Below are 55,333 nucleotides of genomic sequence, written 5' to 3'. Positions count from 1 at the left end.
ACTGCGGCTTACCAGATAAAGGTCGTTTCGCCAGGCGAACAGCTCTTCGGCATCCGACGCCCGGGCAGGACGGAGAGTTACCGCCACGGCGCTCAGGCATCCACCCGATCGGGCCCAAGAAGGGTTCCGGCCGGCGAGTCCGCTAGCAGCCGTCGGCCCAACAATAGATCCGCTTGGTAAGGCATCAGGCCAGTGCCTGGCCGGCGAAAGGCCAGGTCGGTGGGGGCAAGGACCGTTCCGGCCGGCAAGTCGCGGGCCGCGACGATGGACCGGCGGGCCAACTTGCGCATTTCGATCTCGGCCGGCGTTGGCACCAACTCGGATATTCCCATTTGGGCTTCCAAGCGGCGCACTTCGCGGACCAGGGCTGTCAATTCAACAGGATCGGCCGAAAAGCGATGGTCGGGGCCGGGCAGGTTGCGGTCCAGTGTGAAATGCTTTTCAATCACGCAGGCGCCCAGGGCGACCGCGCCCAGAGCGGCGGTGATTCCTTCGCTATGGTCAGAAAAGCCTACCCATTCTCCGGTGCGTTCGCGCAAGGCCGCCATCTTGCGCAGGTTCACCGAGGTATCGGGCGCCGGATATTCGGAAACGCAATGCAGCAATACGAAGCGCTGGGAGGTGGCGCTACGGATCGTCGATACGGCGCGGTCGATGTCGTCGGTGTCCGCCATGCCGGTGGAAATGATGAGCGGCTTACCCCTCGCCGCGAGGTCGGCCAGGAATGGAAGGTAGGTGAAATCGTCGGACCCCAGCTTGTAGGCGGCGACTTCCAGCCGATCCAGCAGTTCTACCGCCAGGCCGTCGCCGGGAGTGGAAAAAGGCACCAGGCCGCGGGCCCGGGCATGGGCGAACAGGCGGGCATGTTCGGCATGGGGCAATTCCAGCCGCCGGAACATCGCCAGCATGGATTCCCGTACCGCCTGACCCTGGGAGATGTATTCATAAACCTCGTCCGGGCTGTTGACGAACTCCTCAGCCTTGAAGGTCTGGAACTTGATGGCATCCACCCCGGCATCGGCGGCGGCGTCGATCATCCGCAAGGCCAAGTCCATGTCACCGTTGTGGTTGACCCCCACCTCGGCGATCACGAAACAGGGCTGTCCCGGTCCGACGGCCTTACTTTCCAGGGACAGTGCGGCGGTCATTCCTCGCATCCTTCCAATAGCAATCTCGCCAAGCGGTCCACGCCGCATCCGTCGATAAGGGCCCGTCCCTGCGATCCCATCGTCCGGCACTGTTCCGGATCGGCAAGCAACTCTCCTACTGTGGCGATGGCACGAGCCATCGTTGCCTTGCCGTTGCCCGCAAACCGGGCCACGCCGACCTTTTCCAAGAAGGCCGCTCCGATCTGGTTGTCGGCGGTGGAAACGATCACCATCGGGACCCCCAGGGCGCAAAGTTCCAGGCTCGTGGAGCCGCCGGCGCAAAGACCTAGATCGGCCGTGGCCATCAGAGGCACGATGTCAGTGGGGCCGCTGACGCGGAAGCGATCCCGGACGGCGGCCGCGGCATCCCGGACGGTGGCCAGGCCTGCCGGACCAGCCGTCACGATCACATCGGCGACGAAGGGGACAGGGAGATCGCGCAGGGCTTTCATCGCGGCCAGGGCCAGATTGTCTTCATCGTCGCCCCCGAAAGTAACCAACAGGCGCGGGATGACCCCCACGGGTCGTGCCCGCTTCGTCAGGGCACGCAAGGCCCGGCGCAGAGCGAGGTAGCGGAGGCCGCGCAAAACGGTGGTTCCGGCCGGATACGAACAAGTTTCGGCCCCCGGATTCTGGTTGACGACCCAGTCGGCCACCGTTGCCGTTAGCCCCAAGTCGTCGTATTGCATCAAGGGCAGTCCGCTTGTCTTCAGGGTGGCAATGTAACCGGGATCAAAGGCATAGCCGTCTGCCACCATGGCCCGGGCCTTCAGGTGTCGGGCGGAGGCCAGGGCGATCTCCCCGTCCTTGCGACTGCCGCGCGGCGCGCCGACAGGAATGATCGCCGCCCCTTCGCCGCGCCACTCGTTCACGGCCGGGAGGTCCGGGGATACGGTTGCCAAACCCACCGCCTCGCCTCGGTCGCGAAGAGCCTGGGCCAGGGCCAGGCAACGCATGAGATGGCCGCTGCCGATGCCCGGACCACCGTCGGCGCGGAAAAGGATCACGGTTCGATCGCCGCGATCAGGCCGGCCTCGACGCAACGGTCGGCGGCTTCACGAATCGTATCGAACGAAAATCCGCTGCGACGGGCAATCTCCAGCAGGTCCGTCGCTTCATCAGTCAAGCTCCAAACCCAAGGAATGGCGCGGACGCTCTCGGCGCGCAAGGCGGTGGCGCCCAGGGTCGGATAGAGGCCGCGGCGCCCGAACTGGGGCTCGCAATGGGGCATCAGGTTGCGGAAGCGCTCGTTGCCGTCCAGGGCCCGGCACAGGGCTTCCAGGACATCCACCGTTTCCACCAGGGCGTCGGCGGATACTCCTTCCAACCCATCCAGAGAGGTATGGTACTCGGGAAAGCAGGTTTCCTCGCGTGTGAGTGATCCCACCGGCAGATTGAAGGCGGGGGAACAGTACTGGCGCTCGTCACTGCCCGCCGGTGCGAAATCTTCCACCTTCAGCGGTGCCTGCAGCACTATCTCGGCGGTCCGGTCGGCCAGGGAATCGCCCCGGCGCGACCGCTTGTAGCGGAAAGGCCGGTTCCTCCCGAAATTGGACAGCACGTAGCCGGCGACCAGATTGCGCTTCAGGTGGTCTCCGTAGTGGGCCAAGTAGGCGATACTGCCGATGGTTTCCGGAATGAAGACAAAGCGGTAGGTAAGCCGGCGGCGAGGCCATGCGGCCAAGCGCCGGTAAAGAAGCTGAGCGGCAATCATGCCGCAGAGTTCGTCCACCGCCATGGCGGGATGGCAGGTATAGGTGGAAAACAGGGCTTCCGCCTCGGTTTCTCCCGGAAGGACGGCTTGGGACAGGGTCAGGAAGCCGTCGAACAGACGGGTATCCACCACCACCCGATAGTTACCCGGAGGCAGGGCCTCTCTTTCCCTCTGAGTCAGACAGAACCCCCAGCGTGGCGCGTAATAGCTGGTAATGTAGGGAATAGCATCCGGTCGGTCGGGCAAGCTGTGGAGGTGTTCGTCAAGATCTTCTCGCGCCAACGTGCCGCGGAAGGGGATCGAATAATTCACCAGCCGTAACGGATGGTCGGCCACGTCCAGAATCCGGCGACCGTCGGGGGCTATCACATAAGCCTCGCGGACCTCCCATTCCTGGGGGACGGTCCAATCGAAGACCTGCGTGCCGGAAGCGATTTCCCGGCGGTCCAGAGGCATGATCTCGGCCAAGATATCATGGGTGCGGCGCACCCCGGCCCCGGTGATGCTGCGGTGGAGCGGAAACAGGCGTTCCAGCAGGGTCTGGGCGTCGATGCGGTCGTTCATGCCTTCGCTGCCAGCTTCGCCGCCAGTTCCGCCACCACGGCTGTCTCGCTCAGCATACGGATGGTCTCTGAGTGGCTGAAGGATACGGCGAAGTCCTGTTCCAGGCGCTCGATCAGGGCCATATGACCCAAGGAATCCCACTTTTCCACAAGCTCGGTGTCCAGCCTCGTCGGCAGGGCCGCGGGGTCCAGTTCGAACAGTTGGACCAACAAGTCGCGGACGCGGGAAGCGAGGTCGTCGCGGTGGTGCATGGGTTATTCCTTTGCTTCGACCATCGTCTTGAGGGCGATGCGGTCGATCTTGCCGTTGACGTTGCGGGGCAGATCACCTTCGACCACGAAAATACGGGAGGGAACCATGTAACCGGGCAGGCTGCGGGCCAAGTCATGGGACAGGTCCTTCTCGGCCAAGCCCCTGCGACCTGTGACGAAGGCAATCAGGCGTTTGTCGTAGCCTTCGTCGCCGATGGCGATCACAGCAGCATCCCGAACCCTTTCGTCACGCTCGATGGCGTGCTCGACTTCCTTCAGTTCGACCCGGTGGCCGCGCACCTTGATCTGGCTGTCGGCCCGTCCGACATAGACATGCAGCCCGTCCGGGCGCTCCCGTAGCAGGTCTCCGGTCCGGTAGACCCGGCTTGGCAGGACGGGATCACGGGGATCGGGGACGAAGACGGCGTCGGTCTGGAAGGGGTTGGCCCAGTAGCCGGGCGAAAGCTGCGAACCGGCGACCACGTTTTCCCCGACCTCGCCCAGATTCGCCGGGTGGTCGCCGTCCAGCAGCGTGACCCGGGTTCCTGGCAAAGGATGTCCGACCGGAACGGGCTGTTCCGGGTCAAGATCGGCAGGAATGGCGTACCAGTGGGAGACGATGGCCGTCTCCGTGGTGCCGTACATATTGAAGACCCGGCTTCGCGGATGGGCATCGTACCAAGCCCGCACTAGGCGGGGCGGCAGGGCCTCGCCGGTCAGCAGCAGATGGGAGACGCTCTCCAATTCCAGATGGGCAAGTTGGCCGGAATCGCGAATGCTAGCGATCACGCTGGGTACGGTGAACAGCACGTTGATCCGCTGGTCGCGCAGGAACAGCCCGGGATCGATACGATACTTGCGCTTGTTGAAGGGGACGATAGCCCCCCCCCGTGCCCAGCCGTGGAACAAGTCGAAAATCGACGGATCGAAGGTCAGGTCCGAGAAATGGGCGAAACGCGCCCCTTCGGGAATGGCGAAGAATTCGTCGCAAAGGGACAGGAACTGGGTGGTGTTCCGATGCAGGACCATCACGCCCTTCGGGGTTCCTGTCGAGCCGGAGGTGAAGACGATATAGGCCAAGTCTTCCGGGGTGGAAGCGACGCGGCCGGGGCAATCCGGCGAGGCGGCGGCCAATTCGGCCTCTCCCGGCAGACCCTGGCCCTGTGCCTTGTCGCCCAAGGCGACCAGGGGCACCGGCAGGCCGTCGTCCCGCAAGCGGCGGGCGGCGGCCAAGTGGGTGCCGTCCACCACCAGGGCGACAGGCCTGAGGGTTTCGATCAGGAACTTCAACCGGTCGTGGGGAAAGGCTCCGGACAGGGGAACCCAGCAGGCCCCGGCCTTCAGGGCGCCAAGGACGGCGGCATAGGCGTCGGCATTCTTTTCGGTGAGGATGCAGACCCGCCGGTTGGGGCCTGCCTCCAGGCCGCGCAGCAGGTGTGCCAGGCGGTTGGCCCGGGCCTCCAGGTCCCCATAGGACGTGGCGGTGCCATGGTCGTCCACGGCGATGGCTTTCGGCCGGGATCGGGCGGTGCGTTCGAAGAAGTCCTGCTGGTAGAAGAGCATTATGGCTATCTCCGGCTCGGATCAGGCAATGGGAGGCTGGCTGGGCGCATAGGCTGGCGGCTCGTCCAGGAAGTAATGGATGTCCTCCTTCAGGGCGGCGACGCCTTCCCGGTACGCATCCGACATGCGCAGGGCGCGGGCCACGCCGCCACCGAGAGGGGCTTCCCGCAAGATGCCGCGTTCGCGCAGGCGCTGTTCGAAGCGCCCCAGGGCGTAATCGCGGGAACAATGCAGAAAGCGGAGCGTCGTGACCACCGGCGGGTCGAAGGGCCGGCCATCGTCGGTCACCGGCGCAGAAAACAGCTTGTTGTAGACATAAGGAACGCCGAAACGGTGCTCGATATAGCGGGCCAGGGTCATGAACATCAATCCGCAGCCCAGGAACAGCATCTCGGCGTCCAGTTGGAACAACCGATCCCAGGCGGAATCGGCCCCGAAGGCGGTGGCCGTACCGCCATCGCAGATGAATTCAGCCTGGGGACCCAGGGCGGCGACGCTGAAGATCGGGTTGAGCGACCGGCAGATGCCGGGAAATCCCAGGAAGCTGGCCGGGACCACGCCCAGAAGCTTGCTGGGCGGCGTATGCCTGAGATCGAAGACTCCGGTCTTCCCGTAGTCCCAGTTGGCGGCCGGCATGGCCAAAGTGCCATCGGGCGCAATCCGGTCCAGCAGGGCTTGGATTACCACCGGGGGCTGCTCTCTCAGCGGCACTCCTTCCAGGCGGCCGATCTCGAACAGGGAGGAATGCAGTACCAGGGTGCCGGCACCCCGGCGGATGCCGATGGCATCCAGGGCGTCATCCAGATCGGCAAGGCTGTAGGTGTCCTGGCTCACGGTTCGTCGTGCCCGTCCAAATACCAGGTCAGCATGGTGCCGTCTGGCTCCTCTACCACGCTTTCCGGCTTGGCCCAACTGGGGTTCCAGCGCTGCCGATCCTGGATCTTGAAGCCGGAGCGCAGTAGGACGGCGTTATCCGATTCGCGGCGATCAACGACCGCCCCTTGGTAGAGCACGATCTTGCCGATATCGCTGAGCACCGCGTAACGAGGTTTGCCGCGCCCAGAGAATTCGCCGCAGGATGAAATCCGGAGCGCCAAATCCAGCCCTTTGGCCAACGAGGTACGATGGTGGCTCATGCCCATCATGGGGATGGCATGGAACAGGTAGTGGGCCTCGATGCCGTGCTTGCGCAGCAGGGAATAATGTTCCACCAGGGTGTCGAAGTCGTCGTTGACTCCCTTCAGCAGGGGGTGCTGGTTGTAGATGCGAAACCCAATATCCTGCAAACGCTTTATGGCGTCTGTCGACTCGGTCCAGAACTCGACAGGATGGTTGACGTTTACCCCCAGTTCGAACCGGAAGTCCGGGAAGGTGGTGAACATCTCCAGCATCGCCTCGTCGATGCGGTCCGGGTCCTGGAAAGGAACACGGCTGCCAATGCGCACGGTGCGGATATTGGGGGCGTGGCGGGCAAGTTCGGTGAGAGTGTGCCGGAGGAGCGGCAGGGACATCAGGGGATCGCCGCCGGTGATCAGGACCTCGTCCAGGTCGTCCCGCTGGCCGGCGGAACCGATGTAGCGTGCCGCGTGGGTGATGTCGTCCCGGCCCATGGTCTGGATGGGATACTGGCCGCGCAGGCACCACCGGCAATGGGCGGCGCAGACCGTGGTCGGCTCGATCAGGATGGTATGGCGGTAGAGTCGTTCGACTCCCTTCACCGGCCGGCCCTCGAATTCGAGATGCACCACGCACTCGTAATGTCGCCGCCGTTCGTTGGCGTGGATGGCGTCCTCAAGGGGGCTCCGCAGATATTGCCGTTCCAGCGCGCGCCATTCGCGGCTGTCCCGTCCCAGGCGCTGTTCGACGATCCCCATCTTGGCCTTCAAGAAGGGGGAAACCTGCTCGCGAAAGGCTCCATCCCTGGCGCCGGCCATGTCCCGTCAGTCCTTCAGGAAGGTGGTGAGTGTTTGGGAGTCGAGCCACTCCGGATTGCTGTCGCTGGCATAGCGGAAGCCGTCGGTCACCGGACGGCCGCCGGACGGCGAGGCGCGCTCCTCCCACCAGACGAAAGGCGGCTGGATGACGTAGCGATCATCAAGTTCGACGGTGGTGCGGGCGTCGTCCTCGGTGATCATCACCTCGTGCAGCTTCTCGCCCGGACGGATGCCGACTAGCTTGTGCGGCAGGCCGGGCGCCATGGTCCGCGCCAGATCGACGATGCGCATGCTGGGAATCCTGGGCACGAAGATCTCGCCGCCCTGCATGGTCGCCAGACTGGACAGCACGAAGTTGACACCTTGCTGCAGGGTGATCCAGAAGCGGGTCATGCGGTCGTCGGTGATCGGCAAGTGGTCGGCTCCCTGGGCGATCAGGTCGGCGAACAGCGGCACCACCGAACCCCGCGATCCCACCACGTTGCCGTAGCGCACCACGGCAAAGCGGGTTCCGTCGGCCCCCGCCAGGTTGTTGGCAGCGACGAAGATCTTGTCGGAAGCCAGCTTGCTGGCGCCGTAGAGGTTCGATGGATTGGCGGCCTTGTCGGTGGACAGGGCGACCACCCGCTTGACGTCGTTGCGCAGTGCCGCGTTGACGACGTTCTCGGCCCCCCAGACGTTGGTATGGATGCATTCGAAGGGATTGTACTCGGCGGTTGGCACCTGCTTCAAGGCGGCGGCGTGGATCACGTAGTCGACGCCCCGCATGGCCATTTCCAGTCGCCGTTCGTCGCGCACGTCGCCGATGAAGTAGCGCATGGCCGGATAACGCTCGGTGGGCAGGTCGCGGGCCATCTCGAATTGCTTCATCTCGTCGCGCGAGAAGACGATGACGCGGCGGGGCTTGAAGCGCTCGAGGATGGTGCGCACGAATTGTTTGCCGAAAGAGCCGGTACCGCCGGTCACCAGGATCGTGCGGTCGTTCAGATCGATGGTGCTACCGTCGAAGTCGCGGATAATGGGGGAATTGGCCATGGGGGTGACAGTCCTCGCGGGTCGGAAAGGGGTCAGGGAGCGATTTCGCGGATGACCTCGAAAGCCTCCGCTGCGGAAAGGCCGGCCTGGACACCGCGCAGGCGGGCCAGGGCCGCCACGGCCTCGCGGGAGCGGGCGTGGGGGAAGGGACGCATTTCGGCGGCATAGCGGTCGATGGCCGCCAGCTTGCGGTCCAGCGTCTCTTCGATGCCTAGGTAGCGGGTGGGGCGGAAAGCCGGGCCAGTGGCCGGAGTCGACCACTCGGTCGACGATAGGGTCTCAAAGGCATAGAGCCGCCGCACTGGGCTACCGGGCAGCGGCCGGCAGGCGGTCGCTGCGGCCTGATGAACCAAACGGTGGTCCAGGTTCAGATCAGAACCGTGGTGGGTGTAGACGGTCTCGGGCGCCAGGACCTCGACATGCCGTTCCACTTCCTGCACCAGGTCGAGCAGGTCGAGACGGTCCAGGCGGTTGTCGGGCAGGCCCGCCAGGATCGGCGGCCGCGCGCCCAGGATCGCCGCCGCTTCCCGCGCCGTTGCCCGAAGATGGGCCAGGGCGACCCCGGCGTCGGCCTTGCCGGGACGGGAGGTTACGCCTTCGGCCAGGATGAGGATATGGACATCGTCGCCGGCATCGGCATGGCGGGCGATGGTGCCGCCGACGCCTAGGATCTCGTCGTCGGGATGTGCGGCTACGATCAGAACCGTCGCCATGGGGCCCTCTTATTCCTGGGAATGTCCGGCACGCCGGTCGGCGGCCAACGATTTCTTGAGCCCTTCCAAGGGATCGAAACCGGCGTTGATCCGCGCCAGTTCCGGTTCCCGCAGGACCACGGCCAGGGCGGCCTTCCAGGCGAAGGCGGCCGGGCCTGCGGGCAGGCGGGCGTAGATTTCCTTCAGGAAGGCATAGTCCTCGGGATGATCCAAAGTCCAGCGCCGAAAATGATGGTCGCCGTCGGGGCAGGGCAGATTGGCCTTGCGGGCTTCCGGGTGGTTGCGGATGAAGGGGCCCACATGTTCACGTTCGGACGGCTTGACCGCCTCGCGGGCGGCGCCTTCCAGCCAGGCGCGGGGGAAGGCCTCGCAGTCCAGGCCGTGCGGCCAGGTGGCCGGCATGTTGTTGCAGGCATAGGCGGCATCCGTCGCCGCCCGCAGGGCCAGGACCTGGCCGCAGACCTCGGGATCGATGAGCGGACAGTCGCTGGTCACCCGCAAAATCACGTCGGCGCCCGCCATTTCCGCCGCCTTGCGATAGCGGTCCAGTACGTCGGTTTCCGAACCCCGGCAGACCGGGACGCCGCAGCGTTCCGCTTCCGCCGCCACCGGATCGTCGGCGGCGTTGTCGGGGACGGCGCAGACCACCCGGTCGACGCCGGGAACGGCGCGGCAGCGTTCCAGCACCCGGGCCAGCACGGTGACGCCGCCCAGGTCCAGCAGCACCTTGCCGGGCAGGCGGGTCGATCCCAGGCGGGCCTGGACGATGGCGGCCGTGGTCATGCCAGGACCTCGGCCAGGGCGGCGGTCACCCGCTGGACGTCGGCTTCCGTGATGGCGGCCGACAGGGGCAGGGACAGGCAGCGTTCGTAGTAGCGGGCGGAACCGGGCAGGGGCGTCTCGCCGTAGCGGTCCCGGTAATAGGCCTGCCAGGCCACCGGAATGTAGTGGACCTGGGTGCCGATGCCGCGATCCCGCAGCGCCCGCATCACGGCTCCCCGGTCCTTGCCGATGGCGGCGAAGTCGATCAGGGAGATGTACAGATGCCAGCCCGGCCGGCAGCCGGGCACCCGCGCCAGCGACGCCAACCGGGGCGCCAAAGGAGCCAGGCGGGCGTCGTAGGCGGCGACGGCGGCGGCGCGGGCGGCGACGAAGCGGTCCAGCTTGCCCAGCTGCGACAGGCCCAGGGCGCACTGCAGGTCGCTGGCCCGGTAGTTGAAGCCGGGTTCCGCCATCTCGTAGAACCAGGGATTGACTTCCCCGTCCGGCCCGAAGGCCAGGTCGCGGCGGATGAAGTCCCTGGGCTCGCGCACCATGCCGTGGCTGCGCAGCAAGGCCAGACGGGCGGCCAGGGCGGGATCGTTGGCGGTCACCGCGCCGCCTTCGCCCATGGCGACGGTCTTGACCGGATGGAAGGAAAAGACCGTCATGTCCGCGTGGGCGCAGCCGCCCACCCGCCAGGCGCCGTTCCCGTAGGTGGTCCCCAGCGCATGGCAGGCGTCCTCGACCACCGCGCCGCCTTCGCGGCGGGCGATGGCGGCGATGGCTTCCATGTCGCAGGCCTGGCCGGCCAGATGGACGGGAAAGACCGCCTTGACCCGGCGGCCGGCGGCCTTGGCGGCGGCCAGGGCCACTTCCAGGTCTTCCGGCCGCATCAAGCCGCTGTCGGGATCGACGTCGGCGAACTGTACTTCGGCGCCCACGTAGCGGGCGGCGTTGGCCGTCGCCAGGAAGGTGATCGCGGGAACCACCACCCAATCTCCCGGCCCCAGGCCCAGGGCCAGGGCGGCCAAATGCAGGGCGGCGGTGCCGCTGGAACAGGAAACCGCGCCGGATGCGCCCACGGTCTTCGCCAGGGCGGCCTCGAAGGCGGCGACGGCGGGACCGGTGGTCAGCAACTCTCCCCGCAGCGCCGCCGCGACGGCGGCGATGTCGTCGTCTTCCACCACATGGCGGCCGTAGGGCAGGAAATCGGTCACGGAGCCTCCAGGGCGTTCAGGGGAACGCGGACCGGGACCGCGCGGCCCAGCAGGGTCAGGAGCACGGTCACCCGATCCTTGTCGGCCCGGCATTGAAACAGCGCGTCCATGTCGCTGAAGGGGCCGGACTTGATCTGGACCCGGTCGCCCTGGCGGAACGGCGGCGGTTCGTTCAGGTCGACCCAGCCCTCGTCGTCTTCGCGGGCCCGGATGGCCTCTACGATTCCCTCGGGCACCGCCGCCGGCTGGTCGCCGTGGCAGACCAGGTAGCTGACGCCGACCGTCGACAGGATGGCCCGCCAGCGCTGGTTGTCCAGGTCGGCCTCGACGAAGATGTAGCGGGGGAACAGAGGCGCCGGGACGATCTCGGTGCGGCGTGCATGTCGGCGCTGCTTCCGGTAGCGCGGCAGGTAGGCGCCGAAGCCCTGCCGTTCCAGATGCCGGCAGGCCTTTTCCTCTGACTGGGGGTGGGTATGCACGGCGTACCAGTGCTTCACGGCGTCAGCGCGGAGCTTGGCGGGAAACGTGGAGCAGGCGCGGCGCCAGCACCCGTTCCGCGGCGAACAGGCGCGTCATGCGCTCGAAGGTCTCCTGCGGCGCGCCCAGGTCGGTGACGACGATGGCGTCGACGGCGCCCAGTTCGTCGGGGTGGACAGCCACCGGCAGGCCGGCGAAGTGGGAGGTATCGGCAGCCGCATCCAGGAAGCCCACCAAGTCCACTTCGGCGTCGCGGGCGCACAAGGTGGCGATCTCGCCCAGGTCGCCGACGCCGGCCAAGGCGATGCGGCGCCAGCCTTGCTGGGCGCATTGGGTATAGACTTCGCCGCACTGGGTGCGGGCGTGGCGGAAGAAGTCGAAGGACATCGACAGATAGCGCGCCGTCAACTGGGACTTTTCCGCGAAGCCCTGTGGCGTCAGGTAATAGGCGTAACGATTGGCCGGCACCTGTTGCACCTTGACCAGGCCCTTGCGGACGCAGCGCTTAAGGTAGGCGTTGGCAAGCCCCAGGGCGATGCCCAGGTCCTTGGCCATGGAACGTTGGGTCATGGCGCTGTTCTCGTGGATGGCGTTCAGGAGGCCCAGGGTGATGTGGGCCTCCTCGTCCATCGCGGCGGATGAGGATTTGCTGTCGCTCATGGTTCGGACCGGGGAGACGTCGGGTACGCTACCGCCATTCGGGTGAAGGAAGCCTCCTCCCGCCGGCGCGTTCACGGCGCGAACACTAGCTTGTTCAGGCCGTGAACGTCAAGTCCGGGATGGGGGGATTTCGCGGCTTGCGCCAATGCTAGTGTCAGAAATTGTAGGTACCCGCAACACGATTAATATGATAAGGATATCACGTAATCACCGATATCATTTCGATGTTTCACAGCGATGACATGGAGCGCAAGATGACGACAGACGCATTCGTCGTATATGCCGACAAGCTATCCACTTGGTATCCACCCGAGGCCGTCCTCAACAGTTTCCTGAATAACGCCGGGTCTTTCAATCACCTGCTGCTGTCCTTCTGGACCCGCAAGGCCCCGCTGGACGTCGCGCTCGCCTGGTCGAACGGAACGTTTCCGCAGAATGCGATCGACCAGTTCCACCAGGCCGGCATCAAGGTTCTGGTGTCGGCCGGCGGCGCCACCGAAGAGCCGATCACGGCCGATCCCACCGGCGGTGCCGCCTATGGCCGGGCGGTTGCCGAATTCGCCAAGACCTACCGGCTGGACGGCGTCGATTTCGACATCGAGGATATCCACGCGCTTCAGGCGGGCACGGCCACCCAATGGCTGGCGGATGCCACCCGGGCGGTCAAGGACGTGCTTCCGGACGCCGTCGTCACCCATGCCCCGCAGGCCCCCTATTTCATGGGAGCCTACGCTTCCAACTACCTGCAGGTCGACGAGCAGGTGGGCGACCTGATCGATTTCTACAACATCCAGTTCTACAACCAGATGAGCACCGGTTACGATTCCTGTACGACGCTGATCGATCAGGCGGACGGCTGGGCCACCGGGACGGCGGTGAAGCAACTCATCGCCGCCGGAATCCCCCAGACGCGCATCGTCATCGGCAAGCCGATGACGCCGGGCGACGCCGCACCGGGCAATACCGGCTACATGCCGGTCGAGAACCTGGTGGGTTGCCTCGATTACGCGATTCATGCCGGTTCGCGGCCGCGGGGGGTGATGACCTGGCAATGGAACACGGACAACCTTGGCCTGAATGCCACCTGGAGCCAGGCGGTCGCCGGCCCCTTCTAAAGCCGATACCGGCCGATTGACTCGACAAGAGCCGGGGTCTAAGCCTGCGAAATGCTGGACGAACTAGCCTTTCCCGATCTGGCGGCCGGGGCGGCGGCCCTGGCGGACGCCCTGGCCGCGACGGTCGGGGAGGCCATCGCATCCCGCGGCCGGGCATCCATCGCCCTGTCGGGGGGACGGACCCCGGAACGGGTCCTTCCCCGTCTGGCGGCGGCTCCGTTGCCCTGGGACCGGGTGTCGATCACCCTGGCCGACGAGCGCTGGGTCGATCCCGGCCATCCCGACAGCAACGAGGGCTTGGTGCGCCGCTTGTTGCTGGACGGCAGCGCCGGGGATGCCGCGTTTTCCGGGCTGTACACGGGGGCGGCTACGCCCTGGGCCGGGCAGGCCGCCTGCGAGGCCCGTCTTTCCGCCTTTCCCTTTCCTCTGGACGCCGTCTTCCTGGGCATGGGGCCGGACGGGCACATCGCCTCGCTGTTTCCCGCCGAACCGGCCTTGCGGGTCTACCCCGACTGTTCCAGCCGGTGCGTCGCCGCCGCGGGGCCGGCCGGGTCGCACCCGCGCATGAGCTTGTCGCCCCGCGTCCTGCTCGACGCGCGCCGGATTTTCCTGATTCTTTCGGGCACCGACAAGCGGACGGCCTACGAGGCGGCCAAGCGCCCCGGTTCCCTGGTGGAGTTGCCGGTCCGCTTGATCCTGCACCAGGATCGCGTTCCCCTGACGGTCTTCCTTACGCCTTGACGATCTTCCCGTGGCCATTCGGCCCGGCGCGCAACGCGTTGCGGGTGTCGACCACCAAAGGCAGGGCTTCAGCCAGGGCGGCATAGTCGATGCCGTCGTGGTCGGTGCAGATCAGGGCCGCGTCGAAGGCCAGGGCGAAGCCGGCGGGCTCCCAGGCCACGGATTCGCGGCCGGCGAGACTGGCATGCTCGCGGGTCGGACCGATGACGGGGATGAAGGGATCGTGATAGGCGACCTGGGCACCGCGCTCCTCGAGAAGCTCGATCAGTTTGAGCGCGGGACTTTCCCGCATGTCGTCCACGTTCTTCTTGTAGGCGATGCCGAGCAACAGGATGCGGGCACCCTTGATGCTCTGGCCGAGGCGGTCGCTCAACGCCCTCACCAGGACGTCGATCACGTAGTAGGGCATCGACGTGTTGATCTCCCCCGCCAACTCGATGAAGCGGGTGGCGATGTCGAACTCGCGGGCCTTCCAGGTCAGGTAGAACGGATCGATGGGAATGCAGTGCCCGCCCAGGCCGGGTCCGGGATAGAAGGGCATGAAGCCGAAGGGCTTGGTCTTGGCGGCGTCGATGACTTCCCAGACGTCGATGCCCATGCGGGCGAAGACCACCTTCAATTCGTTGACCAGGGCGATGTTGACCGACCGGAAGATGTTTTCGGTCAGCTTCACCGCCTCGGCCGTTTCCATGGAAGACACGGGCACCACGCGATCCACCGCCCCGGAATAGAGGGCGGAAGCCAGCGCCAGGGCATCGGGGCCGTCGCCGCCCACCACCTTGGGGATCGTGGTGGTGGTATGGACGGCGTTGCCGGGGTCCTCGCGCTCGGGCGAGAAGGCGAGGAAGAAGTCGCGGCCGCTCTTCAAACCGCCCCGTTCCAGGATCGGCCGCATGTCGCCGGACGTAGTACCGGGATAGGTGGTCGATTCAAGGACGATCAACTGCCCGGGCCGCAGGGTCTTGGCGATGGTCTCGGTGGTCGATACGATGAAGCTGATGTCGGGTTCGCGTTGCCGGGTCAGCGGCGTCGGCACGCAAACCACGATGGCGTCCATGGCGCCCAGGCCGGAAAAGTCCTCGGTGGCGCGGAAGCGGCCCCGCGCGACGGCGGCGGCGACGCGGGCTGCCGGGATGTGGCGCAGGTAGCAGCGGCCGGCGGCCAGATATTCCCGCTTGGTGGGATCGATGTCGAACCCGGTGGTGTCGAACCCGGCTTCGACGAAGGCGAGCGCCAGGGGCAGGCCGACATAGCCCAGCCCGATGACGCCGATCCGGGCCTCGCGGTTCTCGAACCGCTTTCTCAGTTCCTCGACGGTCATGGCCGATCCCCCGATGCCGCTTCCGGCGCCGTCTTAATCCTCCGCGATGGGCTCGTCCAGCCCATAGTCGCGGGATGCGGGCCTTCCTTCCAGGTCCCAGAAGCGCATGGGCGACAGGCCGCCGCCCGGACGCTTGGCGCCCAGGTTGTCGGCGGTGAGGGCCTCGCCCTTGCGGATGGGGCGGATCGCCACCAGGCTGCGCCGGGCCACGGCGCGGGTCTCCAGTTCGGAGGACCGGGGCGTCTTGACGCCGTCGCCCAGCGCCGCCTCCACCTGACGGATTCCTTCGACCATGGCCGCCAGTTCGCCGGGCTCCAGGGATGCCCGGTGGTCCGGACCCGGCAGGCCGCGGTCCAGGGTGAAGTGCTTCTCGACGACCGTGGCGCCCAGGGCCGTTGCGGCCAGGGCGGCGGCAATGCCCGGCGTATGGTCGGAAAAGCCGACCGGCAGGCCGAAGGCTGCGCGCATCGTATCCATGGCCCTGAGATTGACGTCCTGGAACGGCGCCGGATACTCGCTGGTGCAATGGAGCAGGGTGATCCGGTCCCGCAGGATCGCCAAATCTTCCGGAACGGGACCTTTCTTGCCCCCATAGCCCCAGGCGAGAAGACCGAGGGCGTCCCGGACCTCGTCCAGGGTGCTCATGCCGGTGGACAGGATGATGGGGCGGCCGCTCTGGGCGGCACGCACCAGGAAAGGCCCGTTGGTGATCTCGCCCGAAGGAAGTTTGAGAACCGGCACATCGAGTTCTTGCACCAGGAAATCCAGGCTCGCCTCATCGAAGGGCGAGGCCAGGAAGCGGATGCCGCGTTCGCTGCAGCGTTCGGCCAGAACACGGAAATCGTCTTCGCCCAGTTCCAGGCCGCGTAGCATCTCGACCTGGGATTCCGCCCCGGCCGTGGTCCGGCGCTGGTAGCCGGCCTTGGGGGCGGCGGCGGTGGCCAGGGCCGCCGCCTTGAAGATCTGGAACTTCACGGCGTCCGCACCGGCCTGGGCGGCCGCCTCCACCAGATCGAGGGCCAAGGCCAAGTCGCCGTTGTGATTCACGCCCGCCTCGGCGATCACGAAGACGCCCATTGTCAACCTCCCGCCTGATCGACGAAGCGCTTGCGGGTCAGGCCCGCCAGCGGCACGGACTTGAGAATCGCCTTGATCCGGCCCGCGGCCCCCCCGCCCCCGTAAGGCGGGGTCTGGGCCTTGGCGCGGGCCCGGAAGCCGGGCGTCAGGGCTTGCCGGATCGCCGCGCCGATGGCTTGGCGGTCCGGGGCGCAATCGATCACCGATTCGGCATGGGGGCGGCCCTTCTGGCGGTCGCCGACGTTGATCGTCGGCACGCCGGCCGCGGGAGCCTCGATGATCCCGCTCGACGAATTGCCGATCACTGCGTCGGCCAGGCGCATCAGGCTCAGGTAGCGGCGCTGGCCCAGGGATTCGCGGAAGGCGGCCCGTTCCGGATGATCCTGGACGAAGCGGGCGATGGCGGCGGCCACCGCGTCGCGGCCGGGATCGGCGTTGACTCCGGTAAAGACGACCCGGGCGCCCGGAAAGGATTCCAGAGCTCCCAGGAACTCGGCCGTCGCTTGGACCGGCGGTCGGTCGCCCAGAGTCTCGGGATGGTAGGTCGCCAGGAACAAGGGCGCGGTCAGGGACAGGCCCAGGTCCGCCTCCAGGACCTCGCGCGGCAGGGGAGCCAACTCGGCGAGGGCGTCGACCCCCGGCGCCCCGACCACGAAGATGCGTTCCGGTTCCTCGCCCAACTGGCGGACCCGGCGGGCGAAGACCTCGGCGGCGACGAAATGGAGACTCGCCATCTTGGTGACCGCGTGGCGGATGTCGTCGTCGATCACCCCTTCGGTCAGTTCGCCGCCGTGGATATGGGCGACGGGGATTCCCTGGACCAGGGCGGCCTGGACCGCGGTCAGGATCTCGAAACGATCGCCCAGCACCACCACGACGTCGGGACGAAGACGGTCCAAGGCTTCGGCCATGCCCAGCAGGCCCCGTCCCATGGCACGGGCGGTGGTAAGGCCCGAATCATCATCGAGGCCCAAGGGCACCTCTGCATCCGGGACGAAGCCGTCGGCAAGAATCTCGTCGACCGTATGGCCGAAGCGGGATTCCAGATGCATGCCGGTGGCGAGAATCTGCAGCCGCAGGGAGGCATCGTCGCGGACGGCCGCCATCAGCCCCTTGAGCAGGCCATACTCGGCGCGGGTGCCCGTAACCACCGCGATGCGGCGTGCCGGAACGTCCATGACAGCGATCCTCCGCCGAAGAGGGTAGCCGTCCGGTGCCGCGGGATCAAGGCGGGGGGCACCAGGGCTGGCGCTTGCGGCCCCCGTAGGGCCGCGCCAAGCCGGCGCCGATTAAGGTCTGGGCGCAGTCGGTGCCTGCGGCCGTGGCCACCCTGGCCAGCACCCGGCCGCCATACTTGTCGTCGCGCACTTCGTGCAGGAACACGGGTCCGCCGGCTACCGAGGCCTCCAGCAGGTCCTTGGCCTTGGCGGCAAGGCGCCGTTCCTCCTCGCAAGCCCCATGCAGCTCGGGGGCGTCGATGCCGAGAATCCGCACCCGGGTTTCGACCTCCACCCCCACCCAGGGGCGGGCGCGGACCAGCAGGGTGTCGCCGTCCATCACCCGGACGACCCGGGCCTCCACCGGCCCCGGCACCGGGCCGCGCAGGCCGCTGGCGGCGGCCAGCAGGTCGCCGTCGGGGGCAGGCCCCCCGGCGATGCCCGCCAGAACGACGGCGATACGGGCGGTCCAATCGACCCACATGGCAACATACCCCTTGGACGAGCGTCATAGGACATTATACAATGTCGGCGTCAGAAAACAAAGTGTAAACATAACCAGCCCAAGAGTTCCGGGTGATGCCAGGCAACAATTTGAATTATATGGGTTTTGTCCGGGCGGATCAGAAGTCTATGCAGCGGCCGTTCTTCTCCCAGTCGCCGTAGCGGGTGGGTTCGGGACCCTTGGGGCCGCCAATCTCGCGCGGCTTGGCGGGTTCCGCCGCGGGCGGCTGGGGCGGCTCGGGAAGGGGCGGGGGCGCCGGCGCGCCCTTGCGATCGTCCGTCATGGGACTACATTAGCAGCGATGCGCTCCTCTGGCGATACGGAGACGACTAGGCCATGAACTACACCCGCACTGCGCTCTTGCTGGCCGGCCTGACCGGCCTGTTCCTGGCCGTCGGCTACCTGATCGGCGGCGAGGCAGGCATGGTGATCGCCCTGGGTCTCGCCCTGGCCTCCAACCTGTTCGCCTACTGGAATTCTGATCGCATGCTGCTGGGGATGTACAACGCCCGCGAGGCCAGCCACCAGGAGGCCCCCGAGCTGTATGGGCTGATCCGCGAGTTGGCGGCCAACGCCGGCCTGCCCATGCCGCGGGTCTACGTGATCGACGATCCCCAGCCCAACGCGTTTGCCACCGGCCGCGACCCCGAACATGCCGCGGTGGCGATCAACACGGGCCTGATGAACATCCTGTCGCGCGAGGAAGTGGCCGGCGTCATGGCCCACGAACTGGCCCATGTGAAGAACCGCGATACGCTTATCATGACCGTCACGGCGACCATCGCCGGCGCCTTGGGCATGCTGGCCAACTTCGCCATGTTCTTCGGCGGCCATCGGTCCGGCGAAGATGGGCGGGGCGGGGTGGGGCCCATCGGCGGCATCGTCATCATGATTCTCGCTCCCATCGCCGCCATGCTGGTGCAGATGGCGATCTCGCGCACCCGCGAATACGCGGCCGACCGGGAAGGGGCGCGCATCTGCGGCAATCCCCTGTGGTTGGCCTCGGCCCTGGAACGCCTGGAAGCGGGTGCGGCCCATATCCGCAATGAAACCGCCGAAGCCAATCCGGCCACGGCGCACCTGTTCATCGTCAATCCCCTGAGCGGGGCCTCGCTGCAGAGCCTGTTCTCGACCCATCCGGCCATTGAAGACCGTGTGGCGCGCCTGCGCACCCTGGCCGGCGGCGCCGGCCGCCCGGCCGTTCGCGGCCCCTGGGGTTGATTCGATCAGATTCAGATGTTGTAGCGGTCGGCCTTGTAGAGGGCCAGGTTGGCTGGTTCGCGGAACCATTCGACGGTTTCCGCAAGCCCACGCCGCAAACCGTCCAGGCCCCCGTACTCCGGCGTCCAGCCCAGCAGGTCGCGGGCTTTCGAATTGTCGGCCCATAACCGTTCCACCTCGCTCAAGGCGGGACGGATGCGCAGATCGTCGGTCTCGACGTCCAGGTCGCAGCCGACGACCTCGGCGATCAGGCGGGCGGTGTCGCCGATGGAAATCTCGTAGTTGCTGCCGATGTTGACCACTTGGCCCACGGCCCTGGTGTTGTCGGCCAGCAGGGCGAAGGCCCGGGCGCTGTCCTTGACGTAGTTGAAATCGCGCGTGGGATGCAGCGATCCCAGTCGGATCTTCCGCCGTCCGGACAGCAACTGGGCGATGATGGTGGGAATGACGGCGCGCGCCGATTGGCGGGGGCCGTAGGTGTTGAAGGGGCGGATGACGGTCACCGGCAGGCCGAAGCTCAGGTGGTAGGCGAGCGCCATCTGGTCGGCCCCGATCTTGGTTGCCGAATAGGGCGACTGGCCTTGCAGGGGGTGGTCCTCGGTGATGGGCACGAAGCGGGCCGTGCCGTAGACCTCGCTGGTCGAGGTCTGAACCACATGGCCGATGCCTTGGTCGCGGGCCGCTTGCAGAACGTTGAGCGTCCCCGCGATGTTGGTTTCCACGTAGGTGGCGGGCGAATGGTAGGAATAGGGGATGGCGATCAAGGCCGCCAAGTGCAGCACCGTGTCGCAGCCCTTCATGGATTCGCGCACCCCGTGGGGATCGCGGACGTCGCCGGCGAAGACCTGGATGGACTTCTTCACCGCAGGCGGGGAATGGTCCAGCCAGCCCCAGGAATTGAAGGAATTGTAGAGAACGAAGGCCCGCACCTCGTACCCCTCGGCGACGAGGCGTTCCACCACGTGCGAGCCGATGAAGCCGTCGGCACCGGTGACCAGAATTCTGTCCATGACCGAAGAGTAGGCAGCGAAGGGCTTGCGGTCAAATCCAATGCGAGGCATGAGAGGGGCATGGCTTCCGACATCGCCGCCCGCGCCGCCGCCCTCGATCTTTTGGCCGCCGTGCTCGACCGCCACCGGCCTCTTGACGAATCGCTGGATTCCCATCGGGGGCTCGCGGCCTTGTCGACGCGCGACCGCGGCTTCGCCCGCCTGCTGGTCGCCACCGTGCTTCGCCGCCTGGGCCAGATCGACGCCCTGATCGCCGGCTGCCTGGATAAGCCCCTTCCGGCCAAGGCGGCGGGGGCGCGCGACATCTTGCGCTTAGGCGTCGCCCAGCTGCTGTTCCTGGACGTGCCGGCCCATGCGGCGCTGGATACCTCGGTGCGCCTGACGGCCGGCGATGCCCGCCTGGGCGGCTTCAAGGCGCTGATAAACGCGGTGCTGCGGCGCCTGCAGCGCGAGGGCGCCGCCTTGATCGCCGGACAGGATGCGCCCTGCCTGAACACCCCGGACTGGCTCTGGGATTCCTGGGTCGCGACCTATGGGGAAGAGACGACTCGCCACATTGCCGACGCCCATCTGGCCGAGGCCCCGTTGGACATCACGGCCAAGGGCGACCCGGCCGCCTGGGCCGCGAAGCTGGAAGCCGATATCCTGCCGACCGGTTCCTTGCGCCGGACGGCCGGGGGTGCCGTCCAGGATCTGCCGGGCTTTGCCGAGGGCGCTTGGTGGGTCCAGGACGCCGCCGCCGCCCTGCCCGTCCGTCTGCTGGGCGATGTCGCCGGAAGGGCCGTGATCGACCTTTGTGCCGCGCCGGGGGGCAAGACGGCGCAATTGGCCGCCGCCGGGGCCCGGGTGACGGCCATCGACCGTTCGGCCCCCCGCCTTCTTCGCGTGCGCGAGAACCTGGACCGCCTGCATCTGGACGCCGATCTGGTGGCGGCCGACGGGGAAACCTGGCGGCCCGCGGCCCCGGCCGATGCCGTCCTGCTGGACGCCCCCTGTTCGGCCACCGGTACCATTCGCCGCCATCCCGACGTCGCCCGGCTCAAGCGGCCCGAGGACGTGGCGAAAATGGCCCAGGCCCAGGCGCGGCTGTTGGCGGCGGCCGTGGAAATGGTCAAGCCGGGCGGTATGATCGTCTATTGCTCCTGTTCCCTGCAGCCTGACGAAGGGCCGGCCCATCTGGTGCCGCACCTGCCGGTGGAGCGGGTCCGCTTGCGGGCGGAAGAGGTCGGAGGGCGGTACGAACTCCTGACCCCGGCGGGGGACCTGCGAACTCTGCCCAGCCAGGGCATGGATGGCTTCTTCGCCGTCCGCCTGCGCCGCTTGTGACCTTGCTCAGGAAGGGCGGCCATAGTAGACATACCGCTCAAAGGAGCGCAGGCCTTGACGCAGAAAGCCACTTTCCACGAAAGTCTCGACCGCAAGGACGAAGCCAAGATGGGATCGGAGCGATCCTTCGGCTTCGTCTTTACGGCGATCTTCGCGATCATCGGGCTTTGGCCCCTGATGGTGGGGGAGCCTGCCCGGCTCCTGGCCCTGGGTGCCGCCTTCTTCTTCTTGGCGCTCGCCCTGGCGGTACCGGCGGCACTGAAACCTCTGAACCGGGCTTGGTTCCGTTTCGGCATGCTGCTGCACAAGGTGATGACTCCCCTGATTATGGGCCTGATGTTCTTCGGCGCCTTTCTCCCTACCGGCCTGATCATGCGGGCTCTCGGCAAGGATCTTCTCCACCTGAAGTTCGACCCCAAGGCCGACAGTTACTGGATCGAACGGTATCCGCCTGGTCCGGCGCCGGAATCCCTGCGCAACCAGTTCTAGGAGCACGTTCCCATGTCCTTCCTGAAGGAGCTATGGTCCTTCCTGAAAATGCGCAAAAAGTTCTGGCTGCTGCCCATCATCGTGATGATGGCGCTGTTCGGCGGTCTGATCGTGCTGAGCCAGGGTTCGGCGGTGGCCCCCTTCATCTACACCCTGTTCTAGGCCCATGCGCATCCTTGGCATATCGGCCTTCTACCACGACAGCGCGGCGGCGCTGGTCGGGGACGGCCAAGTGGTCGCGGCGGCCCAGGAGGAACGCTTCACCCGCAAGAAGCACGATGCCGGTTATCCCTCCCATGCCATCGAGTACTGCCTGCGCGAGGCGGGCTGCACCCTGGACGACATCGATTTCGTCGCCTTCTACGACAAGCCATTCCTGAAGTTCGAGCGGCTGCTGGAGACCTACGTGGCCTTCGCGCCGCGCGGCTTCCGGTCGTTCCGCATGGCGATGCCGCTGTGGTTGCGTGAGAAGCTGTTCCAGAAGGACCTGCTGTCCAGGAAGCTGAAGGAACATGCCCCCGGCTTCGACTGGATGAACAAGCTCCTGTTCGCCGAACACCACCTGAGCCACGCCGCCTCCGCCTTCTTTCCCTCGCCCTTCGACAGGGCCGCGGTGCTGACGCTGGACGGCGTGGGCGAATGGGCGACCACCTCGCTGGCCATGGGCGACGGCCACCGGCTGGAAGTGGTCAAGGAGATACATTTCCCCCATTCCCTGGGCCTGCTCTATTCGGCCTTCACCTACTATACGGGCTTCAAGGTCAACTCGGGCGAATACAAGGTCATGGGCCTGGCCCCCTACGGCGAGCCCAAGCATGCCGGCCTGATCCTGGACAAGCTGATGGACCTGAAGCCCGACGGCAGCTTCCGTTTGGACCAGTCCTACTTCGACTATTGCACCGGGCTGACCATGACCAACGACCGCTTCGCCGACCTGTTCGGCGGGCCGGCCCGCAAGCCCGACGAGCCGCTGACCCAGAAGCACATGGACCTGGCGGCCTCGGTCCAGGCGGTGACCGAGGAGGTCATGCTGCGCCTGACCCGTTCCATCGCCGCCGAGACGGGGGCGGAAAACCTGTGCCTGGCCGGCGGCGTGGCGCTGAACTGCGTCGCCAACGGCAAAGTGCGGCGGGACGGCAAGTTCAAGAACATCTGGATTCAGCCGGCGGCCGGCGATGCCGGCGGCGCCCTGGGGGCCGCCCTGGCCGCCTATCACATCCACAAGGACGGTCCGCGTCCGGTCCTCTCGGGTCTGGACGCCATGCGGGGTTCCTACCTGGGGCCCGCCTTCGAGCAGGCGGACATCGAGAAGCGTCTGACCGCCGCGGGCGCCAGGTTCTCGGCCTTGAAGCCCGAGGAGACCATCGCCGCCACCGCTCGGGCGCTTGCCGACGGCAAGGCGGTGGGCTGGCTGCAGGGGCGCATGGAATTCGGGCCGCGCGCCCTGGGCGGCCGTTCCATTTTGGGCGATCCGCGTTCGCCCTCCATGCAGAAGATGCTCAATCTGAAGGTCAAGTACCGGGAATCCTTCCGGCCCTTCGCGCCTTCCGTGTTGCGCGAGGACGTGGCCGGCTGGTTCGAGTTCGACGGCGATAGCCCCTACATGCTGCTGGTGGACGGGGTGAGGGAAAGCCGCCGCCGCGTCATGACCGCCGAGGAACAGGCCCTATTCGGCATCGCCAAGCTGAACGTGGCGCGTTCGGAAATCCCGGCCGTGACCCATGTGGACTATTCGGCCCGCATCCAGACGGTCCATGCCGAGACCAATCCGCGCTACCACGCGCTGATCTCCCGCTTCAAGGAACTGACCGGCTGTCCGGTACTGGTGAACACCAGCTTCAACGTGCGGGGCGAACCCATCGTCTGCACGCCGGAGGACGCCTTCCGCTGCTTCATGGGCACCGGGATCGAGATCCTGGTCTGCGGCGATTGCTTCCTCCGGAAGGAAGATCAGGACCCGGCCCTGGCCGCTGACTACAAGAACGCCTTCGAGCTGGACTGAGGCTCCACATGGTCTTTCCCGCCACCCTGGAGGGACAGGCGGCCGCGGCCCTCGCGGCCGTGGCCCTTATCGCTCCGCCGTTGGCCTACGTGGCCCCCCTGGGGCTCGCGCCGCTGGCCTATGGCGGAGCCGCCCTGGCGCTATCCATCGCCCTGACTTGGCGGGTGCGGCCCTTTCATCTGCCGCCGGCCGTCGGGTTGCCCCTTCTGCTGTTGGGGGTTTGGGCCCTGGCGTCGTCCTTGTGGGCCGTGGATTCCGCGGCGGCGATCCAAGGGGCCTTGCGCTTCCTTGCCGGCAGCGCGGCCGGCGCCCTTCTCTTCGGGTTGGCCCGCCGCCTGGACGACGCGGGGCGGAAGACGGTCCGGCGGGCCTGGATGACGGGGATCGCGATCAACGCGATTCTTTTGGCGCTGGAGTTCCTTACCGGCGGCGAGGTCAGCCGTCTGGTCCTTCGCAATCCGGAATGGGAGCGCCGGGAAATCTTCTGGCTCAACCGCGATCTCGCGTTCCTGGCCTTGCTGGCCTGGCCGATGATGTTGGGCGTCGGACGGGGGCCGGCCCGCCTTCTCGGTCTTGCCGCCTTGCCCGCCCTGGCGGCGGTGGCGTTGGCCATCCATTACAACACCGGCCTTCTGGCCCTAGGCGCGGGGGGAGCCGCGGCCGTGGCGGCATGGGTTCTCGGCCGTCGTGCCGGGGATGTCCTGGGGGGATTGGCGGCGGCGGCGATCCTGGCGGCGCCTTTGCTGACGGCCACCCTGCTCGCTCCCGACCGGCTGCAGGAGAGGGAGATCGTTCTTCCCAATTCCGCGTACCATCGCGCCATCATCTGGAATTTCGCCGTCGACCGCATCGCCGAACGGCCCTGGCTGGGCTGGGGCATGGCGGCCTCGCCGCGCATCCCGGGCGGCAACCGGGAAATCCATATGGACGTGGCTTCGACGGGTGCCCGATTCGACGCCCAGGTCATGCCTCTCCATCCCCATAACATTCCCCTTCAGGTCTGGCTCGAACTGGGAGCGGTGGGAGCCTTCCTGCTGGCCGCCCTGGCCTTCGTCATCCTCCGCGAGGCTCTGGCATGGGCTCCCGGCCGTCCGGCCGCCGCCGCCATCGTCGGCCAATACGCCACGGCGCTGATCTTCGTCGCGGCCAGTTTCGGCGCTTGGCAGAACTGGTGGCACGGCGCCCTGTGGATTGCCGTGACCCTGATGGCCGTGGCGGCGCATCTTGCGGTTCCCGAACGAACCTGATACCTGGATTTGTGTCGACATCCTTATTGGCGGGAGGACCGGCCATGCGCCGCCGGCTGTTCGATCCGCTCCTTCGCCTCGTTTACGGCACGCCCCTTTATGGCCTGACTCTCCGAGGGCCGGTATCGGATCGTCTGCGCCTGATTCCCCCCGATCCCTGGTCGGGCGATCCAGCCTTGGGCAAGTCGATTTTGGACGGCGAATTCCAACTGGGCGAAAGCTGGCTCGCCGCCGGGCCGGATCCCTGGGCGATTCGGATCAAGGCCGTTCGTACCCAAGCCCTGCTGCATGGCTTTTCCTGGCTGGCCGATCTTCGCGCCCTGGCGTCCAGCGCGGCCCGTGATCGGGCACGATCCCTGGTTTCCGGCTGGATCGTCCGCCATGGACGCTGGCAGCCGGTGGCTTGGCGGTCGGATGTCATGGGGCTGCGTCTCGCCGCCTGGGTGGCTAGCGGCGACTTCCTGCTGGGCGGTGCCGACGAGGCTTTCCGCCAGCGCTTCCTGGCATCTCTGGCCGAGCAGCTCCGGCACTTGGTGCGGTCGGGCGGCGGGGCGGAACCGACCGCCGCCGCCTTTTCCGCCCTCAAGGGGACCATTCTTGCCGGTTTGGCCTTGCCGGCCCAGGACAAGGCGGTCACCCTGGGAATGCGACTCCTGGAAGACGCCATCCGGCTCCAAATCCTGCCCGACGGCGGCCATTGGCAACGCAATCCTTCGCTGCACCTGGAGGTCTTGCACCATCTGGCCGACATCCGCACGGCGCTGGTGGCGGCGCGGGCGGAGATTCCCGTATCCCTGCTGGGTGCCATCGACCGCATGGCGCCGCTGCTCCGGGCCCTGCGGCACGGGGACGGCGGCCTGGCGGTTTTCAACGGAGGCTGGGAGGATGACCGCCGCCAGATCGATTCGGTCCTGTCCCAGGCCGGCGCGCGCGGCCAGGCCCTGTCCAGCGCTCCGCACAGCGGGTACCAGCGGCTGGCCGCAGGGCGGGCCCTGGTGCTGGTGGATACCGGTAGTCCTCCTCCTCCGACCGCCGACCGCGAGGCCCACGCGGGCGCGCTTGCCTTCGAGATGAGCGCCGGGAAGCATCGGCTGATCGTCAACTGCGGCTCTTTCGGTGGCGACGAACTCCTGTGGCGCCAGGCCCTGCGCGCCACGGCGGCCCATTCCACGGCGACGGTGGGCGAGACGAATTCCAGCGAAATCCACAAGGACGGAACCATGGGCGAGCGCCGCGCCCAGGTAAGCGCGGCGCGCGGCGAGATGGACGGGATGGTTTGGCTGGAAGCCGGGCATGACGGCTACGCCAAGCCCTTCGGCATCGTTCATAATCGTCGGCTGCGCCTTGATTCTTCCGGCGACCTGCTGGAGGGCGAGGATGAATTCGCCCGCCAGTCCGGCCGGCCGGCCGAGGGCGGAGAATTCTACTGTCTGCGCTTCCACCTGCATCCCGACGTGCGGGCCTCGCTGGTAGGGGACGAGACGTCGGTTCTGCTGCGCCTGGCAAGCGGCGGCGGTTGGCGATTCCAGGGGTGGGGCGGCAAGGTGAAGCTGGAGGAAAGCCTCTACTGGGGCCGTCCCGACGCAGCCCGGCGCAGCGAGCAGATCACCATCAACGGCCAGCTTGGCGCCCGCGGCGCCCGCATGAAATGGCGGCTGATACGCATTGACGAATAACCGCTGGACTCCGGCGCGGCTTCAGCCGAAAAATCGCTCTTCCCCTTCGCGGGGTCCCGAAAAACACGAGCGATGCTGGCCATGATGTTCCTGCGGTCCCTACTGGGATGGCTGTTCAAGCCCCCGTCCGCATCCGCCGACGAGACGGCGGCGGCCGGGGTGCCCGGGCGTCCGGGAAGCGAATCCGAGCCGCCGGCCGCGATCGTCGCCGTCGGTCGCCTGGACGGCACCGGGGGCGAGGCGGCGACGGCCCGGCTTCTGGCCTTGCTGGAGCGGGTGAAGGCGGTGGAGGTGCGTCGTTGGGACCGGGTCTTGAAACCGACCGGGCCCGGCAATCTCGCGCAGAAGCTCCTGGCCGCCGCCGACCTGGGGCGCGACTGGCTGACCGCCGAAGCGGTCGACCTGCTGATCTGGGGCGAATCCGATGGCCAGGCGACGACCCTGCGCTTTCTGTCCGCCAAGGCGGACGCGGAAGGGCGGCCAGGCACGTTCGGCCTGGGCGACACCCTGGAACTGCCGGCCGCCCTGGCCGACGAGATCGAGCCGGTCCTGGCGGCCGTGACGCTCGCGGCGGCGGCGGCGGCGCGGGAGGGTCAGCGCTACCGGCTTTCATTGGTTCTTTCCGAAGCGGCGGATCGGGCCAACGGCTTCATCGAGATTCCGCCTCAGGGCTTGGCCCCGGCTCAGATCGCCACCCTGCTGAACGCCTTGGGCAACGCACTGGGGATGGTCTACCGGCTGACCAAGGACATGAACCGACTGCGCCGGTCGACCGAGGCCTTTTCGGCAGCGCTTGCCCGCTGCCCGCGCGAGGAAGCGCCGCTTACCTGGGCGCTCTGCCAGAGTCATCTGGCCGCCAACTTGGAGGCCCTGTCGGAAGCCAACGGCTCGCCCGAACCTCTGGATGCGGCGGCCAAGGCCTACCAGGCGGTGATCGACACCCTGGGCCGCAGCAGCTTTCCCCACGACTGGGCCCTGGCCCAGCTGCGCCTGGGGCGGGTGCTGCACAAGAAGGCGGCCAAGCTGGCCGGGCGGGCCCAGGAATTGAAGGAGGCGGTGACCGCCTTCGAGGCGGCGGCCCAGGTCATCACCCGCGAAGCCATGCCGGGGCGCTGGGGGGAATTGCAGAACGAGATGGGCGTCGCCCTGTTGGCCCTGGGCGAGCAGGTGCAGGGCAACGCGGGCTTGGAGCTGGCAGCCGCCGCCTTCCGCAAGTCGCTGGAAGTGCGTCGCCGCGACCTGGCGCCCCTGCTTTGGGCGCAGACGGCCAACAATCTGGGCGCGGCGACCTTCGCCCTGGCGAAGCGGACGTCCGATCCGGTCCTGCTCGACGAGGCCCACGCCTGTTTCCTGGGTGCCATCGAGGTCTTCGCCAAGGAAGGCCGCACCAAGACCGTCTACGTCATCGAAAAGAACCTGCTGCGGGTGGAACGGCTATTGCAGGCGCGGGCGGGGTAGGGTGCTCCCGACGTTGCCATCCTCGTCCCCCCTGGCATCCCCCCGTCCTTCTCTGGCATAACAGGGACATGGATATCCAACGGATCGGCATCGTCGGGGCGGGGGCTTGGGGGACGGCGTTGGCCGTGGCGGCCCGGCGCGCCGGGCGCGACGTGGTGCTGCAGGCTCACGAGCCCGAGGTCGCCGCGGCCGTCAACGACCGGCACGAGAACCCCTTCCTGCCCGGCATCGCCCTTGATCCCGCCATCCGCGCCATTACCGGTCCGGCCCAAGCCCTGGAAGCGGATGCCGTGCTGCTGGTGGCGCCGGCCCAGTTCCTGCGCCGCGTTTGCGCTTCCGTCGCCGCGGTTTGGCCGGCGGGGCTGCCCGCCGTCATTTGCGCCAAGGGCATCGAGCAAGGTTCCGGCGCCTTGATGAGCGAGGCGGTGGCCGCCGTCCTGCCCCAGGCGCCGCTGGCCGTCCTGTCCGGGCCCAGCTTCGCCGCCGAGGTGGCGCACGGCCTGCCCACCGCCGTGACTCTCGCTTCGTCCGACTTGGCGCTCGCCCGGACCTTGGCGGCGGCCCTGGGCAGTGCGCCTTTTCGCGTCTATGCCTCCGACGACATGGTGGGGGCGGAACTGGGCGGGGCGGTGAAGAACGTGCTGGCCATCGGCTGCGGCATCGTCGAAGGCCGTGGCCTGGGCGACAACGCCCGTGCGGCGCTGATTACCCGTGGTTTGGCCGAGATCATCCGCCTGGGCGACACCCTGGGCGCCAAGGCATCCACCTTCATGGGACTGTCGGGGCTGGGCGATCTGGTGCTGACCTGCAACGCCATGCAGTCGCGCAATTTCTCGCTGGGCGTCGCCCTGGGCGAGGGGCGTTCCTTGGGCGAGGTGCTGGGCGAACGCAAGTCGGTGGCCGAAGGGGTCTACACGGCGGCTTCGGTGATGGCCCTGGCCGGTCGCCATGGCGTGGACATGCCCATCTGCCGCGCCGTGGACGCGGTGCTGAACGGCGGCGCGGGGGTGGAGGAAACCATAGCCGGCCTGCTGGCCCGCCCCGTGGGCGCGGAATTCAAGGGAAAGGGGTGATCCCATGCTGTTCGTCGTCTTCGCCTTGGACCGGCCCGATGCGCAGGCGCTCCGGCTCGCCAACCGCCAGGCCCATCTGGACTACCTGAAGAGCTTCGAAAAGCAGCTCGTCTTCGCCGGCCCCCTGCAGACCGACGACGGCGAGGGCATGGTGGGCAGCCTGCTCGTCATGGACTTCCCCGATCATGCGGCCGCCCGGGCCTTTTCCGAAGGCGATCCCTACCGCAAGGCCGGTCTGTTCCGGTCGGTGGAAATCCGCCGCTGGAAGAAAGTGTTGCCTAATTCTTAGGCGCTCACGATACCATGCCTAAGTATTAGGCATATCCCGCAAATCATAAAATACTAATGTATTGGAAAGCCATGCTTTTCCAATTGGCATGACCGTTGCGTTGGTCCTGGTCCCAAGACCCGCCGTCAGGCAGTCGCCACCAAGGGACGAGGACCAAAGGAATGAACAAGACCAACCGCACCACCGACCGCCGTACCGTTCTCAAAGGCGCGCTTGGCGCCGCCGCAACCTTGGCCGGGACCCGGCTGCTGCTGCCGGGCGGCGCCTGGGCCGCGCCCGCGGATGCCCCCGAAACCACCAAGGCCGTCTTCGGCTTCATCGCCCTGATGGACGCGGCGCCCCTGATCGTCGCCAAGGACAAAGGGTTCTTCGCCAAGCACGGCATGCCCGACGTCGTGGTGCAAAAGCAGGCCTCCTGGGGCACCACCCGCGACAACCTGGAACTGGGCTCGGCGGGGGGCGGCATCGACGGTGCCCATATCCTCTCGCCCATGCCCTATCTGATGGCGTCGGGCCGGATCACCAAGAACAACGCCAAGCTGCCCATGTATCTGCTCGCGCGGCTGAATACGGACGGCCAGTGCATCTCGGTGGCCAACGCCTACAAGGACCTCAAGGTCACCGTGGAGGCCAAGGCGCTCAAGGACGCCTTCGCCAAGGCCCGCGCCGCCGGCAAGGAATTGAAGTGCGCCAACACCTTCCCCGGCGGCACCCACGACATGTGGATCCGCTATTGGCTGGCCGCGGCGGGCATCGATCCCGACAAGGATGTCTCGACAATCACCGTGCCGCCGCCGCAAATGGTAGCCAACATGAAGGTCAACACCATGGAGGCCTTCTGCGTGGCCGAGCCCTGGAACCTGCAGCTCGTGCACCAGAACATCGGCTACACGGCCTGCATCACCGGCGAATTGTGGAGCGGTCATCCCGAAAAGGCCTTGGCCATGCGTGCCGACTGGGTGGACAAGCACCCCAAGGCCGCCAAGGCCGTGCTGATGGCGGTCCAGGAAGCCGCCCAGTGGTGCGAGAAGAACATCGAGGAAATGGTCAGGATCGTTTCCGGCCGCGAATGGATCAAGGTCCCGGTCGAAGACGTCATGGACCGCGCCAAGGGCCTGTTCGACTACGGCGACGGCCGCGTGGTCAAGGACAGCCCCTTCGTCATGAAGTACTGGAAGAACCACGCTTCCTATCCCTTCCAGAGCCATGACCTGTGGTTCCTGGTGGAAAACCAGCGTTGGGGCTATCAGCCCAAGGACCTGGACCGCCAGGCCCTGGTCAAGCAGGTGAACCGCGAGGATCTGTGGCGCGAGGCCGCCCGGGCCCTGGGCGTCGCCGACGCCGACATCCCCAAGAGTCCGTCGCGTGGCGTCGAGACCTTCTTCGACGGCAAGACCTTCGATCCCGCCAACCCCGAGGCTTACTTGGCGAGCCTCGCCATCAAGCGCATTTGACCCATGGAGCCTGCCGTGAACAGCACCACATCGGCCGCCTTGGCCGCTCCCTGCCCGCCCGCCCCCGGACGGGTGCGGGCCCGGCTGGCCTCGCTGGGCCTCCGCCTCAAGGAATTGGGGACGGCGACCCTGCCGCCCCTGATCGGCCTGGCCCTCATCCTCGGCGCCTGGCAGTTCCTGTGCAGCCAGCCCGGCGCCTCCCTGCCGCCTCCTACCAAGGTGCTGACCGATACCTGGGCCTTGATCGCCGATCCCTTCTTCGATCGGGGCGGGGTGGACAAGGGCCTGTTCTGGCACCTGTCCGCCAGCCTGAAGCGGGTCGCCCTCGGCTTCACCTTGTCGGCCATCGCCGGTGTCGCCCTCGGCGTGCTGATCGGCCAAAGCGCGGTCGCCTATCGCGCCCTGGACCCCATCTTCCAGGTGCTGCGCACCGTGCCGCCGTTGGCCTGGCTGCCCATCTCGCTGGCCGCCTTCCGCAACGCCGATCCTTCCGCGATCTTCGTCATCTTCATCACCTCCATCTGGCCGATCATCCTGAACACGGCGGTGGGCATCCGCAACATCCCCGAGGACTACCGCAACGTGGCCCGGGTGCTGCGGCTGTCGCCGGCCGAATACTTCCTGCGCATCATGATGCCGGCCACGGTGCCCTACATCTTCACCGGCCTCAAGATCGGCATCGGCCTGTCCTGGCTGGCCATCGTGGCGGCCGAGATGCTGATCGGCGGCGTGGGTATCGGCTTCTTCATCTGGGACGCCTGGAACAGTTCCCTGATGAGCGAAATCATCCTTGCCCTCGTCTATGTGGGCCTGGTGGGCTTCATGCTGGACCGCCTGATCTCATGGATCGGCCAGCGCGTCGCCCGCGCCTGAGGAGAAAACCATGAACGCCTATCTCAGCATCGAAAACGTCGGCATCACCTTCGCTTCCGACAAGGGAACCTTCGAGGCCCTGCGCGACGTCTCCCTGCCCATCGACCAGGGCCAGTTCATCTCGGTCATCGGCCATTCCGGTTGCGGCAAGTCCACCTTGCTCAACATCGTGGCCGGCCTGCTCAAGGCCACCACGGGCGGGGTGCTGCTGGACGGCACCGAGGTGGATGAGCCCGGCCCCGACCGGGCGGTGGTCTTCCAGAACCATTCCCTGCTGCCTTGGCTGACGGTCTACGAGAACGTCCGCCTGGGCGTGGACAAGGGCCAGGCCAGGCAAAAAAGCAAGGCCTGGCGCCACGACTGGACCCTCCACAACCTGCGCCTGGTGCGCATGGACCACGCGCTCGACAAGCGGCCCGCCGAAATCTCGGGCGGCATGAAGCAGCGCGTCGGCATCGCCCGGGCGCTGGCCATGGAACCCAAGGTGCTGCTGCTGGACGAGCCCTTCGGCGCCCTGGACGCGCTGACCCGGGCGCACCTCCAGGACTCGCTGGTGGAGATCCACGGCCGGCTGCAAAACACGGTGATGATGATTACCCACGACGTGGACGAGGCCGTGCTGCTGTCGGACCGCATCGTCATGATGACCAACGGCCCGTCGGCCGGCATCGGCCAGATCCTGGACGTGGACCTGCCCCGGCCCCGCCGGCGCATCGAACTGGCCGACGATCCGACCTACAACCACTACCGGGCCGAAGTGCTGCGCTTCCTGCACGAGCGCCACGCCGCCCCGTCAATTCTCGCCGCCTGAAGGAGAATTTCCATGAAGGAAAGGCTGGTCGTCGTCGGCAACGGCATGGCGGGCATTCGCACGGTGGAGGAACTGCTGAAGCGGGACCCCGGCCGCTACCACATCACGGTGTTCGGTGCCGAACCCCATGGCAATTACGACCGCATCCAGCTTTCCCACGTGCTGTCGGGAGAAAAGGAACTGGCCGGCATCGTCACTCACCCCCAGTCCTGGTACGATGATCGGGGCATCCATCTGATCGCCGGCGACCCGGTGGAATCCATCGACCGCGAGTTGAAGCTGGTGGCAAGCCGGAGCGGCGTCCTGGTGCCCTACGACAAGCTGCTGCTGGCCACCGGTTCCCTGCCCGTGGCGCCGCCCATTCCCGGCATCCAGCTTCCCGGCGTGGTGGCGTTTCGCGATATCGGCGATGTCGAGAAGATGGTCGAGGCCTCGCGCCGGCATCGCCGCGCCGTGGTGATCGGCGGTGGCCTGCTGGGGCTGGAAGCGGCCAACGGCCTGGCGAGGCGCGGCATGTCGGTGGCGGTGGTCCATCTGATGCCCACCCTGATGGAACGCCAGTTGGACGCAACGGCCGGCGAACTGCTGAAGCGGGACCTGGACGGGCGCGGCCTGTCCTTCTTCACCAACGCCCAGACGGAAGAAATCTATGGCGACGGCCGCGTGCAGGGCCTGCGCCTGGCCGACGGCCGCGATATCCCGGCCGACCTGGCGGTGTTGGCCATCGGCATCCGTCCCAACGTGGCCTTGGCCCAGGCCGCGGGGCTGGCGGTCAACCGGGGCGTGGTGGTCGGCGACGACCTGAGGACCAGCGACCCGGCCGTTTTCGCGGTCGGCGAATGCGCGGAACATCGCGGCCAATGCTACGGCCTGGTGGCGCCCTTGTGGGAGATGGCCAAGGTCTGCGCCGACCATCTGGCCGGCCAGGCGGATTCGGCCTACGCCGGCACCGCGACCGCCACCCGTCTCAAGGTGACCGGCATCGAGGTCTTCTCGGCGGGCGATTTCCAAGGGGGCGAGGACTGCGAGGAAATCGTGCTGCACGACCGGGCGCGCGGGGTCTACCGCAAGCTGGTGGTCCGCGGCGGCAGGCTGGACGGGGCCGTGCTCTACGGCGATGCCGCCGACGGCGGCTGGTATTTCGACCTGCTGAAGGCCGGTACCGACATAACGCCCTTCAGGAACGCGCTGGCGTTCGGCGAAGCGGCGGCGGCCGTCCTGGCCGGGGCGCCCGTGGGCGGCGGCCTGGCGGAGATGCCCTTGGACGCCGAAATTTGCGGCTGCAACGGCGTGTCCAAGGGCACCATCCTTGACGCCATCGCCGGCAAGGGGCTTGCCAGCCTGGAGGAGGTCAAGGCCCATACCAAGGCCTCGGCCTCCTGCGGCAATTGCGCCCGCAAGGTGGAAGGACTGCTCAAGCTGGCATTGGGGGAAGGGTTCAAGGCGGGGCCGGCGGTCAAGCCGCTTTGCGGCTGTACCGATCTGGACCACGACGAGGTCCGCCGCCGCATCGCCGCCCAAGGCCTGAAGACCATTCCGGCCGTCATGAAGGCCCTGGACTGGAAGAACGAAACCGGCTGCCCTTCCTGCCGGCCGGCCCTGAACTACTACCTCCTGGCCGCTTGGCCCGGCGAGTACCGCAACGACCCCCAGTCGCGCTTCGTCAACGAACGGGCCCATGCCAACATCCAGAAGGACGGCACCTTTTCGGTCGTGCCCCGCATGTGGGGCGGGCTGACCACGCCCGCGGAACTCAAGGCCATCGCCGAGGTCGCGGAGAGACATCGCATCCCCACGGTCAAGATGACCGGCGGCCAGCGCATCGACCTGCTGGGCGTGCCCAAGGAAAAGCTGCCCGCCATCTGGAAGGACCTGTCCGAAGCGGGCATGGTTTCCGGCCACGCCTACGGCAAGGCCATCCGCACGGTGAAGACCTGCGTGGGTTCCGAATGGTGCCGCTTCGGCACCCAGCCGTCCATGGACATGGGCGTGCGCCTGGAGAAGCTCACCTGGGGTTCCTGGACGCCGCACAAGTTCAAGCTGGCGGTGTCGGGCTGTCCGCGCAACTGCGCCGAGGCGACCATCAAGGACTTCGGTGTGATCGCCGTGGACTCCGGATGGGAACTGCATGTGGGCGGCAACGGCGGCATCGCGGTGCGCGTCACCGACCTTCTATGCAAGGTGGAAACCCAGGAAGAGGTTCTGGAATACGCCGGCGCCTTCCTGCAGCTCTATCGCGAGGAGGCCCGCTACCTGGAACGCACCGCCCCCTGGGTGGAGCGGATCGGGATCGATCGGGTGAAAGACCGGATCGTCGGGGACGCGGCGGGCCGCCAGGCCCTCTTCGCCCGCTTCCTGGCTTCCCAGAAGCATGCCCAGGACGATCCCTGGGCGGAACGGGCCCTAGCGGGGGCGGAGGCCCATGAATTCGTACCTCTGGCCGACCTGGCCGGCCCTGTTCTCAAGAAAGCGGGATAGCCCATGACATCTTGGATCGACATCGGCGGCGTCGACGACATTCCGGCCCTGGGGGCGCGGGTGGTCCATACGGCGGCCGGGGACATCGCGGTCTTTCGCGACGGACAGGACCGCGTCCGCGCCCTCAAGGATCGCTGCCCCCACAAGGGCGGCCCCTTGTCGCAGGGCATCGTCCACGGGGAGCACGTCACCTGCCCGATGCATTCCTGGTGCATCCACCTGGAAAGCGGGGAAGCGGCCGCGCCCGACCGGGGCTGCGCCCGTCCCTGCCCGGTCAAGGTGGAAGGCCGGCGGGTGTGGCTGAAGGTTCCGGAAGAAAACTCCCCGTAAGGCCACTCACGTTTTGCCATCGGCGGGGAATCTCCTTACACTGCAATACCGGAGCCACCCGGAAACAGGGGGATTGCCCATGCTGTTCCTGATTCATGGAATCGACAAGCCGAACGCCGACGACCTGCGCGAGGCCAACCGCAAGAAGCACGCCCAGTACCTGGCCCTGTTCAAGAAGAACGTCATCTGCGCCGGCCCGACGCTGGCCGACGACGGGGTGGGCAAGACCGGGACGGTGATCGTCGTCGATATGGATAACCGGCCGGCGGTCGAAAGCTTCCTGGAAAACAACCCTTATTACAGGGCGGGCCTGTTCGAGACCGTCACCGTGCAGCCCTGGCGCAAGCTGGAAGGCATCGGGATTCTCTGATCCATGGCCTTCTGGCTGGTGAAGTCGGAACCGGCCGCCTGGTCCTGGGACCGGCATGCCGCCAAAGGCGTCGAGCCCTGGACCGGGGTGCGCAACCACCAGGCGGCCGGCTTCCTGAAGGCCATGCGCCGGGGCGACTTGGCGTTCTTCTACCATTCGGTGGAAGGCAAGGCGGTGGTCGGCATCGTCCGGGTGGTCCGCGAGGCCTATCCCGATCCCACCGACCCCACGGGCCGCTTCGTCTGCGTGGACATGGAAGCCGTCCAGGCCCTGCCGCGCCCGGTGTCCTTGGCTGAAATCAAGGCCGATCCCTTGCTGGCCGATTTGCCTTTGGTCCGCCAGGCCCGCCTGTCGGTGATGCCCATTCCCGACGAAGCCTGGGACCGTATTCGTGCCCTGGGCGGGTTGGGCCGATGACGGGCCAGGTGCTCTGCCGCCTGGACGACATTCCCGATCCCGGCTCGGTCCGGGTCGATCTGACCCTGGGGGGCAAGGCCGTGCAGGCCATGGTGATCCGCCACCGGGGCCGGGTGGCGGCCTATGTCAATTCCTGCCCCCACGTCGGCGCTCCGCTGGACCTGACCAAGGGCCAGTTCCTTGCCCTGGACCGGTCCCACATCCTGTGCGGCAACCACGGCGCCCTGTTCCGTATCGAGGACGGCCACTGCATCGCCGGGCCCTGCAAGGGCAAGGACCTGAAGGCGATCCCCATCTCGCTGCGCGACGGCTACATCGTGGCCGGTGGGGAATAGTTCGCTTCCACACTTGTTTCGCCGCTGGATTCTGAAGATAATCCGGCACGCCATTCGCGTCGCACAGGGGGCCCGGTCTCCGGATGCCCCTTCACCAACAGGGGGAGCAACCCACCATGTCCAACGAGCTGTTTCCGGTTCCCGATGCCCTCGCCAAGTCCGCTTGGATCGACAACGCCAAGTACCAGGAACTCTACAAGAAATCCGTCGAGAACCCGGAAGCCTTCTGGGCCGAGCAGGGCAAGCGCATCGACTGGATCAAGCCCTATACCCAGGTCAAGGACGTCAGCTACACCGCGCCGGTCCACATCAAGTGGTATCATGACGGCACCCTGAACGTTTCGTCCAACTGCCTGGACCGTCATCTGGCGACGCGCGGCGACCAGACGGCCATCGTTTGGGAAGGCGACGATCCGAACGTTTCCAAGCATATCAGCTACCGCGAACTGCACGCGGACGTTTGCCGTCTCGCCAACGCGCTGAAGGCCCAGGGCATCAAGAAGGGCGACCGGGTCACCATCTACCTGCCCATGATTCCCCAGGCGGCGGTGGCCATGCTGGCCTGCGCCCGCATCGGCGCGGTCCATTCCATCGTCTTCGGCGGCTTCTCGCCCGACAGCTTGGCCGGGCGCATCCAGGATTGCGATTCCAATTGCGTCATCACGTCGGACGAGGGCCTGCGCGGCGGCAAGAAGGTGCCCTTGAAGGCCAATGCCGACGCCGCCGTCGCCAAGTGCCCGACCGTGAAGACCGTGGTGGTGGTCAAGCATACGGGCGGCGCCATCAACTGGGTGGAAGGCCGCGACGTCTGGTACGAGGACATCGTCGCCAAGCAACCCGCCGCCTGCGAGCCCGAGGAGATGAACGCCGAGGACCCCCTGTTCATCCTCTACACCTCCGGCTCCACCGGCAAGCCCAAGGGCGTGATGCACACCACCGGCGGGTATCTGGTCTATGCCGCCATGACCCACCAGTACGTCTTCGACTACAAGGACGGCGACATCTACTGGTGCACGGCGGACGTGGGCTGGGTCACCGGGCACAGCTACATCGTCTACGGCCCGCTGGCCAACGGCGCCATCACCCTGATGTTCGAGGGCATCCCCAACTACCCCGACGCCTCACGCTTCTGGCAGGTGATCGACAAGCACAAGGTCAACATCTTCTACACCGCCCCCACCGCCATCCGTGCCCTGATGCGCGAAGGCGAGGCGCCGGTCAAGAAGACCAGCCGCGCTTCCCTGCGCCTGCTGGGGTCGGTGGGCGAGCCCATCAATCCGGAAGCCTGGATGTGGTACTTCAAGAACGTCGGCGACAGCCGCTGCCCCATCGTGGATACCTGGTGGCAGACGGAAACCGGCGGCATCCTCATCACCCCGCTGCCCGGCGCCACGGCGTTGAAGCCCGGTTCGGCCACCCGGCCCTTCTTCGGGGTCAGGCCGGAAATCGTCGACGCCGACGGCAAGGTCCTGGACGGGGCCTGCGAGGGCAACCTCTGCATCGCCGATTCCTGGCCCGGCCAGATGCGCACCGTGTTCCGCGACCATGACCGCTTCGTGCAGACCTATTTCTCCACCTATGCCGGCAAGTACTTCACCGGCGACGGCTGCCGGCGCGACGCGGATGGCTACTACTGGATCACCGGCCGTGTCGACGACGTCATCAACGTGTCGGGCCACCGCATGGGCACGGCGGAAGTGGAAAGCGCCCTGGTCGCCCATCCCAAGGTGGCGGAAGCCGCCGTGGTGGGCGCGCCGCACGACATCAAGGGCCAGGGCATCTATGCCTACGTCACCTTGAAGGTGGGCGAACAGCCGACCGACGAATTGAAGAAGGAACTGGTGGGCTGGGTACGCAAGGAAATCGGCCCCATCGCCAGTCCCGACTGGCTGCAGTGGGCGCCCGGCCTGCCGAAGACCCGTTCGGGCAAGATCATGCGTCGGATTTTGCGCAAGATCGCCGAGAACGACTTTTCCAACCTGGGCGACACCTCGACCCTGGCCGATCCCACCGTGGTCGACAGCTTGGTCGAGAACCGGCAAAACCGATAGGATTCGGCGAAGCGAAGACGAAACGACGGCGGGGCCTCGCGGCCCCGCCGTTTCCGTTGGCGCGGTCCCCGCTACTCGGCGGCGCTTCGCCGCCGGACCTTCTGGCCGGCGATGCGGATCAGGAAGGGCATGATCGGATCTCCGGCCTGCTTGGCCTCGGTCTCCAGTTGGGACAGACAGTCGGCCAAGCCGTCCAAGGTCTGGATCTCGTCGATCCCGTCCTCGGCGGGTGGCAAATAGCCCTCGCCGAAGAAGGGCTCGGGGGCCTCGACGGCGGCCAGGTCGAGCATGCGGACCAAGCCGTCCTCGCCCACCGCCATGGCATCCTCCATCAGGTAGCGCAATGCCAGGGACACGGCCTCCCGGCTCGGCTCCTTGGTTGCGATGGCGGCCTTGCGGGCCAGACGACGTTCAAGAAGCGAGATTATGTTGCCGGCCATTGTCTTCTCCCACGGTGGTGTTGGTAAGGTCTTGATCGAGAGGGTCGGATTCGTTGGCGTGCATCCAGAAGATCACGTCGTTGGCGGCCTTGCCGATGATCCCGGCGATGTCCATCAGGCCGGCGTCGAGGGCCTCCCGGGCCAGATACTGGAGCCCGGGAAGCAGAGCCTCGGCGGTTTGCAGGGGCGATTCGCGGCTCATCACGCCACCAGGGCCCGCTGCTGCATCAGCAGGTCGTCGGCGGTGCGCAGGACCGGTTCGTGGACTCCGGTCTTGGCGCGGACACGGGCCAAGACCCCGGGCGAGACGTCCATGGCCCCGGCGGCCACCTTGTCGGGGCCCAGGCGCCGGACATCGCCCATGAATTCGACGGGCCAGCCCGAATTGACGAAGACGGCGCGCCAGATCAGGGTCGGCATGACCCCGACGATCTGCCGCACGCCATGGCGCAGGCAGAATTCCAGGTAGGCGGTCACCAATTCGCCCAGAATACGCTTGCGGAGCGCCGGATCGAGGTCGCGGTCGATGCCGAAGCGGGTGCCTTCCCAGACATCGGGCGACGCCGGCAGATCCGCCTTGGACACCATGTCGGGCCACTGGTCGGCCAGCATGTAGGGGCGGTCGGTCGGGCTCAGGCGGGATACCCCGCGCGCTTCGCCGGTCTCGTCGCGCCAGACCAGATAATGGGCGGCCGGGGTGTCGTACTGGTCGTACTCCATGCCCCGGTAGGAGGGGATGTTCCACTGCTGGCGCTCGACGAAGACCCGGTGCCGCAGCCGGTGCTGGGACGCCAGCGCGCTGCCGAACAGGTGGGAAGTTTCGAGGGTGACGCAATCGATCATTGGGGCTGCTCCTCTGCCGGGTGGTTCGTTGGAAACAACAAACCACCGATCCGGCTCGGAAACAGCCTACGAACCCTCGTAGGGTCCGCTTAAGTTATTGTGATTAAATGGAAATAAGTCTCAGGCGATAGCCCTTGACCACGGCGGTCAGGCGCGAATCCGCCTTCAGCTTGGCGAGGATGTTGCGCATGTGGAAATCGACGCCGTGCTCCGAAATGCCGAGAATGTCGGCGATAACCCCGTTGCTCTTGCCCGCCGCCGCCCATTTGAGAATCTCGATCTCGCGGGCGGTCAGGCGCACTGTCGGCGCGTCGGACAGCATCGGCAACGCGAGCGCCGTATATGCAGAATGGAACTGCACGGTCAGGGCATGGATGAAGCCCAGGCGCCGTTCGGGTTCGGTCCCCCCGAAACTGCTGGCCATCCCGACCCCCATGACCTCGCCGTAGGGGCCGTGCAGCGGCACCGCCAATCCGTCGCGCAGGCCCGCTTCCAGGCCTTCATCCATCACCGCCCGCTGGCCGCGGGACAGCTTGGTCCGCCCCATCATGTCCTGCCAAGTGAAGGGCCGGTTGGTGCCCAGGCAATAGGTCCGCACGGGATCCAGTTCGATGTAGTTCTTGGCGACGTAGTACTTGACCCAGTCGTCGGGATAGTTGCGCATCACCGCGGGCGAGCCGACGCTGTCGTAAGCCGGATGGTCGGCCAGGGCGCTGTACATGACGCGATCGAAGCCCAGGTCGCCCAGGGCCCGCTCGTACAAGGAAAATACCTCTTCGGGTGTCCCCGAGCGATTGGTCTCCTCGATGAAGCTTTCGATCAGCACGGCTCCCTCCCTGCCGGAGCGCCCTATTCCCTTCGCGCGCCTTCGTCCCTACCCGAGTCGCCCGAACTCGTCTGGAGTGTAGCGCAGGACAGCCCCCGATTCCAAAAGGAATCTCGGCTCGCGAAGGTAACGCAGGTGCGGAAAGCATCCATTATAAAGTCAATAAATCCCAATGCCATGTTACCTTTGGAGGCCTGACATCATACGAAAGATACTTATTGCCGACTATTTCGCCTCTTCCGGGTACCGCCTCAGGACGCCGGTGGGGAGCGTCTCGTCTTGGTCAGGATCGCAAGACCGGGGGACATGCCGCTCTGGGTCTGCCACTGGCCGAACAGACCCCCGCGCGAGGCCAGGCGGTGCAATCCCAGCCGGATCTCGTCGTTCATCGTGCCGGCGGGAGTCCCGGCGAAGGGGGTGCCTGGCAGGGGCAGGAAGGTATGGGCATGGACCCGGGCGCCCATCGCCGCCAGTTCCTCGGCGACCCGGAGCGATTCGCGGGCGTCCTCCGCGGTCTCGCCGGGCAGGCCGAAGATGAAGTCCACGTAGGTCTTGAAACCGGCGGCCAGGGCGGCACGGGTGCCGCGAAAGACATCATCCACGCTATGTCCCCGATGGCAGGCCTCCAGCATCCGGGGCGAGCCCGACTGGGCGCCGATGACGATGTTGTCGTTGTGCACCAGGCGCTTCAGCAGTCCCACCGATTCCGGGGTCAGGTGTTCCGGCCGCGCCTCGGCCGGGAAGCTGCCGAAAAAGATGCGTCCCCGCGGCCCCAGTTCCTCCTGCACCGCGATCAGGAACTCTTCCACCAGGTCCAACCGGGGTTCCTCGCCGTCGGCGCCGTAGGACAGGGCCGAGGGGGTGATGAAGCGCACGTCGCGCATGTTGCGCTTGCGCATGACCTTGAGCGCGTCGCGCACCGCCGCCACCGACCGGTGCCGGAAGCGGGCCTTGGAATGGAAGGCGGCCCGGCAGAACCGGCAGGCGTAGATGCAGCCCCGGGTGATCTCTATGGGGTTGAACCAGCCATCGCGGGCGGCGAACGGCGGCCAGTCGTCCAGATCGACCCGCCCGGCCGGACCGGCCGTGACATAGCGATCGCCTTCCAGACGTCCGATGCCCTTGACCGCGCCGGGATCGCCCCCGTCCTTCCAGGTACGCACCAGATCGACGATGGTCGCTTCGCCCTCGCCGGTAGCCACGAGATCGAATCCGGCCCGCAGGGTCTCGGCCGGAAGCGCCGCCGCATGGACTCCCCCCGCCAGGTGCAGGACGCCGGGGCCGTGCCCGGCCTTGGCGACGGCTAGTTCGGCCACCGCCTCGGCGAAGTTCGGCGAAAAGAAGCTCCAGGCCACCAGGACCGGCCGGCCGTCCCGCTCCCCGGCGGCGATGAGTTCCACGAGGGCTTCGGGACCGCGGGCGAAGCGGATATCCACCTCCCGGTCCAGGTCGGCCTTTTCCAGGGCTCCCAGCAGCACGTGGCAGGCGTAGGCGCGGTTGCGCCGGTAGTTGAACAGGAACAGAGGCTTGGCCGTCATGCCTTGACTCCGGCATAGACGGCGGGCGGGGCGTCCGGGTCCAGGGGCCAGCGGGGGCGGGGGCGGAAGTCCAGGCCATCGCGCCGTCCCAGGCGCAGCCGTTCCAGTCCCGCCCAGGCGATCATCGCTCCGTTGTCGGTGCAGAGACCGAGCGGCGGGGCGACGATCTCCACCCCCAGTTCCTCCAGCCGGCCGCGCAGGTAGCGGTTGGCGGCCACGCCGCCGGCCACCGCCAGCGGCCCCCGGCGGCCGTGGCGGTCGCCGAACGCATCCAGGGCGTTGCGGCAGCGATCCACCAGGACGTCGCCGGCCGCCGCCTGGAAAGCTGCCGATAGATCGGCGGCATCCTGGGGGGTGGGGGCGGCGGGAATGGCGTGGCGCACGGCCGTCTTGAGCCCGGAAAAGGAAAAATGGCAGCCGGGCTTGCGCCACAAGGGCCGCGGCAACGGGAAACGGGCCGGATCGCCCCCGGCTGCCGCCCTTTCCACCGCCGGGCCCCCCGGATAGCCGAGCCCCAGCATCTTGGCGACCTTGTCGAAGGCTTCGCCCAAGGCGTCGTCGATGGTGGTGCCCAGGCGCCGGTAGATCCCCACGCCCTCCACCGACAGCAGCTGGCAATGCCCACCCGAAACCAGCAGCAGCAGATAGGGAAAGTCGATGCCGTGGGTCAGGCGCAGGGTCAGGGCATGGCCTTCCAGGTGGTTGACCGCCAGGAAAGGCAGCCCCCGTACGGCGGCGATGGCCTTGGCGGTCATCACGCCCACCAGGACCCCGCCGATCAGGCCCGGCCCCGCCGTGGCGGCGATCCCCGCCAGATCGCCGAAATCCAGCCCGGCGTCGGCCATGGCGCGGGCGACGATGCGGTCGACCTGTTCCAGGTGGGCGCGGGCGGCGATTTCGGGCACGATGCCGCCATAGGGCCGGTGCTCCTCGATCTGGGACAGGACCACGTTGGCCAGGACGGCGCGGTCCGCGTCCACCAGGGCGGCGGCGGTTTCGTCGCAGCTCGTTTCGATACCCAGCACGATCATCGGAAAAAAGCCTTGCTCCGGCGCGGTTCCGGCCTATACCAGGGGGCGGCCCGGCAGGAAAGGCTTTTGCATGACCCCCTTGCGCATCGGAACGCGCGGCAGCCCTCTCGCGCTTGCCCAGACCCACGAAACCCGAGATCGCCTGATGGCGGCCCACCCCGAGCTGACGGCGCCCGGCGCCATCGAGATCGAGATCATCAAGACCACGGGCGACAAGGTGCTGGACCGGGCCTTGGCCGAAGTAGGCGGCAAGGGCCTGTTCACCAAGGAAATCGACGAAGCCATGCTGGAAGGCCGCATCGACATCGCGGTCCATTCCATGAAGGACGTTCCCACCTGGCTGCCCGACGGCATCGTCCTGCCCTGCATGCTGGAACGGGAGGACGTGCGCGACGTCTTCGTGTCGCGCAAGGCGACGACCCTGGCCGATCTGCCGGCCGGCTCGGCGGTCGGCACCGCCTCGCTCCGCCGCCAGGCCCAGATCCTCCACCGCCGGCCGGACCTGAAGGTCGTCACCTTCCGCGGCAACGTGCAGACCCGGCTGCGCAAGCTGGACGAGGGCGAGGTGGACGCCACCCTGCTGGCCAAGGCGGGGCTGAACCGGCTGGGCTTGGCTTCCGTCGCCACTTCGGTCATCGAAACCGCCGACATGCTGCCGGCCGTCGCCCAGGGGGCCATCGGCATCACCTGCCGGGCCGGGGACGAACGCGCCCACCGGCTGCTGGCCGCCCTCGACCACCCCCCCACGGCGATCCGGGTGACCGCGGAACGGGCCCTGCTGGAAGTCCTGGACGGGTCCTGCCGCACCCCGATCGCCGCCCTGGCCGACTTCCAGGCCGACGGCTCCCTGTCGCTCAAGGGGCTGATCGCCCGGCCCGACGGTTCCCAGGTTCTGGAAACAAGCCGTTGCGGAGCCGAATCGGATGCCGGGGCCCTGGGCCGCGATGCCGGCCGGGAACTGAAGGACCGGGCAGGCCCCGGCTTCTTCCAGAGCTGTTGAGCCATGCGGCTCCTGGTCACCCGCCCCGAGGAAGACGCCCAGGCCACGGCCGCGCTGCTGGCCTCGCGGGGCCACCAGCCCTACGTGGAGCCTCTGGTCGCCATCCATATCGTTTCTGGTCCGAAACTTGTTCTCGAGGGCGTTCAGGCGCTTCTCGTGACCAGTGCGAACGGAGTCCGGGCCTTCGTCGCCCACGAGGACCGGCGCGATCTGCCGGTGTTCGCGGTGGGCGATGCCTCGGCCCGCGCCGCCCGCGCCGCCGGCTTCGTCCGGGTGGAAAGCGCGGCGGGCGATGTCCAGACGCTGGCCCGGCTCGTCGAACGCCGTCTCGACCCGCGGGCGGGCGACCTGCTTCATGGGGCGGGAAGCAAGGTGGCGGGTGACCTGGGAGGCATGCTCGGCGCTTCCGGGTTCCGGTATCGCCGCGAAGTCCTCTATGAGCAGACCAAAGCGGATTCCCTGAGTGCCGACACCGAGCGGCTGTTGCGCGAGGATGGCCTGGACGGCGTGTTGCTCTATTCGCCCCGCACGGGCGCCACCTTCGCCCACCTGCTGCGCGACCTGGATCTGGAAGCGGCGGCCGACCGGTTGACCGCTTTCTGCCTAAGTCCTGCCGTGGCGGAAAAAGTTTCGCATCTGCAATGGAAGGCGGTTCGCGTGGCCCCGGAACCGACCCAGGACTCCCTGCTGGATCTTCTGGAGCCGTGACGGATTTTTCTCTCCCGCCGCCGGGGGCACTTTGATACTGTGACCGCGCTCCGGGAAAGGAAGAGGCAGGGGACATGACCGAGGCTTCGAACAGCGTGCCGACCGGCCCCACCCAACGGCCGGCGCCACCGCGTGGCCGCCGCCGCAGCGGTCTGGGCCGTCTCGTGGCCGCCATCGCCGTGATTGCCACCCTGGGGGCGGTCGCCCACGCCACGTTTCCCGTCTGGTGGCCGAAGCTGGAATCGCGCCTGGAGAAGATGGGCATCGAACTGGATGGCGTCCGCGATCCGCGGGTGGCCGGGCTGGCGGATCGAGTGACGGTTCTGGAGGAGATGACCCGCAGCCGTCTCAAAACCGATGCGGTTCAGGATCTGGAAGCCGAACGGGCGCGCTTCAGCAAGGACATCGGTACCGTGGTGGCGCGCATGGAGGCTCTGGAGGCCGCCGTCTCCGCGGTGCGGCGGATGGCCGACGCCCAGGCGCTTCAGCCCGGTTCTCCTGCCGAACCCGCCGTCCTCGGCGGCGAGGATCTTCCGGCCATCAAGGACCGCCTGGCGCGGCTCGAAGAAAGCGCGGCGGGCGTTCATGCCGAAGGCACGGGCGTCCAGGCGGAACAGGCCCGGGCCGAACTGGTCCAGGCGGTGGCACAGCTTTCCCAGCGCCTGGCTTCCCTCGAACAGGCCAAGGCGCCTCTCCCGCCTCCGCCTCCCGGCAGCGCGCGGGCCCTCGTCCTGGCGGTCGGCCAATTGCGCGAGGCGTTGCGCGCCGGACATCCCTATCTGGAACACCTGGAAGCCCTGAAGGTGGTGGCGCCGCCGGCCCCGGTGATCGCCGAGGCCGTGGCCGTGCTCGAGCCGCCGGCAGCCACGGGCGTTCCCACCCTGGAAACGTTGCGTCGGCGATTCGAGGATATGGCAGCCGTGATGACGCGCCCCGCCGTTTCCGTCCCCGGCACCGAATCCTGGGTCGACAAGACCATGACCAGCCTGTCGTCCCTGGTGACCGTGCGCCGGACCGGGGACGCCCCCCAGCTCGGAGCCGCCCGCGAGGCCCTGGCCCGCGAGGATCTGGCGGGGGCGATCCGTGCCATCCAGGAACTTGCCGACCGTCCGGCGGAAGCAGCCGCTCCTTGGTTGGCCGAAGCCCGGGCCCGCTTCACGGCCGACGAGGCCCTGGCGGCGCTCCACAACCATGCCATCGCCCTGGCGGGCCAGCAGCGGGAGTAGCGGTTCGTGTGGCGCAATCTATTCCTTCTGGCCTTCCTCTGCCTTCTGGCCTTCGCCGCCGCCTGGATGGCCGACCGTCCCGGGTCGGTGGTCGTCGACTGGCAGGGCCATCACATCGAGACGAGCTTTGCCCTGGTGGCCGGTCTCGCCGCCCTGTTGGCCATCGTCTCCGCCCTGTCGTTCCGCTTGGTTATCTATCTTCTCGAATTGCCGGGACGCTTCCGTCGGCGGCTGGCCGAGGGCAGTTGCCGCAAGGGATACCTTGCCCTTACCCGCGGGTTGGTGGCGGTGGCGGCGGGCGATGCCCAAGGGGTCCGGGACCAGGCTTGGCGGGTGGAAAAGCACCTCCAGGACCCACCGCTTACCCTGCTGCTCTTCGCTCAGGCGGCCCAGCTTTCCGGAGACGACCTGCGGGCGGCCCATTTCTTCCGGCAGATGCTCGATGATGCCGAAACGGAATTCTTCGGCCTGCGCGGGCTCGCCCAGCAGGCGCTCAAACACGGCCAGCCCGAGGAGGCCCGGCGGATGGTCGCGCGGGCTTTCCGGCTCAATCCGCGCAGCGAATGGGCGGCAAGCCACCTGCTGGCACTGGAGGCCCGGAGCGGCCATTGGGACGGGGCGCGGGCCTTGCTGATCGAGGCCTCACGCCATGGGTCTCTTCCCGGCGACAGGGCCAAGCGCGGTCATGCGGTGGTCGAACTGGAATTGGCGACGGCCGCCGAGGGACGCGGCGACCTTTCCCTGGCGCTCCGCCACCTGCGCCAGGCGGTGGACCTGCGCCCCGATTTTGTTCCGGCATCGGTACGCTTGGTGCGGGCGTTGGTGGCCGTCGGCAAGATGCGCAAGGCGGTCGGCGAGGCCGAAGCCGCCTGGGGACGCCAGCCCCATACCGATCTGTTCGAGGCCTATTGCCTGGCCCGCCAGGCGGCGACGCCCCTGGAGCGGGCCCAGGCGGCCGATCGGCTGGCGAAGATCAATCCCGGCTCGCGCGATGGCCGGCTGGTCGCCGCCCGGGCCAATCTGGCCGCCCGCCTGTGGGGGGAGGCCCGCAAGCATCTGGGGGCCGCTCTCGAAATGAAACCCACGGTCCAGGTTTTCCGCCTGCTGGCCGAGGTCGAGGAAACCGAGCCCGAGCAGGGCACGCCGGCCCGGGCGCGGGAATGGCTGGTCCAAGCCTCCCTGGCCGATCCCGATCCGGCCTGGGTTTGCGCCGACTGCGGCGCCACGGTGGCGGAATGGTCGCCCTTCTGCGGCGCCTGCCAGGGGTTCGATACCCTTGCCTGGAAAGTGCCGCCACACGTCCACCATACCCAGCCGCCCCAAGCGGCGGCCGCCGCCCTGCCGTTGGGCCGGGCACGCTAGGGCCGATTCTGGCCGCCCGCCCTCCGGGCGGAGCGACGAACAATTCCGTCAACGCCGGAATTGCTCCAGGATTTCAGAAAACCGGATGGTCGAGGGCGTAACGGCCCTTGGGGTCCTCGATCTCCAACACCCAGAGATCCGGATCGATATCTACCTGGCGGCGGATATAGGCCTCGGCAGCCTGGTCGGGGATCGCCTCCGGTCCGCCCGCCCGCATCCAGCGCCGGGCGCCGTCGTCTCCGGTGACCGGAACGAAAAGATCCGAGGTCCCGTTCAGGCGGTTGAGGCGCAAAAGGACGCTGCCGGCGTCGGGGTCGCCGCGCCGGGCGACCGCGGCCGCCAGGCATGCTCCATCGCAGAGTCTGAGCTGGGCCTGGACCCAGATCGAGGCTTTCAATCTCGCTTCCGTCATGAAGGCGAGTATAAGGGAAGCGGGCGGAAAAGGGAGGCCGTTGCATGTTCGACCTGCATCCGACGCTGGCGGAGGATACCGAGGAAGTAGCCCGGTTGGCGGTTTGTCGCGTCCTGTTGATGAAGGACGCCAATTATCCGTGGCTTATCCTGGTGCCGCAACGGGAAGGCCTTAAGGAGCTTCACGATCTTGGCCCCGACCTGGGTGGGGCGATGGAGGAGGTGGCGTTGGCCTCGCGCCTCCTGGCCGAGCGGTTCCGGCCCGCCAAGATCAACGTGGCTGCCCTGGGAAATATCGTTTCCCAGCTTCATGTCCACGTGGTGGCTCGTTTCGCCGACGACCCCGCCTGGCCCCGGCCGGTTTGGGGGGCGGTGCCGCGCCGGGAATACGCTCCGGCGGAATGGAGGCTGACCCTGGAGGGGATGCGGGCCGCCTTCGGCCGGACGGGATGATCTTGCCAAATCCGGCCCTTCCGCTTATGGTCCGCCCTACCTGCCGCAGTAGCTCAGCTGGTAGAGCAACGCATTCGTAATGCGTGGGTCGGGGGTTCGAGTCCCTCCTGCGGCACCATTCCCCCCGTCCGGCGAATTTACGTAACATTAAGGCCTGTGGCACCGGCTCGGAGCGGGGATTTCGGTGCGTTCGGTCAATAAAGAGCGGCCTTACGGACCCCGATCCGGGCCCAACGCCCCCCTGAAGAGCAGCGGATTTCCCCGTTAACGAAGATTTAACCATGCGGATGTGTAAATTTACTTCGGGAAAACAAGAGGTTAGGCGGGGTGCCGCGCTACCCACGCCGCTTCCGTCCTCGCCGGACACCAGGCGCCTGCAAGTGTAGTTGCGAAAGAACCCGGCGCCTCCCTACGGCGGGGAATCGAGGGCCTACAAGGCTCTCGGCGGTCTCCACGGGGGCATTTCCCGTTGCCCCCCGACGGCCGACCTCCGGTCGCCCTCCCTTGGAAAACAGAGTCATATCAGCCGGTTAGGCGGAAACAGCGGAGGCAATCTTCCTGAAAACAACAGGAGTAGTTGACAGTTCCGTACGCCCGGCTAGTCTCGTTACCGCCTAGATATGGTCGGTTTCCGGGATTTCCGCGCAAGGTGTGGAACTTGTCGGAATTCCATGCCAACCGTTAACAAGAAATTAACGAATCGGGAAGGCGATCATGGACGCCGATGTGAAGAAACATTCTTACACAATTCCCTGCTCCTCGGCCTTTCGCGACGCCGTGGCCAATCTGGCACGGCGCAAAAAGGCCAACGTGGCCGATCTGGCCCGTTCGGTGGTGTTGGTACTCCCTGCGGCGGCCATCGCCGAGTTTCCCGATCCGGGCGAACCGGGCCGCGAGGACCGGGAGACCGTGGTGCTCAAGTCCGGGTCGGCCCAGGGCCGCCCCTGGCGCCGCAAGCCCCGCCTGCAGGTCCGCCTGCCGCCAGGCCACGAGGTCGCCATGATCCGCCGCGCGCTCGGCATCGCGCTGGCCATGGAACGGGGCGAGATGGCGCTGCGCCTGGACGGCAAGGCGATGGCCGCCGCCGCTCATGCCAACCAGGCGCCGCCCGCCCCCTCTCCCGAGGATGGCCGCCTGCTCCGCGAGACCCGAGAGGAATTGGAGCGCCTGCAGGCCATCGTCTCGGTCCTGGCCTTCGAGCCGCTCCGGGACGGCGTGCATACCCGCGACGAGGCCCTGCACGTGCTCGGCTTCCCGCCCGGCCGCATTCCCGATCTGGCGTCGCTCCGGGCCCGCTTTCGCATGCTGGCGACCATCCACCATCCGGACGGCACCTACGGCGACCACCGGCGCATGAGCCAGCTCAACGCAGCCATGGACATCCTGCGCCGAGGCATGGCATAGGCAGCCCATGACGCTCAAGCCCCGCCTCCTGGTCACCCGCCGCCTGCCCGCCGCCGTCGAGGCCCGAGCGTCTCGCGACTACGACGTCCGTCTCAACGCCGACGACCGGCCGATGCCGGCCGACGAGATCGTCGCCGCCAGTATGGGGCGGGACGGCCTGATCCCCACGCTGACCGACCGGCTGGATGCCGCCCTGATCGGTCGCCTGCCGGACAGCGTCCGTATCGTCTCGACCTTTTCGGTCGGCTTCGAGCATATCGACCTGGAAGCGGCCCGTGCGCGCGGCATCGTCGTCACCAATACGCCGGGCGTGCTGACCGAGGCCACGGCCGAAATCGCCTTCCTGCTGCTGCTGGGTGCCGCCCGGCGGGCCTGGGAAGGGGAAAGCCTGCTCCGGGCCGGAGCCTGGACCGGCTGGACGCCCACCCAGTTGCTGGGCACGCAACTGACAGGCAAGCGCCTGGGCATCCTGGGCATGGGCCGTATCGGCCAGGCGGTGGCGGCGCGAGGACGGGCCTTCGCCATGACGATCCATTACCACAACCGCAATCGGTTGCCGCCCGACCGGGAAGCGGGCGCGGTCTTCCACGCCGATCCGGAAGGCCTGCTGAAGGTATCGGACTTCCTTAGCCTGCACTGCCCCTTGACCCCCGAGACCCGGCATTTCCTCGATGCCCGGCGCCTGGCCCTTCTGCCCGAAGGCGCCGTGGTGGTCAACACGGCACGCGGTCCCGTGGTCGACGACGCGGCCCTGGTCGCGGCGCTGCGGACCGGCCGGGTCGCGGCGGCGGGGCTGGACGTCTACGAGGGCGAACCGGCGCTCCACCCCGGATACCGGGACCGGCCCAACGCCTTTCTGCTGCCGCATCTGGGCAGCGCCACGGTCGAAACCCGCAACGCCATGGGCTTCAAGGCGCTCGACAACCTGGACGCCTTCTTCGCCGGACGTCCCTGCCCCGACCGGGTGGCCTGAAAAGCAAAGGGCCCGGAGTTGCCCCCGGGCCCCGATGCCTCTCAGGCCGCCTGGCCTATTCGCGGTTGCCGAACAGGTTGAGCAGCATGGTGAAGAGGTTGACGAAATCCAGGTACAGGCTGGTGGCCCCCATGATCGCCTTCTTCGACGAGGTCTCGGAGTCGTCCGATTCCATGTAGATGGACTTGATCTGCTGGGTATCGTAGGCCGTCAGGCCGACGAAGACCAGCACGCCCACCACCGAGATGACGAAGTGCAGCGCCGAACTGGCCAGGAAGATGTTGACCAGGGAGGCGATGACGATGCCGATCATACCCATCATCAGGAAGGAGCCGAAGCCCGACAGGTCCTTCTTGGTGGTATAGCCGTAAAGGCTCATGCCGGCGAAGGTACCCGCCGTGATGAAGAACACCCGGGCGATGCTGGCTCCGGTGAACTGCACGAAGATGGTCGCCATGGAAATGCCCATGGTGGCCGCGAAGGCCCAGAAGACCATCTGCAGGGTCGAGGCCCGCATCTTGTGGAGCCCGAAGTTGATCGCCAGGATGAAGGCGAAGGGCGAGAACATCGCCGCCCAACCCAGGATCGTGGGGCTGACCGCGCGGCCCTTCACCGAGAAGAACAGGCTCATTACCTCGGGGGTGCTGAAGACGAGCATCGCCACGATGCCGGTGAGAGCCAAGCCGGCCGCCATGTAGTTGTAGACCTGCAGCATGTGCTGGCGCAGGCCGACGTCGATCAGGGCGGCTTCCGCCTGCTCGCGCGTCATGTCCCCCGCGTGGGTGCGCAGCGTGAAGCGGTTGTCGCGACCGAAAGCCATGTGTCCGTCCTTTCAAGACAGTTGACGAAGTCCTGCCGTTAATATGGCACGTTTCCACCCGAACGCAAGAGACGGGACGATTACGGAGACTACTCGTTCCTGAGATGCCTGACCGCCTCTTCTCCCAACGCGTGCAGGGTTCCCAGGGTGCCGGCCGCCATGGTCACGCCCAGGCAGAGCAGGGCGGTCCAGGCCGCGGGGCCGGGCAGGAAGGTCCAGCCCATTCCGAGCAAATGGCGCACCACCGCCCAGCCGGTCGTCACGCCGACCGCCGTTCCGGCTGCCGCCGTGGCGAAGCCCAGCACGGCGTATTCCAGCAGGTAGGCCCCCATCACCTGGCGGCGGGTGGCGCCCAGCACCTTGAAGACCACGGCCTCGTAAGCCCGGCGGCGACGGGTGGCGGCGATGGCTCCCGCCAGTACCAGGGACCCGGCGAGGATGGTCAGTCCGCCGACGCTCCGGATCGCCCCGCCCACCCCTTCCAGGATGCGCTGGGCGGCTTCGAGGGCCTCGCGCACCCGGATGGCCGTGACGTTGGGGAAAGCGTCGGCGAGCGCCTTTTCCACCTCTTCCTCCCGATCCGGCGTTACCCGCAGCGCCGCGATATGACCGTGGGGGGCCGCCTCCAGGACGCCCGGCGAGAAGATGACGGCGAAATCGAAACGAAGGGACCGCCAGTCGATCTCGCGCAGGCTGGCGATGGTGCCCTCGATGTCGCGTCCCATCACGTTGACCGTGAGGCTGTCGCCGATCCCGATGCCGAAGCCCCGCGCCACCCCGGCGTCCAGGGAAATCAAGGGCTGGCCGGAATAATCGGCCGGCCACCACGCGCCGGCCGAAATCTCGGCGCCTTCGGGCGGCAGCTTCGCGTAGGTCACCGAGCGGTCGCCGCGCACCGCCCAGGCCACCGCCGGATCGATGGCCCGCTTTTCCGCCGGCGTGCCCGCGATGGCGACGATCCGCCCGCGCAACGAGGCCACCCGCTTGTAGCCGGAAGTTCCGGGCAAGCCGTCGACGGTCCGGTCGAAGGCCTCCACCTGGGCATCTTGGATGTCGAGAAAGAAATAGGCGGGCGCGCCTTCCGGCAGGCGATGGGCGATCTGGCGCGACAAGTTGCCCTCGATTCCCGCCACCGCCACCAGGACCGCCAGGCCGACACCCAGGGACAGGACCACCGCCGTGGTACCCGATCCCGGCCGGTGCAAGTTGGCCAGTGCCAGCCGCCAAGAGGCGGAACGGGCCGGAATCCGCTTGGCCAACGCCATCAGCCCCTCCGCGCCGCCGCGGAGGGCGGCCAGGGTGCCGAGGGCTCCGCCGACGAAGGCCAGGGCGAAGGGCTTGTGCACGGCGGTGGCCACGGTGAGTGTCGCCAAGGCGCCGATGGCGGCCAGGAACAGCAGCACGAACAGCGGGCGGGGGGGGCTTGCGCCGGGGGGCAGGATGCGCGCCCGGAACAAGGCGGCGGCCGGAATCTCGCGGGCCTGGGCCAGCGGCCAAAGGGCGAAGGTGGCGGCGGTCAAGCGCAGCGGGCGCGGTGGCGGAGCAGGTGGTCCGCCAGGGTGAGGGCCATCATGGCCTCGGCCACGGGCACGGCGCGGATACCCACGCAGGGGTCGTGGCGGCCGAAGGTCTCGACAACCACCGGCTGGCCGGCACGGTCGATGCTGGCCTTGGGGCTGCGGATCGAGCTGGTGGGCTTGATCGCGATCTCGGCCACCAGGTCCTGCCCGGTCGAGATGCCGCCGAGCACGCCGCCGGCGTTGTTGCTCGCAAAGCCCTCGGGCGTCAGCTCATCGCCATGCTCGCTGCCTTTTTGCGCGACCGACGCGAAGCCCGCGCCGATCTCGACGCCCTTGACCGCGTTGATGCCCATCAGCGCATAGGCGATGTCGGCATCGAGCTTGTCGAACAGCGGCGCGCCCAGGCCGACCGGCACGCCGGTGGCCTCCACACGGATGCGCGCACCGACCGAATCGCCGGCCTTGCGCAGCCGGTCCATATAGTCCTCAAGTTCGGCAATCTGGCTGGCGTTGGCGGCGAAGAACGGGTTCTGGCCCACGTGCTGCCAGCCTTCGAAGGCGATGGGGACCTCGCCGAGCTGCGTCATGCAGCCGCGGAACTCGGTGCCATAAGCCTGCTTCAGCCATTTGCGGGCCACGGCCCCGGCGCCCACCATCGGCGCGGTCAGGCGTGCGGACGAACGGCCGCCGCCACGCGGGTCGCGCAGGCCGTATTTGCGCCAGTAGGTGTAGTCGGCATGGCCCGGGCGAAAGGTATCGAGGAGGTTGCCGTAGTCCTTGCTGCGCTGGTCGACGTTCTCGATCATCAGCAGCGAGCGCTCGGGCAGGCTCAGCTGACCGATGGCATGGCCGACCATGTGGGCGTCGAGATGGCAGCCCTTGCCGGTGTTGACCTGCACGGCCGGCGCCCCGGTGGCGCGGATGCGGTCGGCGTCGAAGCTGGTCTGCTGGTCGCCCTCGATCACCGCGACGGGAAAGCGCCCCGCCAGCGCCGCGATGGTCTCGACCAGCAGCGTCGTCTTGCCCGAGCCGGGGCTTGAGACGAGGTTCAGCGCGAACACCCCGGCCTCGGCCAGACGCTCGCGGTTGCGCGCGGCGTGGGCGTCGTTGTGGCCCAGGATGTCCTTCTCGATCTGGACGATGCGGCTCTGGGCGAGGCCCGGGACGTGGACGCCGGCCAGCCCGGCGCCCCAATGCTGGTCGCCTCCGCGCTCGACCGGGTGGTGATGGTCGTGGTGATGGTCGTGGTCGTGGTGATGGTGATCGTGGTCGTGGTCGTGGTCGTGATCGTGATCGTGACCATGGGAATGACCGTGGTCCTGGCAGCCGCAGACGGTGCACATCACTCCACCTCCAATTCCTTCACCCGCATCTCCTCACCGCCGGTGACGCGGAGCTGATGGCCGCCGCAGCGCGGACAGGGATCGTAGAGGGCGTCGATCGCCACCTCGCCGCCGCAGGGCGCGCAGAAGGCGCGGCCGGGCGGGCGCAGAATCTCCAGCGTGGCGCCCTCGGCGATGGTGCCGCGCTGGATCGCCTCGAAGCAGAAGCGCATGGACTCGGGATCGACGCTCGACAGGGCGCCGATCTCGAGGACCACCAGCGTCACTCTCGAAAACCCGCTCGCCGCCGCCTGGTCCTCCAGGATGCGCAATACGCCTTCGGTGAGCGACATCTCGTGCATGGACGGATGGTAGCCAATCGCGGCGCCGAATGGGAAGGATCATCGCTCGACCACCACCGCGCAGGCGACGCAGGGATCGAGCGACAGCACGACGAGCCGGGCGAGGAAATCCGGATCGTCCCCGGCCGGCGCGCCGGCCAGACCGCGCGCCAGCGGCCCGTCGGGATGGA

The 55,333-nt window shown here is 67.4% G+C and carries 59 protein-coding genes and 1 tRNA gene (1 of these 60 cut by a window edge); 29 read left to right on the top strand and 31 right to left on the bottom strand.

Annotated elements, in window-relative coordinates:
* The 14 genes in view from H7841_00300 to H7841_00235 are tightly spaced (at most 32 nt apart) and all read right to left on the bottom strand, a layout consistent with a single transcriptional unit that may run on beyond the window.
* Positions 1–87: the 5' portion of a GNAT family N-acetyltransferase gene (locus tag H7841_00300; protein ID MEO5335322.1), read on the bottom strand. 384 nt of this gene lie to the left of the window's left edge; only the first 87 of its 471 coding nucleotides appear in the window; the start codon lies at positions 85–87; its stop codon lies beyond the left edge, outside the window.
* Positions 88–92: 5 nt separating this feature from the next.
* Positions 93–1,148, bottom strand: a complete 1,056-nt coding sequence (locus H7841_00295) for an N-acetylneuraminate synthase family protein (protein MEO5335321.1) — start codon at positions 1,146–1,148, stop codon at positions 93–95.
* Positions 1,145–2,155: a UDP-2,4-diacetamido-2,4,6-trideoxy-beta-L-altropyranose hydrolase gene (gene pseG, locus H7841_00290; GenBank protein MEO5335320.1), complete on the bottom strand. Its 1,011-nt coding sequence runs from the start codon at positions 2,153–2,155 to the stop codon at positions 1,145–1,147. Before pseG ends, H7841_00295 begins: the two co-directional genes overlap by 4 nt.
* Positions 2,152–3,426, bottom strand: coding sequence for a DUF4910 domain-containing protein (locus H7841_00285; protein MEO5335319.1), 1,275 nt, complete (start codon positions 3,424–3,426; stop codon positions 2,152–2,154). Before H7841_00285 ends, pseG begins: the two co-directional genes overlap by 4 nt.
* Positions 3,423–3,677 (bottom strand): hypothetical protein, encoded by a 255-nt coding sequence (locus tag H7841_00280; protein MEO5335318.1) that lies wholly within the window; start codon positions 3,675–3,677, stop codon positions 3,423–3,425. The genes H7841_00285 and H7841_00280 overlap by 4 nt, the downstream gene beginning before the upstream one ends.
* A 3-nt stretch (positions 3,678–3,680) precedes the next feature.
* A complete protein-coding gene (locus H7841_00275) occupies positions 3,681–5,240 on the bottom strand; it encodes an amino acid adenylation domain-containing protein (GenBank protein MEO5335317.1) in 1,560 nt (519 codons plus the stop codon).
* A gap of 21 nt (positions 5,241–5,261) precedes the next feature.
* Positions 5,262–6,074 carry an AAC(3) family N-acetyltransferase gene (locus tag H7841_00270; GenBank protein MEO5335316.1) on the bottom strand — a complete coding sequence of 271 codons (813 nt, stop codon included), beginning with the start codon at positions 6,072–6,074 and terminating at the stop codon, positions 5,262–5,264.
* The gene (locus H7841_00265) at positions 6,071–7,174 is read right to left on the bottom strand and encodes a radical SAM protein (protein ID MEO5335315.1); all 1,104 of its coding nucleotides are present in this window, start codon (positions 7,172–7,174) and stop codon (positions 6,071–6,073) included. The genes H7841_00270 and H7841_00265 overlap by 4 nt, the downstream gene beginning before the upstream one ends.
* A 6-nt stretch (positions 7,175–7,180) precedes the next feature.
* Positions 7,181–8,209: a UDP-N-acetylglucosamine 4,6-dehydratase (inverting) gene (pseB, locus tag H7841_00260; protein MEO5335314.1), complete on the bottom strand. Its 1,029-nt coding sequence runs from the start codon at positions 8,207–8,209 to the stop codon at positions 7,181–7,183.
* A gap of 32 nt (positions 8,210–8,241) precedes the next feature.
* The gene (locus H7841_00255; GenBank protein ID MEO5335313.1) at positions 8,242–8,922 is read right to left on the bottom strand and encodes a PIG-L family deacetylase; all 681 of its coding nucleotides are present in this window, start codon (positions 8,920–8,922) and stop codon (positions 8,242–8,244) included.
* Positions 8,923–8,931: 9 nt separating this feature from the next.
* A complete protein-coding gene (locus H7841_00250; protein MEO5335312.1) occupies positions 8,932–9,705 on the bottom strand; it encodes a glycosyltransferase family protein in 774 nt (257 codons plus the stop codon).
* The gene (gene pseC / locus H7841_00245) at positions 9,702–10,901 is read right to left on the bottom strand and encodes a UDP-4-amino-4,6-dideoxy-N-acetyl-beta-L-altrosamine transaminase (GenBank protein ID MEO5335311.1); all 1,200 of its coding nucleotides are present in this window, start codon (positions 10,899–10,901) and stop codon (positions 9,702–9,704) included. The genes H7841_00250 and pseC overlap by 4 nt, the downstream gene beginning before the upstream one ends.
* Positions 10,898–11,398 (bottom strand): transcriptional activator RfaH, encoded by a 501-nt coding sequence (locus H7841_00240; GenBank protein ID MEO5335310.1) that lies wholly within the window; start codon positions 11,396–11,398, stop codon positions 10,898–10,900. The genes pseC and H7841_00240 overlap by 4 nt, the downstream gene beginning before the upstream one ends.
* Before the next feature lie 4 nt (positions 11,399–11,402).
* Entirely contained in the window at positions 11,403–12,038 is a 636-nt protein-coding gene (locus H7841_00235) for a winged helix-turn-helix transcriptional regulator (protein ID MEO5335309.1), read from the bottom strand.
* A gap of 254 nt (positions 12,039–12,292) precedes the next feature.
* Here H7841_00235 and H7841_00230 point away from each other — a divergent pair, with 254 nt between their 5' ends.
* Positions 12,293–13,153 (top strand): glycoside hydrolase family 18 protein, encoded by an 861-nt coding sequence (locus H7841_00230; protein ID MEO5335308.1) that lies wholly within the window; start codon positions 12,293–12,295, stop codon positions 13,151–13,153.
* A gap of 51 nt (positions 13,154–13,204) precedes the next feature.
* Positions 13,205–13,894 (top strand): 6-phosphogluconolactonase, encoded by a 690-nt coding sequence (pgl, locus tag H7841_00225; protein ID MEO5335307.1) that lies wholly within the window; start codon positions 13,205–13,207, stop codon positions 13,892–13,894.
* Here pgl and H7841_00220 read toward each other — a convergent pair.
* From H7841_00220 to H7841_00200, 5 genes are all read right to left on the bottom strand, one after another.
* The gene (locus H7841_00220) at positions 13,884–15,215 is read right to left on the bottom strand and encodes a nucleotide sugar dehydrogenase (protein ID MEO5335306.1); all 1,332 of its coding nucleotides are present in this window, start codon (positions 15,213–15,215) and stop codon (positions 13,884–13,886) included. The two genes, pgl and H7841_00220, sit on opposite strands and share 11 nt — an antisense overlap.
* Before the next feature lie 33 nt (positions 15,216–15,248).
* Entirely contained in the window at positions 15,249–16,292 is a 1,044-nt protein-coding gene (gene neuB, locus H7841_00215) for an N-acetylneuraminate synthase (GenBank protein MEO5335305.1), read from the bottom strand.
* A 2-nt stretch (positions 16,293–16,294) separates the two neighbouring features.
* Positions 16,295–17,470 carry a UDP-N-acetylglucosamine 2-epimerase gene (gene neuC, locus H7841_00210; protein MEO5335304.1) on the bottom strand — a complete coding sequence of 392 codons (1,176 nt, stop codon included), beginning with the start codon at positions 17,468–17,470 and terminating at the stop codon, positions 16,295–16,297.
* A 46-nt stretch (positions 17,471–17,516) separates the two neighbouring features.
* Complete coding sequence (locus H7841_00205; protein MEO5335303.1) at positions 17,517–17,993, bottom strand: thermonuclease family protein; 477 nt, start codon at positions 17,991–17,993, stop codon at positions 17,517–17,519.
* 139 nt (positions 17,994–18,132) lie between these two features.
* On the bottom strand, positions 18,133–18,297 hold the full coding sequence (locus tag H7841_00200) for a DUF1674 domain-containing protein (GenBank protein ID MEO5335302.1): 165 nt from the start codon (positions 18,295–18,297) through the stop codon (positions 18,133–18,135).
* A gap of 53 nt (positions 18,298–18,350) precedes the next feature.
* Between H7841_00200 and htpX the strand changes: the two genes are divergently transcribed.
* Positions 18,351–19,235: a zinc metalloprotease HtpX gene (htpX, locus tag H7841_00195; protein MEO5335301.1), complete on the top strand. Its 885-nt coding sequence runs from the start codon at positions 18,351–18,353 to the stop codon at positions 19,233–19,235.
* A gap of 11 nt (positions 19,236–19,246) precedes the next feature.
* Here htpX and H7841_00190 read toward each other — a convergent pair whose 3' ends face one another.
* Positions 19,247–20,245, bottom strand: a complete 999-nt coding sequence (locus H7841_00190; protein MEO5335300.1) for an NAD-dependent 4,6-dehydratase LegB — start codon at positions 20,243–20,245, stop codon at positions 19,247–19,249.
* A gap of 60 nt (positions 20,246–20,305) precedes the next feature.
* On the opposite strand from H7841_00190, the gene H7841_00185 reads away from it, so the two are divergent.
* The 18 genes from H7841_00185 (at position 20,306) to acs (ending at position 38,924) form a co-directional block, all read left to right on the top strand.
* Positions 20,306–21,571: an MFS transporter gene (locus H7841_00185; protein ID MEO5335299.1), complete on the top strand. Its 1,266-nt coding sequence runs from the start codon at positions 20,306–20,308 to the stop codon at positions 21,569–21,571.
* 54 nt (positions 21,572–21,625) lie between these two features.
* Positions 21,626–22,060, top strand: a complete 435-nt coding sequence (locus H7841_00180) for a hypothetical protein (protein ID MEO5335298.1) — start codon at positions 21,626–21,628, stop codon at positions 22,058–22,060.
* 12 nt (positions 22,061–22,072) lie between these two features.
* Positions 22,073–22,222: a DUF5989 family protein gene (locus H7841_00175; GenBank protein ID MEO5335297.1), complete on the top strand. Its 150-nt coding sequence runs from the start codon at positions 22,073–22,075 to the stop codon at positions 22,220–22,222.
* A 4-nt stretch (positions 22,223–22,226) separates the two neighbouring features.
* Positions 22,227–24,062, top strand: coding sequence for a carbamoyltransferase (locus tag H7841_00170; GenBank protein MEO5335296.1), 1,836 nt, complete (start codon positions 22,227–22,229; stop codon positions 24,060–24,062).
* An 8-nt stretch (positions 24,063–24,070) separates the two neighbouring features.
* Positions 24,071–25,309, top strand: a complete 1,239-nt coding sequence (locus tag H7841_00165; protein ID MEO5335295.1) for a hypothetical protein — start codon at positions 24,071–24,073, stop codon at positions 25,307–25,309.
* 44 nt (positions 25,310–25,353) lie between these two features.
* The gene (locus H7841_00160) at positions 25,354–26,985 is read left to right on the top strand and encodes a heparinase II/III family protein (GenBank protein ID MEO5335294.1); all 1,632 of its coding nucleotides are present in this window, start codon (positions 25,354–25,356) and stop codon (positions 26,983–26,985) included.
* Between the two features lie 81 nt (positions 26,986–27,066).
* Entirely contained in the window at positions 27,067–28,443 is a 1,377-nt protein-coding gene (locus tag H7841_00155; GenBank protein ID MEO5335293.1) for a hypothetical protein, read from the top strand.
* Positions 28,444–28,511: 68 nt separating this feature from the next.
* The gene (locus tag H7841_00150) at positions 28,512–29,516 is read left to right on the top strand and encodes an NAD(P)-dependent glycerol-3-phosphate dehydrogenase (GenBank protein MEO5335292.1); all 1,005 of its coding nucleotides are present in this window, start codon (positions 28,512–28,514) and stop codon (positions 29,514–29,516) included.
* 4 nt (positions 29,517–29,520) lie between these two features.
* Positions 29,521–29,805: a YciI family protein gene (locus H7841_00145; protein MEO5335291.1), complete on the top strand. Its 285-nt coding sequence runs from the start codon at positions 29,521–29,523 to the stop codon at positions 29,803–29,805.
* 161 nt (positions 29,806–29,966) lie between these two features.
* Complete coding sequence (locus H7841_00140) at positions 29,967–31,259, top strand: ABC transporter substrate-binding protein (protein ID MEO5335290.1); 1,293 nt, start codon at positions 29,967–29,969, stop codon at positions 31,257–31,259.
* 15 nt (positions 31,260–31,274) lie between these two features.
* Positions 31,275–32,132, top strand: coding sequence for a nitrate ABC transporter permease (ntrB, locus tag H7841_00135; protein MEO5335289.1), 858 nt, complete (start codon positions 31,275–31,277; stop codon positions 32,130–32,132).
* Between the two features lie 10 nt (positions 32,133–32,142).
* Entirely contained in the window at positions 32,143–32,943 is an 801-nt protein-coding gene (locus H7841_00130; GenBank protein ID MEO5335288.1) for an ABC transporter ATP-binding protein, read from the top strand.
* A gap of 12 nt (positions 32,944–32,955) precedes the next feature.
* Complete coding sequence (nirB, locus tag H7841_00125) at positions 32,956–35,421, top strand: nitrite reductase large subunit NirB (GenBank protein ID MEO5335287.1); 2,466 nt, start codon at positions 32,956–32,958, stop codon at positions 35,419–35,421.
* 3 nt (positions 35,422–35,424) lie between these two features.
* Entirely contained in the window at positions 35,425–35,751 is a 327-nt protein-coding gene (nirD, locus tag H7841_00120; protein ID MEO5335286.1) for a nitrite reductase small subunit NirD, read from the top strand.
* A 79-nt stretch (positions 35,752–35,830) separates the two neighbouring features.
* A complete protein-coding gene (locus H7841_00115; GenBank protein ID MEO5335285.1) occupies positions 35,831–36,121 on the top strand; it encodes a YciI family protein in 291 nt (96 codons plus the stop codon).
* A 3-nt stretch (positions 36,122–36,124) separates the two neighbouring features.
* Positions 36,125–36,538 carry an EVE domain-containing protein gene (locus H7841_00110; protein ID MEO5335284.1) on the top strand — a complete coding sequence of 138 codons (414 nt, stop codon included), beginning with the start codon at positions 36,125–36,127 and terminating at the stop codon, positions 36,536–36,538.
* The gene (locus H7841_00105) at positions 36,535–36,873 is read left to right on the top strand and encodes a Rieske 2Fe-2S domain-containing protein (GenBank protein ID MEO5335283.1); all 339 of its coding nucleotides are present in this window, start codon (positions 36,535–36,537) and stop codon (positions 36,871–36,873) included. Before H7841_00110 ends, H7841_00105 begins: the two co-directional genes overlap by 4 nt.
* A gap of 116 nt (positions 36,874–36,989) precedes the next feature.
* Complete coding sequence (gene acs, locus H7841_00100; GenBank protein MEO5335282.1) at positions 36,990–38,924, top strand: acetate--CoA ligase; 1,935 nt, start codon at positions 36,990–36,992, stop codon at positions 38,922–38,924.
* 71 nt (positions 38,925–38,995) lie between these two features.
* Here the strand turns inward: acs and H7841_00095 are convergent, their stop codons facing one another.
* The 6 genes from H7841_00095 to tsaD all read right to left on the bottom strand — a co-directional run bounded on the left by H7841_00095 (position 38,996) and on the right by tsaD (position 43,602).
* Positions 38,996–39,364, bottom strand: coding sequence for a hypothetical protein (locus H7841_00095; protein ID MEO5335281.1), 369 nt, complete (start codon positions 39,362–39,364; stop codon positions 38,996–38,998).
* Positions 39,336–39,566, bottom strand: a complete 231-nt coding sequence (locus H7841_00090; GenBank protein ID MEO5335280.1) for a hypothetical protein — start codon at positions 39,564–39,566, stop codon at positions 39,336–39,338. Before H7841_00090 ends, H7841_00095 begins: the two co-directional genes overlap by 29 nt.
* Positions 39,566–40,207 carry a GNAT family N-acetyltransferase gene (locus H7841_00085; GenBank protein ID MEO5335279.1) on the bottom strand — a complete coding sequence of 214 codons (642 nt, stop codon included), beginning with the start codon at positions 40,205–40,207 and terminating at the stop codon, positions 39,566–39,568. Before H7841_00085 ends, H7841_00090 begins: the two co-directional genes overlap by 1 nt.
* Positions 40,208–40,310: 103 nt before the next feature.
* Entirely contained in the window at positions 40,311–41,033 is a 723-nt protein-coding gene (locus H7841_00080; protein MEO5335278.1) for a LuxR family transcriptional regulator, read from the bottom strand.
* A gap of 251 nt (positions 41,034–41,284) precedes the next feature.
* Positions 41,285–42,571, bottom strand: a complete 1,287-nt coding sequence (locus tag H7841_00075; protein ID MEO5335277.1) for a TIGR04013 family B12-binding domain/radical SAM domain-containing protein — start codon at positions 42,569–42,571, stop codon at positions 41,285–41,287.
* The gene (tsaD, locus tag H7841_00070; GenBank protein ID MEO5335276.1) at positions 42,568–43,602 is read right to left on the bottom strand and encodes a tRNA (adenosine(37)-N6)-threonylcarbamoyltransferase complex transferase subunit TsaD; all 1,035 of its coding nucleotides are present in this window, start codon (positions 43,600–43,602) and stop codon (positions 42,568–42,570) included. Before tsaD ends, H7841_00075 begins: the two co-directional genes overlap by 4 nt.
* A 70-nt stretch (positions 43,603–43,672) precedes the next feature.
* Between tsaD and hemC the strand changes: the two genes are divergently transcribed.
* The 4 genes from hemC to H7841_00050 all read left to right on the top strand — a co-directional run bounded on the left by hemC (position 43,673) and on the right by H7841_00050 (position 47,898).
* Positions 43,673–44,602 carry a hydroxymethylbilane synthase gene (hemC, locus tag H7841_00065; GenBank protein MEO5335275.1) on the top strand — a complete coding sequence of 310 codons (930 nt, stop codon included), beginning with the start codon at positions 43,673–43,675 and terminating at the stop codon, positions 44,600–44,602.
* A 3-nt stretch (positions 44,603–44,605) separates the two neighbouring features.
* Complete coding sequence (locus H7841_00060) at positions 44,606–45,310, top strand: uroporphyrinogen-III synthase (protein MEO5335274.1); 705 nt, start codon at positions 44,606–44,608, stop codon at positions 45,308–45,310.
* 74 nt (positions 45,311–45,384) lie between these two features.
* Complete coding sequence (locus H7841_00055) at positions 45,385–46,536, top strand: mitofilin family membrane protein (GenBank protein MEO5335273.1); 1,152 nt, start codon at positions 45,385–45,387, stop codon at positions 46,534–46,536.
* 6 nt (positions 46,537–46,542) lie between these two features.
* The gene (locus tag H7841_00050; GenBank protein MEO5335272.1) at positions 46,543–47,898 is read left to right on the top strand and encodes a heme biosynthesis protein HemY; all 1,356 of its coding nucleotides are present in this window, start codon (positions 46,543–46,545) and stop codon (positions 47,896–47,898) included.
* A 73-nt stretch (positions 47,899–47,971) separates the two neighbouring features.
* Here H7841_00050 and H7841_00045 read toward each other — a convergent pair whose 3' ends face one another.
* The gene (locus tag H7841_00045; protein ID MEO5335271.1) at positions 47,972–48,295 is read right to left on the bottom strand and encodes a DUF1491 family protein; all 324 of its coding nucleotides are present in this window, start codon (positions 48,293–48,295) and stop codon (positions 47,972–47,974) included.
* Between the two features lie 59 nt (positions 48,296–48,354).
* Between H7841_00045 and H7841_00040 the strand changes: the two genes are divergently transcribed.
* The 4 genes from H7841_00040 (at position 48,355) to H7841_00025 (ending at position 51,139) form a co-directional block, all read left to right on the top strand.
* A complete protein-coding gene (locus tag H7841_00040) occupies positions 48,355–48,762 on the top strand; it encodes an HIT domain-containing protein (GenBank protein MEO5335270.1) in 408 nt (135 codons plus the stop codon).
* Between the two features lie 42 nt (positions 48,763–48,804).
* Positions 48,805–48,880, top strand: a tRNA-Thr gene (locus H7841_00035).
* Between the two features lie 596 nt (positions 48,881–49,476).
* On the top strand, positions 49,477–50,166 hold the full coding sequence (locus tag H7841_00030) for a J domain-containing protein (protein ID MEO5335269.1): 690 nt from the start codon (positions 49,477–49,479) through the stop codon (positions 50,164–50,166).
* A 7-nt stretch (positions 50,167–50,173) separates the two neighbouring features.
* A complete protein-coding gene (locus H7841_00025; protein ID MEO5335268.1) occupies positions 50,174–51,139 on the top strand; it encodes a D-glycerate dehydrogenase in 966 nt (321 codons plus the stop codon).
* Positions 51,140–51,194: 55 nt separating this feature from the next.
* On the opposite strand, the gene H7841_00020 is transcribed toward H7841_00025, so the two are convergent.
* The 4 genes from H7841_00020 to hypA form a co-directional block, all read right to left on the bottom strand.
* Positions 51,195–51,959 (bottom strand): Bax inhibitor-1/YccA family protein, encoded by a 765-nt coding sequence (locus H7841_00020; protein ID MEO5335267.1) that lies wholly within the window; start codon positions 51,957–51,959, stop codon positions 51,195–51,197.
* Between the two features lie 89 nt (positions 51,960–52,048).
* Positions 52,049–53,479, bottom strand: a complete 1,431-nt coding sequence (locus H7841_00015) for an FtsX-like permease family protein (protein MEO5335266.1) — start codon at positions 53,477–53,479, stop codon at positions 52,049–52,051.
* Positions 53,476–54,822, bottom strand: a complete 1,347-nt coding sequence (gene aroC / locus H7841_00010; protein MEO5335265.1) for a chorismate synthase — start codon at positions 54,820–54,822, stop codon at positions 53,476–53,478. The genes H7841_00015 and aroC overlap by 4 nt, the downstream gene beginning before the upstream one ends.
* Positions 54,822–55,163 carry a hydrogenase maturation nickel metallochaperone HypA gene (hypA, locus tag H7841_00005; protein MEO5335264.1) on the bottom strand — a complete coding sequence of 114 codons (342 nt, stop codon included), beginning with the start codon at positions 55,161–55,163 and terminating at the stop codon, positions 54,822–54,824. The genes aroC and hypA overlap by 1 nt, the downstream gene beginning before the upstream one ends.
* Positions 55,164–55,333: the final 170 nt, after the last annotated feature.

Source organism: Magnetospirillum sp. WYHS-4 (assembly GCA_039908345.1).
Taxonomy (GTDB): domain Bacteria; phylum Pseudomonadota; class Alphaproteobacteria; order Rhodospirillales; family GLO-3; genus JAMOBD01.
This window is presented reverse-complemented; position numbering and strand designations above follow the sequence as displayed.

Bases quoted from the DNA above. Each gene is read 5' to 3' on its own strand.
- H7841_00055 (MEO5335273.1), top strand. From the start codon at position 45,385: ATGACCGAGGCTTCGAACAGCGTGCCGACCGGCCCCACCCAACGGCCG.
- H7841_00165 (MEO5335295.1), top strand. From the start codon at position 24,071: ATGGTCTTTCCCGCCACCCTGGAGGGACAGGCGGCCGCGGCCCTCGCG.
- nirD (MEO5335286.1), top strand. From the start codon at position 35,425: ATGACATCTTGGATCGACATCGGCGGCGTCGACGACATTCCGGCCCTG.
- H7841_00095 (MEO5335281.1), bottom strand. From the start codon at position 39,364: ATGGCCGGCAACATAATCTCGCTTCTTGAACGTCGTCTGGCCCGCAAG.
- H7841_00170 (MEO5335296.1), top strand. From the start codon at position 22,227: ATGCGCATCCTTGGCATATCGGCCTTCTACCACGACAGCGCGGCGGCG.
- neuB (MEO5335305.1), bottom strand. From the start codon at position 16,292: ATGGGCGTCTTCGTGATCGCCGAGGCGGGCGTGAATCACAACGGCGAC.
- H7841_00255 (MEO5335313.1), bottom strand. From the start codon at position 8,922: ATGGCGACGGTTCTGATCGTAGCCGCACATCCCGACGACGAGATCCTA.
- H7841_00230 (MEO5335308.1), top strand. From the start codon at position 12,293: ATGACGACAGACGCATTCGTCGTATATGCCGACAAGCTATCCACTTGG.
- H7841_00090 (MEO5335280.1), bottom strand. From the start codon at position 39,566: ATGAGCCGCGAATCGCCCCTGCAAACCGCCGAGGCTCTGCTTCCCGGG.
- H7841_00205 (MEO5335303.1), bottom strand. From the start codon at position 17,993: ATGTGGGTCGATTGGACCGCCCGTATCGCCGTCGTTCTGGCGGGCATC.
- H7841_00075 (MEO5335277.1), bottom strand. From the start codon at position 42,571: ATGACGGCCAAGCCTCTGTTCCTGTTCAACTACCGGCGCAACCGCGCC.
- H7841_00280 (MEO5335318.1), bottom strand. From the start codon at position 3,677: ATGCACCACCGCGACGACCTCGCTTCCCGCGTCCGCGACTTGTTGGTC.
- H7841_00060 (MEO5335274.1), top strand. From the start codon at position 44,606: ATGCGGCTCCTGGTCACCCGCCCCGAGGAAGACGCCCAGGCCACGGCC.
- H7841_00140 (MEO5335290.1), top strand. From the start codon at position 29,967: ATGAACAAGACCAACCGCACCACCGACCGCCGTACCGTTCTCAAAGGC.
- H7841_00110 (MEO5335284.1), top strand. From the start codon at position 36,125: ATGGCCTTCTGGCTGGTGAAGTCGGAACCGGCCGCCTGGTCCTGGGAC.
- nirB (MEO5335287.1), top strand. From the start codon at position 32,956: ATGAAGGAAAGGCTGGTCGTCGTCGGCAACGGCATGGCGGGCATTCGC.
- H7841_00160 (MEO5335294.1), top strand. From the start codon at position 25,354: ATGCGCCGCCGGCTGTTCGATCCGCTCCTTCGCCTCGTTTACGGCACG.
- tsaD (MEO5335276.1), bottom strand. From the start codon at position 43,602: ATGATCGTGCTGGGTATCGAAACGAGCTGCGACGAAACCGCCGCCGCC.
- H7841_00285 (MEO5335319.1), bottom strand. From the start codon at position 3,426: ATGAACGACCGCATCGACGCCCAGACCCTGCTGGAACGCCTGTTTCCG.
- H7841_00030 (MEO5335269.1), top strand. From the start codon at position 49,477: ATGGACGCCGATGTGAAGAAACATTCTTACACAATTCCCTGCTCCTCG.
- H7841_00190 (MEO5335300.1), bottom strand. From the start codon at position 20,245: ATGGACAGAATTCTGGTCACCGGTGCCGACGGCTTCATCGGCTCGCAC.
- H7841_00185 (MEO5335299.1), top strand. From the start codon at position 20,306: ATGGCTTCCGACATCGCCGCCCGCGCCGCCGCCCTCGATCTTTTGGCC.
- H7841_00040 (MEO5335270.1), top strand. From the start codon at position 48,355: ATGTTCGACCTGCATCCGACGCTGGCGGAGGATACCGAGGAAGTAGCC.
- H7841_00145 (MEO5335291.1), top strand. From the start codon at position 29,521: ATGCTGTTCGTCGTCTTCGCCTTGGACCGGCCCGATGCGCAGGCGCTC.
- acs (MEO5335282.1), top strand. From the start codon at position 36,990: ATGTCCAACGAGCTGTTTCCGGTTCCCGATGCCCTCGCCAAGTCCGCT.
- H7841_00130 (MEO5335288.1), top strand. From the start codon at position 32,143: ATGAACGCCTATCTCAGCATCGAAAACGTCGGCATCACCTTCGCTTCC.
- neuC (MEO5335304.1), bottom strand. From the start codon at position 17,470: ATGGACGTTCCGGCACGCCGCATCGCGGTGGTTACGGGCACCCGCGCC.
- htpX (MEO5335301.1), top strand. From the start codon at position 18,351: ATGAACTACACCCGCACTGCGCTCTTGCTGGCCGGCCTGACCGGCCTG.
- H7841_00235 (MEO5335309.1), bottom strand. From the start codon at position 12,038: ATGAGCGACAGCAAATCCTCATCCGCCGCGATGGACGAGGAGGCCCAC.
- H7841_00105 (MEO5335283.1), top strand. From the start codon at position 36,535: ATGACGGGCCAGGTGCTCTGCCGCCTGGACGACATTCCCGATCCCGGC.
- H7841_00150 (MEO5335292.1), top strand. From the start codon at position 28,512: ATGGATATCCAACGGATCGGCATCGTCGGGGCGGGGGCTTGGGGGACG.
- H7841_00220 (MEO5335306.1), bottom strand. From the start codon at position 15,215: ATGACCGTCGAGGAACTGAGAAAGCGGTTCGAGAACCGCGAGGCCCGG.
- H7841_00200 (MEO5335302.1), bottom strand. From the start codon at position 18,297: ATGACGGACGATCGCAAGGGCGCGCCGGCGCCCCCGCCCCTTCCCGAG.
- H7841_00155 (MEO5335293.1), top strand. From the start codon at position 27,067: ATGATGTTCCTGCGGTCCCTACTGGGATGGCTGTTCAAGCCCCCGTCC.
- H7841_00085 (MEO5335279.1), bottom strand. From the start codon at position 40,207: ATGATCGATTGCGTCACCCTCGAAACTTCCCACCTGTTCGGCAGCGCG.
- hypA (MEO5335264.1), bottom strand. From the start codon at position 55,163: ATGCACGAGATGTCGCTCACCGAAGGCGTATTGCGCATCCTGGAGGAC.
- H7841_00175 (MEO5335297.1), top strand. From the start codon at position 22,073: ATGTCCTTCCTGAAGGAGCTATGGTCCTTCCTGAAAATGCGCAAAAAG.
- H7841_00265 (MEO5335315.1), bottom strand. From the start codon at position 7,174: ATGGCCGGCGCCAGGGATGGAGCCTTTCGCGAGCAGGTTTCCCCCTTC.
- H7841_00025 (MEO5335268.1), top strand. From the start codon at position 50,174: ATGACGCTCAAGCCCCGCCTCCTGGTCACCCGCCGCCTGCCCGCCGCC.
- hemC (MEO5335275.1), top strand. From the start codon at position 43,673: ATGACCCCCTTGCGCATCGGAACGCGCGGCAGCCCTCTCGCGCTTGCC.
- H7841_00250 (MEO5335312.1), bottom strand. From the start codon at position 9,705: ATGACCACGGCCGCCATCGTCCAGGCCCGCCTGGGATCGACCCGCCTG.
- pgl (MEO5335307.1), top strand. From the start codon at position 13,205: ATGCTGGACGAACTAGCCTTTCCCGATCTGGCGGCCGGGGCGGCGGCC.
- H7841_00020 (MEO5335267.1), bottom strand. From the start codon at position 51,959: ATGGCTTTCGGTCGCGACAACCGCTTCACGCTGCGCACCCACGCGGGG.
- H7841_00295 (MEO5335321.1), bottom strand. From the start codon at position 1,148: ATGACCGCCGCACTGTCCCTGGAAAGTAAGGCCGTCGGACCGGGACAG.
- pseB (MEO5335314.1), bottom strand. From the start codon at position 8,209: ATGGCCAATTCCCCCATTATCCGCGACTTCGACGGTAGCACCATCGAT.
- aroC (MEO5335265.1), bottom strand. From the start codon at position 54,822: ATGTGCACCGTCTGCGGCTGCCAGGACCACGGTCATTCCCATGGTCAC.
- H7841_00275 (MEO5335317.1), bottom strand. From the start codon at position 5,240: ATGCTCTTCTACCAGCAGGACTTCTTCGAACGCACCGCCCGATCCCGG.
- H7841_00115 (MEO5335285.1), top strand. From the start codon at position 35,831: ATGCTGTTCCTGATTCATGGAATCGACAAGCCGAACGCCGACGACCTG.